We start from the raw sequence: 57,671 nt of genomic DNA, 5'->3' as shown, positions 1-57,671 counted from the left end.
GACACCACCGGGTACGGCGAGCAGAGCGGCGCCGCCACCCTCGACCAGGCGGCGAGCTACTGGATCAGCGTCGCCGGCGCGTTGCAGGGGCAGGAAAACTACGTCGCGATCAACCTGGGCAACGAGCCGTTCGGCAACGACCAGCAGGTCAGCGCGACCTGGACGACCGCGACGAGCAACGCGATCAAGCGGCTGCGCGCCGCCGGGCTGCAGCACCTGCTGCTGGCCGACGCGCCGATGTGGGGTCAGGACTGGCAGAACATCATGCGAGACAACGCGGCCACGGTGTTCGACGCCGACCCGCAGCGCAACACCGTGTTCTCCATCCACATGTACGGCGTCTACGACACCGCGGCCGAGATCACCGCGTACTTCGACAGTTTCCGCACCGCCGGGCTGCCGCTGGTCGTCGGCGAGTTCGGGAGCATGCACACCGACGGCAACCCCGACGAGGACACGATCATGGCCCAGGCGCAGGCCCGCGGCCTCGGCTACCTCGGCTGGTCGTGGAGCGGCAACAGCAGCGACGTCGCCTACCTCGACATGACGAACAACTTCGATCCGGCCAGCCTGACGACGTGGGGCGACCGGTTCCTCAACGGCGCCAACGGGATCCGGCAGACGTCGAAGGAAGCCACCGTCTACGGCGGCGGCCCGGCCGACACCCAGGCGCCGTCCGTCCCCGGCACGCCGGTCGTGTCCGGGGTGACCGCCAGCGGGGCCACGCTGAGCTGGACGGCGTCGACCGACAACGTCGGCGTCACCGGCTACGACGTCCTCCGGGCGCCGGGGGCGAGCGGCGGGACGTTCGCCGTGGTCGGTTCGGCCGCGACGACGTCGTTCACCGACAGCGGGCTCGCCGCTTCGAGCACGTACCGGTACCAGGTACGGGCCCGGGACGCCGCCGGGAACACCTCGGCCGCCTCCGGAGCCGTGACGGCGACGACGAGCGCGGGCAGCGGCGGCGCGTGCAAGGTGGCCTACGCCGCTTCGAACTGGGGCGGGGGCAACGGGTTCACCGCCAACGTCACCATCACCAACACCGGCACGAGCGCGGTCACCGGCTGGACGCTGGCCTTCAGCTTCGCCGGCGGCCAGCAGGTGACCCTGCCCGGCTGGGGTGCCACCTTCACCCAGTCCGGTGCCGCCGTCACCGCCAGGAACCTGAGCTATAACGACACGCTGGCGCCGAACGCCTCGACCGGCATCGGCTTCAACGGCACGTCCGTCGGCACCAACCCGGCGCCGACGGCGTTCACGCTCAACGGGAGCACCTGTTCGGCCGGCTGAACACAGCCACTCAGGACAAAGGAGTCCTCATGCCCTTCCGGCAGCGAGCGGTCGTTCTCGCCGGCCTGGCCGCGGTCACCCTGGTTCCCGCACCGGCGGTGGCCGCGGCCGTCACGGTCAACGTGCGCAACCCGGAGGGACAGCCCACCGGCCAGGGCGGCGCCCCGCTGGTGACGTACCTGGCCGGCGGTTCGACCGTCTGCGACCAGCCCACCGCCCCCTGCACCGGCTGGGGTCAGGTCCTGCCCACCGCGGTGCGCAGCGGTGCCGTGATCGCCGGCTACGCAGGCTCCGGTGAGAGCTCGGGCAGCTGTCGGCCCTCGTCGTGCAGGGCATCCGTGAGCTGAACCTCGTCCCCTTTCTGCGCTGACCCAGGAACGGAGTACCCATGCGCAACTCGAGCAGGCGGCTCGTCGTGGCCGCCGCGGCCGTGGTCGCGGCGGGCCTGATGCCCGCCCCCGCCACCGGTGCGGCCACCGCGCCGCAGATCGACCGGCTGAACCGCGGGGTGGTCAGCGTCCACACCGCCCAGGGCAACACCGTCGGCTGGCGGCTGCTGGCCGACGACCCGGCCGGGGTGGCGTTCACCGTCTACCGCGACGGGACCCGGGTGACCGCCGAGCCGGTCACCGGGCCGACCGCCTTCGTGGACGCGGGCGCGCCCGCGGGAGCCCGGTACACCGTGCGCGCGGTGGTCGGCGGGGTCGAACGGATGTCGGCCTTCGCCGCCGAGGAGTCGCTCACCCTGACCAGCGGCGCCGCGGCGAGCACCCGGGACATCCCGATCCAGCCGCCCGCCGGCGGCACCACCCCGGCCGGGGAGAGCTACACCTACACCGCGAACGACGCCAGTGCCGGTGACCTCGACGGCGACGGCCAGTACGAGATCGTCCTGAAGTGGGACCCGACCAACTCCAAGGACAATTCGCAGTCGGGCTACACCGGCAACGTCTACGTCGACGCCTACCGGCTCGACGGCACCCGGCTCTGGCGGGTCGACCTCGGCCGCAACATCCGTGCCGGCGCGCACTACACGCAGTTCCAGGTCTTCGACTACGACGGCGACGGCAAGGCCGAGGTCGCGATGAAGACCGCGGACGGCACCCGTTCGGGCACCGGCCAGGTGCTCGGGAACGGGAGCGCCGACTACCGCAACTCCAGCGGGTACGTCCTTTCCGGCCCGGAGTTCCTGACGATGTTCAACGGGCAGACCGGCGCCGCGGTGTCCACGGTGAACTACGACCCGCCGCGCGGCACGGTGTCCTCGTGGGGCGACAGCTACGGCAACCGCGTCGACCGGTTCCTCGCCGGGACGGCCTACCTGGACGGGTCGCACCCGAGCCTGATCATGAGCCGCGGCTACTACACGCGCACGGTCATCGCGGCCTGGGACTTCCGCGGCGGCGCGCTGACCGAGCGGTGGAAGTTCGACTCGAACTCGGCCGGCTCGCAGTACACCGGCCAGGGCGACCACCAGCTGGCCATCGCGGACGCCGACGGCGACGGCCGCGACGAGATCGTCTTCGGCGCCATGGCGATCGACGACAACGGCAGTCCACTGTGGAACACCCGGATGGGCCACGGTGACGCCATGCACGTCGGCGACCTGATCCCGAGCCGGGCCGGGCTGGAAGAGTTCAAAGTGGACGAAGACAAGGCCAAGCCCGCCGCCTGGATGGCCGACGCGAAGACCGGGCAGATCATCTGGCAGAACACCTCCTGCAACTGCGACAACGGACGTGGTGTCTCCGACGACATCTACGCCGGCAGCCCCGGCGCCGAATCGTGGTCGTCCGCGGTGTCCGGGCTGCTGAACACCAGCGGCCAGAACATCGGGCGCAAGCCGTCGTCGACGAACTTCGTCATCTACTGGGACGGCGACGCCCAGCGCGAGCTGCTGGACGGCACCCACATCGACAAGTACGGCACCGGCGGCGACACCCGGCTGCTCACCGGCTCCGATGTGCACGCGAACAACGGCACCAAGAGCACGCCGTCGCTGCAGGCCGACCTGTTCGGTGACTGGCGCGAGGAGGGCATCTGGCCGACCTCGGACAACCGGGCGCTGCGGATCTACTCGACCACGGACGCGACGAGCATCTCGCACGTGTCCCTGATGCAGGACCGCCAGTACCGCGAGGCCGTCGCGTGGCAGAACACGGCTTACAACCAGCCACCGCACGCCAGTTTCGCGTTGGCGCGGTGATGGCGTTGCCAGGCTGGTCTTCGACTTCTCCCGGGTGAGCGACGACTGCCGGATCAAGGGCTTCGACGTCACCGGGAACCACCTCCACCTCAAGGGCCTGGAAGTCAAGGGCGTGCCCCAGAACAACAACCTGAACCACGAGTCGTGGGGCGACTGGATCTCCGGCAGCGACAACACCTTCGAACGGCTCGACCTGCACAACAACATGGGACCTGGCATCTTCGTCCAGGACGGCGGCGGGAACTTCGTCGTCGATTCCGATGCCCACGACAACTACGACCCGCGCACGTTCAACGGCGCCGGGGAAAGCGCGGACGGCTTCGGTGCATCACCTCCGCCGGTGCGGCGGTCGGCCTCGGGAACCTGCGCAACAACCTCGCCTACCAGGGCACGCTGACGCCGAACATGTCCGGCACGAACGCCTCGTGCAACTCGTGGAACCTCGGCGTCACCCTGTCGGACGCGCAGTTCCGGAGCGTCTCGACGACCGGCTGGGACGCCCGGCGCCAGGCCGACGGCAGCCTGCCGGTGCTGCCCCACCTGCGCCTGGCCGCGGGCAGCAGCCTGATCGACAAGGGGGTCGACGTCGGTCTGCCGTACACCGGGAAGGCGCCTGATCCGGGCGCCTTCGAGTCCTGACGAGGGAACCGCTTTCAGCCGTGCACCGGCCGGGTCCGGGTACGCCTGAGCCACGGACGCCGGTCCGGCGGCGTAGGCTCGGTGCGTGCTGAAGCCGACCGAGCAGGAGCGCGGGCCCTCGCCGCGGGCCCGCGACCACGTGTGCCGGGGGTACCGCCGCCGGGCCGAGTTCGTCGCCCACGCGCAGGAGTTCCTGGCCGAGGGCCTGGCCGCCGGCGAGCGGGTCCTCTACGTCGCCCCGGGTGACGAGGCGGCCCTGACCGGCCAGCTGCGCGAGGACGACCGGTGCGGCGAGGGCCTGGACAGCGGCGCCGTGCAGGTCACCTCGGTCGATAAGACCTACCGCACGGGCACCGTCGTCGACCCGGCCGGCCAGGTGGAGCGCTACGCGGCGGCCACCTCCGAGGCGCTGGCCGCCGGGTTCACGGGGCTGCGGGTCGCGGCCGACGTGACGTCGCTGGCGCGCACCCCGGCCCAGGTCGACGCCTTCGCCCGCTACGAGCACCTGGTGGACCACTACATGGCCGCCCACCCGATGTCGGCGATGTGCGCCTACGACGTCGGCGAGCTCGGCGGCGAGGTCGTCGCGCAGCTCGCCTGCATGCACCCCCACGCCAGCGAGGGCGCGACCCCCTTCCACCTGCACGGACACGGGCGCGACGGGAGCACCGCCGCGCTGGACGGGGACCTCGACCTGGAGTCCCGCGGGCTCTGGCCGCTGGCCCTGGAACGCGCCGGCCTGCGGGCCTCGGCGGGCACGATCGAGATCGACGCCACCGGGCTCGGCTTCGTCGACCACCGCAGCCTGTTCGCGCTGGCCGACTACGCCGAGCGGCACGCCGCCACGGTCGTCCTGCGCACGCAGCTGTCCACCCCGGCCCGGCTCGTCGAGCTGCTCGACCTGCCCGGCGTCCGCGTGGAGCGCGCCGCGTGAGCGCCGGCCGGGTGGCCGCCCGCGGGTACGACCACGCCGCCGTCCACTACACCTCCGACGCCGAGCTGCTCGCCGTCGCGGTGCCCTTCCTCGAGCGGGGGCTCGCGGCCGGCGAGCCGACCGTCGTGTCCCTGGAGCCGGAGCGTGCCGAGCTGGTGCGCAGCGCCCTGCCGGCGGCCGCGCGGGTGGACTACCTGGCCGCGGGCGACCTGTACGCGCGGCCCGCGGCGGCCATCCGGTCCTACCGGGACATGATGGCCGGGTTCGTCGCCGGCGGCGCCGCCGGCATCCGCATCTTCGGCGAGCTCCCGCAGGCGGCGATCGACACGTCCTGGGACTGGTGGGCCCGCTACGAGGCGGCCGTCAACCACGCCTACGACGAGTTCCCGCTGCGCAGCATCTGCGCCTACGACATCCGCACGACACCCCGGCACGTCCTCGACGACGTCGCCCGCACCCACCCCTTCGTCGCCACCCCCGACGGCGGCCACCACACGAACACCGGGTACATCGACCCGCTGTCGTTCCTGACCGTCCAGCGGCCGTTGACGCCGCTCCCGATCGAGCTCACCGAGCCGTGGGTGGAGCTGGCCGACCCCCGGCCATCGGTCGCGCGCCGGGCCGTCGTGGCCGCCGGCCCGGCCACCCTGCCCGAAGGCGAACTCGACGACCTGGTGTTGGCGGTCAGCGAGATCGTCGACAACGCCCTGCGCCACGGCCGCCCCCCGGTCCGGGTGCGCATCTGGGCCGACGCCGAGCACGTGGTCGTCGCGGTGCACGACTCCGGCGAGGGGCCCGACGACCCGTTCGCCGGTCTGCTCCCCGCCGACCGCCGGGTCGGCGGCCGCGGGCTGTGGATCGCGCATCAGGTTTGTGCCCAGGTCACCCTGCACCACGACGAGACCGGCTTCACGGTCCGCCTCGCGGCAGGGCGGCTGCCGGCTCCGGTACCGCGGGGCTGACCGGGGCAGCCGCGGAGGGAGCCGGCCGGGTCGGCTGGCTCGGCTTGGCCTGGCCGGGGTGGCGGGGCTGACCGGGGCAGCCGCGGAGGGAGCCGGCCGGGTCGGCTGGCTCGGCTTGGCCTGGCCGGGGTGGCGGGGCTGACCGGGGCAGCCGTGAAGGAACCGCGCGAACGGCGCTGCTTGGATCGGCTGGCCCGCCGCCGGCTCAGGCGCAGCGGGGCTGACCCGGACAACCCCGGAGGAACCGCACGACCGGTGCGGTCTGGATCGGCTGGCCCGCCTTGGGCTGGCCGTGCGGCCAGCTGATGGACACCGCGACCGCCGAGGAGTTGTTGCGGTAGTCCGTCTCCAGCAGCGTGCGGTCGGCGTTCACCGTGTTCACCAGGTCGTAGGTGCCGGCCGGGACGCGGGTGATGTCCAGCCACTGGAAGTCGACGGTGTACTTGTAGTCGTCGCCCGACCCGACCGAGATCCCTTCGAGCACGTCGAGGGCGCCGGGCTCGTGGTGGCGGCACATGTTGTCGCGCAGGGTCGCGGCCAGGTCGGCGTCGGGGCCGGTGCCGCCGGGCACGCGGGCGAGCCGGCCGGCGTCGGCCACCTGGAACCGGTCGCCGAGGCAGAAGCCGTTCTTGCGGTCGGTGACCACGGTCTTGCCCTGCGGGGACACCAGCGCGAAGTGCTCGAAGTTCATCAGGTGCCAGTGCTGGTGGGCGGGCGCCGGTTCGTAGTACGTGAACGCGTGGCTGGCGCGTTGCGCCGCCGGGTAGCCGCCCGGGATCGAGCCGTCGGTGCTGCTGCGCAGCGCCTGGCGGACGGTCATGGTGTCCTGCTTCGTGCTGTCGCGGCGGCCGAAGAGCAGCAGCGGCCCGTCGCCGACGTTCTCCTCCGCGCTGGTGAACCGCAGCCGGACGGCCTTCGCCACGGACGCGTCGACGCAGGGGCCGTTGGGCGTGGCCGGATCGATCACCGGGCACACGTCCCAGGCCGTGCACGTCGTCAGCAGCCCGCCGCTGCCGCCGGGGCACCCCGGCAGCGCCTGGCGCAGGTCGGGGAGCAGGTAGTCCGGGCCCTCGCCGGCCTGCGGAGCCGAGGCGGAAACGACGGCCGAAAGCGCGACGACCGCCGATACCACGAGTTTCTTGAGCAAGAGGGGACCGTCCTGTCCGGTATTCCGACGGGGATCATTCTAGGGCCACCGCAATTCCCCGATGGCGACACCGCAATGTCACTCGATCGACTGAGTCGCCCCCGGTTCGGCGGTTCCGGTCAGTAACGTGCGGGCGAACTCCCCGCCCCGGAAGGACCTGCGCATGCCGACGACCACCGCGGATTTCCGTGACAGAGCCCCGGAAACGCTGCCCGCCGGCGGTGGCGGGATCACCCTGGTCTGCGGCACGCGGCCGGAGCTGATCAAGCTCGCCCCGCTGATGCGGCTGCTCGGGGACGACTGCGCCGTCGTCTACACCGGACAGCACTACGACCGCTCGCTCTACGCGCGCATCCGCGCGGACCTGCCGCCCTCGGACCGGTTCCGCGAACTCGGGGTGGGGGCCGGCCGCCGCGGGGGCCAGCTCGGCCGGACGGTCAGCGCGGTCGACGAGGTGCTGGCGGCCCGCCCCGGCCGGGTGGTCGTCGTGCAGGGCGACACGACGTCCGCGCTCGCCGGCGCGCTGGCGGCCAACGCGCACGACCTGCCGCTGGTGCACGTGGAAGCCGGGCTGCGCAGCCACGACCGGGCGATGCCCGAAGAGCACAACCGCGTGCTGATCGACCACCTCGCCGACCTCTGCTGCGCGCCGACCGAGCTCAACCGCGCGAACCTGCTGGCGGAAAACGTGCCCGCCGGCCGGATCGCCGTCACCGGCAACACCGTCGTCGAAGCGCTGCAGGCGGCGTTGCCCTCCGCCGAGGACCGGCGTTCCGTCCTGGCCGCCCGTGGCCTGGCGCGCGACCGGTTCGTGCTGGCCACCATCCACCGCCCGGAGAACGTCGACGACCCCGCACGGCTGGCCGTGATCCTGCGCGAGCTGGGCCGCCTGCCGCTGCCGGTGGTGTTCCCGCTGCACCCCCGCACGGCCAGGAGCGTCGAGGAGGCCGGGCTGCGGCCCCTGCTCGACCGGCTCGTCGAGCTGGAACCCCAGGCGTACCCGGCGTTCCTCGCGCTGGCCGCGGAAGCCGCGGTGATCGTCTCCGATTCCGGTGGCATCCAAGAGGAAGCGAGTGTCCTCAAGCGACCGGTCGTCGTCGTGCGGCGCAGCACCGAGCGGCCGGAGATCGCCGGCACGTTCGGGACGCGGGTGCTGCCCGGGCCGGGGATCGGCGCCGAGGTCGCCCGGTGGCTCGACGACGTCGCCGGCCACCGGGAGCGCCTCCGGCACCTGCCGTCACCGTACGGCGACGGGTCCGCCTCCGCGCGGGTCGTGGCCGCCCTCGGCCCGCTGCTCGCTCAGCGGGCGGCCTCGGCGACCGCCGGCTGATCCTCCCACGCGGCCGGGATCCGGCTGGTGACGTCGTTCGCGAGCGCCACGCTCGAGTTCCAGCTCGTCACGTCCGGGTAGACGTGGGCCGTGGTGGCCAGCAGCAGGTTCGTGCCGTCCACGGTCACCGGCGGCCGCGCGGCGAGGTAGCCGAGCGGGTACACCGGTTCCACGAACGGCGCCTTGAACACCCGCACGTCCTCGATGCCGTCCGGCCCGAGCTCGGGGTACAGGCCGCGCAGCTGGGCCGACCAGCGCGCCGCGATCGCCGCGTCGTCGTCCAGGTACAGCTGCGAATCGCGGTCGGTGTAGTGCATGACGTACACGACGTGCCGGCCGCCGTAGGCCTCGCTGCCGGCCAGCGCGGACATCGCGACGACGCCGTCGAACTCCGTGCCCGAGTGCAGCACCGGGGTCCAGTAGTGCTCGGTGACCGGCTCCCGCAGGAAGAACACGCCGGTGACCACGCCCTGGTACGGCAGGTCGGTCGTGGGCAGCCGGGCGGCGAGCGCGTCGTCGGCGATGCGCCGCAGCAGGGGCAGCGGCACGGTGGAGACGACGTGGTCGGCGTCCAGCACCTCGCCGCCGGTCAGGGTGAGGACCGAGCGTCCGCCCGTGCTGTGCAGCCGCCGCACGGGGGTTTCCGTGCGCACGGTGCCGCCGGCCCCTTCGATCGACGCCCGCAGCGCGTCGATGATCGTCTTGTAGCCGCCGTCCGGGTAGCCGCGGGTGGCGACGTTGCGCTCCCGGCCCAGCCGCTGCCACAGGTACAGCGCCGGCACGTCCCCGAAGGCCGGGCCGAACTTCGAGCCGAACATCGGCGCGAACAGCCGTTCCCAGACGACGTCGCCGTACAGCCCGCGCAGCCAGTCCTCGGTGCGCAGGGTGTCGAGGTCGCGGCCCTGCCCCAACCGGCGCAGCAGCAGCGAAACCACGCCGAAGCGCACGCGGTCGGGCAGCCCCAGCGCGGAGAACCGGAGCAGGTCGAGGGCGGAGTTGAACGGGTGCCGGCGGCCCTCGACGACCATGCCCATGGTCGTGTCGCGCCACCGCACGGAGTCCCGCAGGCCGAGTTCGCCCAGCAGGGCCAGCAGGCTCACGTCGGAGGGCATGATGCAGTGGTAGAACCGCTCGACCCACCGGTCGTCGCAGGCGAAGAACGTGCCGAGGCCGCCGAGCTGGTCGCTGCTTTCCAGCAGGGTCACGCGGGTGCCGCGGCGGACGAGGCGATGGGCGGCGGCGAGGCCGCAGATGCCGCCGCCGATCACGGCGACGTGCGGGGGTGTGGCAGGGTCGGTCACCGGGGTCACAGCTTCCGGTAGGGCGCCGGGCTGAGCCGGTCGCGGGCGAGCAGTTTCACGTACTGCACCACGGTCCGCCGCAGCTTCAGCTTGCTGGGTCCCTGTTTCCGGTCGTACCGCAGGGCCAGCGGGACCTCGGTGATCACCGGGCGGCAGTGGCGGAGCTTGAGCAGCAGCTCCACCATGCAGGCGAACCCCTGCTCCTCGATGAGCCGCTCGCCCCAGTGGGCCGACGCGCGCGCCAGCAGCGACGCCCGGTAGGCGCGGTAGCCGCTGGTGAAGTCGCGGACGCCGTCGACGTCGAGGGCGCGGTGGAACAGCTGGGCCGCGCCGCGGGACAGCAGCCGCCGCCCGAACGGGGCGGTCCGGTCGTCGCCGCCCGGGACGAACCGGGAGCAGATGGCGACGTCCGCGCCGGCGGTGATCTCCGCCTGCAGCGCCCGGATCAGCGCCGGGTCGTGCGTGTCGTCGGCGTCCATCACGACGACGATGTCGTCGGGGCTCGCGTCGTCCAGCGCCGCCCGGAGCCCGGACTGCACCGCACGGCCGAGCCCCAGGTTCACCAGGTGCCGCACGACGCGGACGTCGAGCCCGCCGTAGCCGGCCTCGGCCACGGCGACGGTGGCGTCGGCCGAGCCGTCGTCGACGACCCAGACGGTGACCTGCTCGGTGCGGGCCACGTCGGCGAGCCGGCGCAGCAGCGGCGGCAGGGATGCTTCTTCGTTGAACGCGGGCAGCACGACGTGCGCCCGTCCGCCGGTCCGGCCCGCCGTGAGGTCCGGTTCGGACAGTGTGGCCAGGGTGGTGTCTTCGCGCGCCACGGTTCCCCTCGTGTGGTTGTCCTCGTCTGGTGTGGTCATCCGGCCGGATTCGGGTTTCGTGCGGCCGTCGAAAGCTATTCGGCTATGTTGTGTGGTTTCTTTAGTGGCCCCGGAAGTCCCTCGGAAGGATGCCTGCCATTCAGAACTACTTGGTGTTTCCGGAAATCACCGGATCGGGTCGGCTGGGCGCCCCGATCGAGTGTGTTTCCGGATGTCCGCGGGAAAATTCACTCGATCGTGCCGGTGTCGCCTCGAATGGCTGAGTCGTGAAGAAAGCGAGAATGGAATCCTCATGTCAAGCAGAGGTCGAGACCGGTGACTGAACTCAGGGACACGGTCGTCTCGGAAGCGGTGCCGCTGCAGCGGCACACCCGGCCGGGCGTCCGGCCGCGGGCCGCCGCCCGCACCCGCCCGCTGCTGGCCCGGATCAACGCCGTGGCCGTGCTGCTCGCCGCCGTCGACGGCGCGGCGTGGCTGACCGCGGTGCTGCGGACCGGCCCCGGGCCGGCGTGCGCGGCGGTGACCGCGGTGGCGCTCGCCGGCGCCCGGGTGGCCGGCCGGGTCCACCGCCGCCGCCTCTGGCTCTCCTGGCTGCAGGACCTCCCGCGCTCGGTCACCGCCACCGCGCTGGCGTTCGCGCTCGTCACCGGGGCCGGCCTGCTGGCCGGCCTGGACGGCGACGACACGGCGCGGATGCAGGAGGTCGTGCTGTGCTTCGCCGTGCTCAGCGAAGCCGTCCGCCCGGCGGTCTTCGCGTTCGGCCGGTGGGGCCGCCGCCGGCTGCGGCGCTGCGACCGGGCCGTCGTGGTCGGGTCCGGCCGGATCGGCGCCGAGCTGGTCCGGACCATGCTGGAGCATCCGGAGTTCGGCCTGCTCCCGGTCGGCGTCGCGGCGTCCGGCCCGGACCCGCTGCCCGCGGGCCTGCCGGTCGAGCGGATCGACGGCGACCTGACCGGCGCCATCGCCCGGCTGGGCGCGGGCACGGTGGTCCTCGCCCCCGCCGGCGACCAGGACGGCGCGATCGTCGACGCCGCCATCACCGCCCACCGGCTCGGGTGCGTGACGCTGGTGCTGCCGCACCTGTTCGAGCTCTGCCCGGACGGCCCGGGCGTCGACCGCCTGCGCAGCTACCCGCTCGTGTGGCTGGGCGGCGCGCCGACCCGGCGGCCGAGCTGGTGGGTCAAGCGCGCGGTGGAGACCGCGCTCGCGGTGGCCGCGCTCGTCGTGCTCGCCCCGGTCATCGCGGTCTGCGCGCTCGCGGTCGCGGTCGAAAGCGGCTTCCCGGTGTTCTTCCGGCAGGTGCGGGTCGGGATGGACGGCGGCACGTTCGTGCTCTACAAGCTGCGCAGCGTGCGGCAGGCCGCCGTCGACGATTCGCAGACGCGCTGGTCGGTCGCCGGCGACCACCGGGTCGGCCCGGTCGGCCGGTTCCTCCGCCGGTCCTCTTTGGACGAGCTGCCGCAGCTGTGGAACGTCGTGCGCGGCGACATGTCCCTGGTCGGCCCGCGCCCGGAACGGCCGGTGTTCGTGCACGAGTTCTCCGCCGTGCACGACCTGTACTGGGCGCGGCACCGGGTGCCGACCGGGCTGACCGGCCTGGCCCAGGTGCACGGGCTGCGCGGCGACACCTCGATCGCGGACCGGGCGCGCTACGACAACTACTACATCGCGAACTGGTCGCTGTGGCTGGACGTCAAGATCATCATCCTCACGGTGGGAGAACTGCTGTGCCGCAGGCAACGCTGACGCGCCGGCACCCGCTGGCGCGCTGGACGGCCGCGGCCGTCCTGGTGGCCGGCTGCCTGTCCGGGTGCGTCCCGAGCGCGGCGCAGGGGATCTCGGCGCCACCGCCGAAGCCCCTCGCCCCGTGCGCGTGGTGGTACGGGATCGGCAAACCCCCGACGGCCCAGGACATCGAGACGGCGGCCCGCCGCTACCAGGTCGTCGTGCTCAACGCCGACCAGGGCGCGGCGATGCGCCGGCTGCACCAGCTCAACCCGCGGATCCAGGTGCTGGTGTACAAGGACCTGTCCAGCACCCGCAACTACGCCGGCGCGGTCGACGGCGGCCAGGACGCCGTCTACCTGCCGAGCGGGATCGGCTACGTCGCCGCGCAGGAGCACCACCCGGACTGGTTCGCCCTCGACGTCAACGGGCGGCGCATCGAGTGGCAGGGTTACCCCAAGCACTGGCAGATGACGGTGTGGAACCCGGACTACCAGCAGGCGTGGACCGACGCCGTCGTCGCGGAGGTGAAGCGCGAGGGCTGGGACGGGGTGCTGGCGGACAACGACTTCAACTCGCTGAGCCACTACTCGTCCGCGGTGCTGCAGGGCACCCCGAACGTCGCGGAGACCGACCGCAAGCTCCGCGACGGCCTGGACGCGTTCCTGGCCAAGGCCGGCGACGCCCTGACGAAGGCGAACAAGCTGCTGGTGCCCAACGTGTCCGAGACGCACCTGGTGCCGGGCCGCTGGACCGCGCACTCCCGGTTCGGGGGCGCGATGGAGGAGAACTTCGGGTTCCGCGAGGACGGCGGGACCGGCGGGCTGCTCACCTTCCGCGGCAACGAGTTCCAGGAGCTGCGCGCGCAGGCGGCCCTCGGCGAGTCGATGCTGCTGCTGGTCACGCGGACGCACAACGCGCGGGAGGAGCGGGCCGGCTACGCGAGCGCGGCCCTGCTCGCCGGCCCCCACACGTGCTGGACCCGCGCGACGACGGACGACTACCGCAACCCGGAGTGGTCGGCGCTGCAGGACAGCGAGCTGGGCGAGGCGGTGGACGCGGCGAGCCGCCTGCCGAACGGCGTCTGGTCCCGCACGTTCACCCACGGCTGGATCGCGGTGAACACGACGGCGGCCACCCAGACGGTCACGCCCCCGCCGGGCCTGGTCGTCCCCGGCGCCCTCGCGCCGAACCGAACGGCCGCACCTTCGCCCACCCAGCCCCCCACCGCTCCTTCTTCTTCCACCCCCACCTCACCTTCTTCGCCCACCTCACCCACGTCCACAACCACCCCGGCCCCGCCCCCGCTGACCCTCGAAGCCGCGGACGCGGTCGTCCTGGTCGACCCACCCCGGGTCATGTCCCGAGCCTGGCGCATCTCCCGAGACGAGTTCCGCGTCGGCACCCTCTGGGCCCGCTGACCAACCCCGTGATGCCCCCCCAATCACGCGAGTCCCGCCTCCAATCACGCGAGTCCCGCCCCGGATCACGCGAGTTCCGCCTCGAAGCACGCCGAGCCGGGTGATCGGAAGGGCATCCCGGGGCATTACGCGTGTCTGGCGGGGCGGCATGCTCCGGTCAGCTGGTCGTACAGGGCCAGGTGCCGGCGGGCGCAGGCCTCCGGGCGGTAGCGGTCGCGGGCGCGTTCGGCGAGGAGACGGCCCAGGCGGCCGGGGTCCGGTTCGGCGAACAGGGCCCGCAGGCGGTCGGCGAGCGCGGGGACGTCGCCGGGCGGGGCCAGGAGCGCGGGGGCGTCCGGGACGTCGAGCATGGCCGGGACGCCGCCGGTGGCCGTGGCCAGGACCGGCTTGCCCGCGGCCATCGCCTCGGCCACCACCAGCGGCTGCTGCTCCATCGTGGACGGCAGGACCAGGGCGTCGGCCGCGGCGAGCAGGCCGGGGACGTCCGGCCGGAAGCCGAGGAACGTCACGCGCCCGGCCAGCGGCGCCTGCTGCGCGGCCCGTTCCGCGTCGGCGCGCTGCGGGCCGTCGCCGATCACCGTCAGCCGGGCGTCCGGCGGCAGCACGCCCGGGAGGGCCAGCGCGGCCAGCAGGTCGAGAACACCCTTGCGCTCCACCAGAAGCCCGGCGAAGACGAGGTGCCGCACCGGCGCGCGCGGTGGTTGCGGCTCGGCCGGTGCGACGCAGTTGTCGACGTGCACCAGCCGGCCGGCGGGCACCCGCAGGCGCCGGCGCAGGAACGTCCCCATCGCTTCGGCGGGCACGATCGTGTGGTCCAGCACGCGGGCGACCGCCGCGTCCGCCGCGAGCACGGTCCGCGTGTACCCCGACGGCCCGGCCGCGCCGCGCTCACCGCGGAACCACGGCTCGGCGACGTCGTCGGGCACGCCGTGGTAGGTCTGGACCAGTGCGGGCCGGGGCCCGCGGGCGAAGCGCAGGCCGGCGATCACCAGGCCCGCGCGGCGGTCCTGCGCGTGCACGACGTCGGGCCGCCACGCCCGCAGCGCCGCCCGCGCCCGGCCCGCCGCCGCGAGATTCTCCTTTTCGGACACCGCGAGTTCCTCGTGCAATCCATCTATTGTGGACGCTCCACGGGCGGGCACGGGCCCGAAGACCCGGACGTCGAGGCCGTCGGCGGCGAGCGTCGCGGCCAGCCGGACGGTGACGTCGACCGGGCCGCCCCGGTCCTGGGTGAGCAGGTAGGCGATGCGGGTCACGAGAGGCGCTCCGACGGGGTGAGTTTGTCGACGAGGGCGGCGACCTGGTCGGTCATCCGGCCCCGGTCGAAGGACAGTTCCACGCGGCGGCGGCCGCGTTCGCCTTCGCGCCGGGCGAGCGCGGGGTCGGCGAGCCGCGCGGCGACGGCGTCGGCGAGGCGGCCGAGATCGCCGGGCGGCAGCACGGCACCGGCGTCGGCGACGCTCTGGCGCATCCCGCCGACGTCGAACGCGACGACCGGCCGCGCGCACGCCATCGCTTCCAGCGGCACCAGGGCCATGCCTTCGGCGCGGGAGGGGAGGACGACGACGTCCGCGGCGGTGTACCAGGTGGCGGGGTCGTCGGTGTGGCCCGGCCACCGCACGGACGGGTGACCCGCCATCGGGTGCCGGTCGCGCCAGACGGGACCCATCGGGCCGTCGCCGGGCAGGGCGAGACGGGCGTCCGGCAGCCGCCGCAGCACGGCGGGCCACGCGGAGAGCAGCTGGTCCTGGCCCTTGAGCTCGGCCAGCCGCCCGAGGCAGACGGCGAGCGGCGCCCGTTCGGGCAGCCCGAGCCGCCGTCGCGCGGCGGCCCGGTCGCCGGGGACGAAGTGGCCGGTGTCGACGCCGTTGCAGACCACCTCGGCGTCGGCGGTCACCCCCGCGGCCCGGCCGGCGGCCAGTTCGTCGTCGCTGACGCAGACGACGAGATCGGTCCACCGCGAGGCGAAGCGCTCCCACGCGGCGCAGGCGCGGCGCAGGTGACCGTCGGCGGTCTCGAAGGACCACAGGTGCGGTTGGAAGACGGTCGGCCGCCCGCCGCGCACGGCCAGCCGCCCGGCGAGGCCGGCTTTGGAGCTGTGCAGGTGCACGACATCCGGGTCGAGCGCGTGCAGCAGCCGGCGGAGCCGGAGGGCTTCGGTGAGGGACGCGGGTCCGGGCCCGCGCCGGGCGGCCCAGCCGCGCACGTCGATCCCGAGCTCACGGGCGCGCTGGGCGAGCCACCCGGAAGGCGGGCAGACGACGGCGACGGACCACCCACGATCCCGCTGCGCGACGGCGAGTTCCAGCACGACAACGGCGACCCCGGCGGTGACGGGCTGGGAGACGTGCACGATCTTCACGGGCGGTTCCCTCGACGAGTTCGGGCAGGCGATTCCGTGCGGAGTTTTGGGGCGGGGGTTGCGGGCGGCGCAGGGTTCCTTGGGGGCGCTGGCGGCGATCGGTCCGGCGTTTTCCGGCTGGGGCTGGCGGCGGCGCGGCCTTCCTCGGCGGGCATTGGTGGCGATCGGTCCGGCGTTTTCCGGCTGGGGCTGGCGGCGGCGCGGCCTTCCTCGGCCGCCACCAGCAGCGAGTGGTCCGGCGCGTTCCGGCCCGCGGCGCAGCTTCCCTCACCGCAGACCTCCCCGGCGCAACTCCGCGAGCGCGTCCCGCTGCAGCACCACCGTCGCCCCGGCGTACCCGGCGACGAGCACCGCGGCTTCCGCCAGCGTCCCCGGCAGGGACTCCCCGAACCACCGGCCCAGCACCACCGCCGGCGCCGCGCCCGCCACGCCCGCCGCCAGGACCCGGGCCACCGTGCCGGCCAGCTCCGCCGCCGGTGGCGCCACGCCCAAGCCCGCCGACACCCGCCACGCGAGCGGGACCACCAGCCACGCCGCGGCGCACTGGACCCAGGCGACCGCTTCGATGCCCGCCTGGGTCAGCACCGCCAGGCCGGCCGCCAGCAGCAGCAGGTGCGTCGTCTCGAGGGCCAGGTAGCGGCGGACGTGGCCGGTCGCCTTCACCGCCTGGTACCAGATCTGCAGCAGGCAGATCGCGGCGCCGTAGCCCGACAGCACCGCCAGCGGCCCCGCCGCGCCCGCCCAGCGCTCGCCCAGCAGCACGACGCGGTCGGCCAGTACCGCGAGCGCCAGGTACAGACCACCCGTCACCACGAGCACCGCGCGCGTGAACCGGGTGACCGCCCCGCCCAGCGGCCGGCCTTCGCGCCGCAGCCGCGTGAACACCGGGAACGCGACCGCGCCGAGCACGACCGCCACCATGATGTACGGCACCCACGCCAGCCGGTACGCGAGCGAGTAGACGCCGACCGCGTCCGGGCCGAGCGCGTGCCCCACCGCGAAGTAGTCGAGGTTGACCAGCAACGCACCCACCACCGCGGCCGGCCCCACCACGGCCACCCAGCGCAGGACCTCCCGCGCCGCGCCCGCGTCCCACTGCGGCCGCACCCCGCCGCCGGCCAGCGCGCCGAGCAGCGGCTGCGTCACCGCCGTCGCCAGCAGGCCGAGCACCAGCGACACGGACCCGGCGCCGCACGCGGCGAGCGCGACCGTCAGCACGGCGCCGAGCACCGCGCTCCCGCCGTCGGGCAGCAGCCGCCGCCGGAAGTCCAGCTCCCGGTGCATCAGGCCCATCTGCACCCCGCCGGCGGCGGAGAACGGCAGGCCGAGCGCGGCCAGCCGGACCAGGCCGGCGGCGTCCGGGGTGCCGAGCAACGCCGTGAGCGGGCCCGCCACCGCCACCAGCGCGACGGCCAGGACGGCCCCGGCGCCGACGCTCAGTGTGAGGACCGTGCCCGCCGTCCGGCGCGGATCGCGTTCGGTGCGGCCGATGACGTCGTAGACCCCGATCGACTGGACGACCTGGCCGAGGTTCACCAGCGCCACCGCGAGCGCGACGGCGCCGAGCTGGGCCTCGGTCAGCAGGGCCGCCAGCACCAGCGTGACCAGCATCTGGCTGCTCTTGCTGACCAGGTTGACCACGCCGAGCCACAGCGAGCCGCGGACCGCGCGAGTCCCGAGCGCGTGCGTCACGTGACCAGCACCCGGCTCGGCCGGGCCGCGGCGCAGACCGCGAGCCCCCAAGCGAAGACCACCGCGACACCGTCCACAGTGACCGCCGTGCGCGAGCCGAACGCCGTGCCGAGCAAGGAGTCCACTGTGTACAGATGGCCGAACGGAACGGCGAGCGCGACGACGGCCGCGCCCCACCAGGGCCCGGCCCGGTGCCGCCACCACACCGCGGCGACCGCGGCCATCGAGGGAACGGCGATCAGCACGTCGCCGGGCTGGTGCACGGCGCAGACCACGACGGCCAGGCACGTCAGCAGGTCGGCGAGCGGCGCCGTGAGCCGCCGGGCGAGCAGCGCGCTCGTGCCGAGCACCCCGGCCAGCACCGCCAGCTCGACGCCGGCGGGCGCCCAGCCGGTGACGCGGAAGAGCACGGCGGCGACGTCGATGCGTTGCGCGGTCACGGAATCGACGGCGCCGTAGTCGGTGCCACGCGCGTGGGTGAGGTTCGCGACGACGACGTCGAGGAACGGCCCGATCCCGCCTCCCCGCACGACGAGGAGCGCGACGACCGGCAGGCTGGCGGCCGCGGCGATCGCGGTCCCGGTCAGCGCGACCCGCCGTGAGCCGCGCGCGAACAGCAGGACGGCCAGCGGAAGGCCGTACTGCGGCTTCAGCCAGGCCAGGGCGAGCGCCATCGCGGCCCACCCGGGCCGGTCGCGCCGCGCGAGCAGGGCCCCGGCCGCGCCGACGGCGACCAGCGGGTTGATCTGCCCGACGTAGAGCTGCGCCTTCCCGACCTGGCTGGTGACGAGCAGCGCGGCGACGACGGCGGTGGTGACCCCGAACGGCGCGGGGACGAACCGCCGGACGGCGTGCGCGGCCATGGCGGCGAGCGCGATTAGGAGGAGGAGGGAGACGACGGAGAACGCGACGGCGCCGGCCCGGTAGCCGGGCAACGCGAACGGGGCGTGCAGGAGCAGGTGGTAGGGCTGGTAGAGGTTGAAGTCCTGGCGCACCGGCCAGTGGGCGAACATCGCGGCGGGGTCGTAGGGGTTGCCGCCGTGGAGGAATTCGCGGATGGGGAAGTAGAGGGCGTCGCGGAAGTCCTGCAGCCGTTCTTCGCCGAGGTTGGCGGCGGAGGGGAGGGGGACCTGCCAGGAGGGGGCGAGGGCGTGCCAGGCGCTCGCGGCGGTGGCGAGGGTGGCGAGGAGGAGGACGAGCCGCTGTTTCGGGGACAGGCTCGCGCCGCGGGGGAGGAGGGACGGGCGCCGGTTCGTGGCCGTGGCGGTGTGCTTGGCCGGGGTCATGCCGGTACCACCGACGCGGTTCGCTCGGACGCGCCGGCGCGGCCGAGCGCGGTGACGGGGGCGGCGGGCTGCTGTGGGGCCGAGCCCGGGCTGCTGGGTCGGGTCGGGGTCGGTGGTGGGCTGGGGCTTGGGGCTGGTGCTGGCTGCCGTGGGGAGGGTGGGCGGCTCGGTCGGGTGGGTGGTGCGGTCGCGTGTGGTGGCGGGCCGCGGCGGGGCCGAGCCCGCGCCGGCGATGCCCGCCGCCGGGATGTCCTGTCTCGATCTCATGCCAGCACCACCGCCACCAGCACCGCGTCGGCCGGCAGCACGCCCACCGCCGCCGTCAGCTCGGCCTGGTGCCTTCCCGACACCGTCACCGCGACCACCGAAGCCCCGGCTCCGCGCTCCTCCGGCAGCGCCGCCGCCAGCTTGGCCGCCGTCTCCGTCAGTTCCGGGCGCACCGGCAGGACCCGTACCGGCCGGCCGGCCGCCCGGCACAACACCGCCAAGCGGTCCGCCGCCGACGGGTCGTCCTCCTGGAGGACCGCCACCGGGCGGCGGACTCCCGCCGCGCCCAGTGCGCGGCGGACCGGGCCCGGGCCCGCGCCTCCCGGGGTCAAGCGGCGCGCGGCCGCCGTCGCCAGGCCCGCCGCGACCGCGCCCACCAGGGCCAGGCCCAGCACCAGGGCCGCGTCCGGGGCCACCGTGATGACCTCCGGCCGCGGGTCCAGCGTCCGCAGCTTGGCCGCCGGGGCGAGCAGGTCCGCGTCGATCATCGCCTTGGCCAGGGCCGTCGCCGCGGCCGCGGCCTGCTCCGCCGAGCCCGCGCGCACCGACAGGCGCGCGAGGCCCGAGGCCGGGACCAGCTCGACGGACACGTGCCCGGCCAGCTCGTCCGCCGGATAGCCCGACACCGGCGCCGCCGCCTGCAGCACCGACGGGCTGCGGGCCAGCTCGACCAGCGCCGGCAACGTCAGCGAGACGACTTCGCCGTACGGGGCACCGTCCGCCGCGGCCGGGGTCGCCAGCAGGCTCACCCGGCCCTGGTACTCGGCCCCGCGGGTCAGGCCGACCAGCAACACGAGCGCCCCGGCCACCAGCGCCACGGCGACGCTGAGCACGGCAGTGCGCGGAACGCGGAACTTCATCGGGCACCTCGGAGCAACTCGTCGTAGGACTTCATCAGCGGGTGCGGGTCGTAGTCCCGCTCGACAGCCCGGATTCCCTCGGCCGCAAGGGAATCCCGGGTCGCCGGGTCGAACAGGACGGTGTTCAGCGCCGCGGCCGCCGCCGCCGGGTCGCCCGGCGGCACCACCAGCCCACCGCCGCCGGCCAAGACGCCGGCGATGCCGCCCACGTCCGTGGCGACCACCGGCCGTCCCGCCGCCAGCGACTCCAGGACCGCCAGCGGCAGGCCCTCCCAGTCGCTGGTCAGCACCGTGACGTCGGCCGCCGCGAGCAGGTCCGGGATGTCTTCGCGGGTGCCGAGGAACTCGATCCGGCGGCCCAGCGCTTCGCTGCGGCGCTCGAGTTCCGCGCGCAGGCTGCCGTCGCCGGCCAGCCACAGCACCGCGTCGCCCTCGACCGCGGCCCACGCGTCCAGCAGCACGTCGTGGCGCTTCTGCGGTTCCAGCCGGGCCAGGCAGAGCGCGACCGGGGTCCGCTCCGGGACGCCGAGGGACGCGCGGACCTCCGCGCGGCCGAACACCGGCGGCCGGGGGAACACCGCGTTGCGGATCACCACCGGCCGGTCCAGGCCCGCCGCGGCGAGCCGGTCCGCGGTGGCCGGGGAGACGGCGACGACGCGGTCTGACGTGCGACGCAGGATCCGCGCCGCGGCCGGGTATTCGGCCTCGGCGACGCCGTGGAAGACGGTCACCAGCGGCCGCCGCCGGCCGGGGGCGAGCGCGAGCCGGGCGACCAGGCTCGCCCCGACGTTGTGGGCCAGCACGACGTCCGGCCGGAACCGCGCGATCGCGCGGCGGGTGGCCCAGGCCGCCTTCAGCACGCCCGCCTTGCTGCGGCGCGCGAGCGGGACTGCGAACACCGGGGTGCCGCCGGCGGCCAGCGCGTCGGCGCGGAACCCGCCGGCGCTGGCGACCGCCGACGTCCAGCCGTACTCCTCGCCGCGGCCCACCATGCCGGCGACGAGCGTTTCCGCCCCGCCCGCCCCCATTTCACTGATCACGTGCAGCACCCGCATCGGCGCTCCCCTCTCCTTCTCGGCGAACTCGGGTCCCGGCCGCGACGGCGAGCGCGGCCAGCGACCACAACGGCAGGTAGTACTGCTCGGACAGGAACGTCGAGGTGACCAGCACGGCGAGCAGCGACGCCTGGGTCGCCACCGCCTCCGTCCGCTGTGGGCCGGGCCCGGCGAGCCGGACCGTCCGCTCGCTCGCCACCGCGGCGGTGGCGATCACCCCGGCGAACAGCGCGAACCCCGGCAGCCCCAGTTCCGCGGCGACCTCGAGGTACATGTTGTGCGCCACGGGGGTCTGCTCGTCGACCTCGGCGTCGTGCGACTCGGCGGCGTAGTGCTCGCGGAACCCGCCGGGGCCGACACCGAGCAGCGGGTGCGCGGTCAGCATCCGGGCCGCCGCCTGCCAGCGCAGCTCGCGGGTGTCCACATTGGACGCGGCGATGAAGCTCTTCTCCTGCAGCGCCCGGTCCAGCTGCGGCCCGGCGAACAGCAGCGCGGCCAGCCCCAGCCCGGCCACCGCCGCGGCGACGGCGGCGACCACCCGCCACGGCAGCACGCGCCGCAGCAGCAGCCAGCCGGCCGCGGCGCCCAGGCCCAGCGCGCCGCCGCGGGAGAACGTCGCCGTCGCGCCGGCCACCAGGACGATGCCCGCGACCGCCAGCACCGCGCCCCGGCCCCGGCGGTGCAGCGCCGCCAGCAGCGGGACGGCCGCGACGAGGAAGTAGGCCAGGTCGTTCGGGTCCGGCTGCGGGCCGCTCGCCCGGGCTTCGCCGCCGACGATCAGGCTGAACAGCGCCCCGGCGCCGGCGACGGTGGCGCCCGCGGCCGCCGCCAGCAGCAGCCACCGGATCGGCACCTCGCGGCTCGCGACGTCCGCCAGCGCCGCGGTGACCACCAGGAACGGCAGCCAGCGCACGGTGTACTCCGCGGTGAACGGGCCCGCCGCGTGCAGCGCGGCCGTCGCCGCCAGCACCAGGGCCAGCAGCGCGAGGACCGCGTGCAACGGCGTCGGGCGCGGCAGCTGCCGGCCGCGCAGCCGCACCGCGAGCCAGGTCAGCGTCAGCACCGCAGGCGCGACCTTCCCGAGCTGGCTCTGCACGGCCGTCAGGTAGCCCTCGACCGGCGCGAGGGCGACGGTCGCGCAGGCGAGCACCTGCAGCAGCACCGCTTCGCGGGCTCGGGGCCGGACGACCGCGAAGGTGGTCATCTCCCGGCGTCCAGCCGGGTCACCGGGCGGGTCCGGCGCACGGCCGCCCGCCGGACGTACTCCCCGGTGCCGACGACGTCGAAGTGCTCGCGCAGCGCGGAAAGCACCCAGCCGAGCCAGGCCACCTTCCGCGCGCCCGGGGCCGCCATGCCGGGGAAGAACTCCATTCCCGGCGCGTCGGCCGCGCCGAGGACGTCGGTGGGGTGCAGCAGCAGCGACGGGGACACCCCGCGGGCGAGGCAGAGCCGCAGCGCCGTGCGGAAGTACGCGCGAGCCAGCCGCGGCGAGATCTCGTGCAGCTGCAGGAGGTACGAGCCGTGGATCGGCGTGCGCAGCAACGGCATCGTCGTCACCGGCAGCTCGACCAGGGCGCTGCCGCCGCACGTCCGCCAGCGGTAGGCGTGCACCGGCGCCAGCACCCGCGAGACGCCGCCGAACAGCTCGCCGGCCCCTTCTTCCGCCGTTTTCGCCGTGCGGTTGTGGTAGGCGCGGGCCAGCGGGCCGATCCACGTCGGCAGTGTGCTGGCGTCGTAGGCGTACCCGCGTTCGGCGAGCAGCTCGATCAGGTCGCGCGTGACGCTGTAGCCGGGGCCGCGGAAGCCGGCCGGCCGCGGGGCGCCCGCGGTGGTGATCGCGTCCTCGGTCCGGCCGAGCTCGTCCTCGAGGCGGTCGCGGGAGTAGCGGTGCAGCCAGGGTTCGTGGCCGAAGGAGTGGTTGGCCACCTCGTGCCCGGCCGCGGCGATCTCGGCCACCGCCTTGGCGCCGTCTTCGCGGACGACGTCGGCGCCCACGACGAAGACGGTGGTCGTGAGGCCCTGGCCGCCGAGGATCTCCAGCAGCCGCGGCACCGCGGACGGCAGGAAACTGGGGTGGTCGCGCCAGCCCGGATCGCCGTGCGTCTTGAGGTACGCCCACAGGTTGTCCAGGTCGACCGAGACGCTCGCGAGCGGCCGCGCGCTCACGCGGCTTCCCCCGCGAGGGCTGCCGTGGCTGTACGCGACTGCACGCCGAGCAGCAGGACGCCGCTCACGACCACGGCCAGCCCGAAGGCCACCCACGGCTCGCGGCCGCCGACGACGTGGTCGCCGAGGACGGCGATGCCGGTGACCGACGCGAGCACGATGGTCGTCGCGTCGGCGGTGGCCACGACGGCCGCCGCCGGGCCGCGCTGCAGCGCGACCGCCATCGACGCCTGGCCGAGCACGGCCGCCGCCAGCATCAGCCAGGTCAGCGGATTGCCCGGCAGGGCAACGAGATCGAGGTGGGCGAGGGTGCGGCTGGCGACCGCCACGACGGCGAACGCGACCCCGGACAGCACGGCGGCCGGCAGGAACGTCGCCGCGCGGCCCGCGGGGACCATGGCCAGGCCCGTCCCGAGCACCACCACCGCCAGCGCGGCCACCCCGGCGAACGGGAGGTCCGTGGCGACCGAAGGGGCCGACGACCCGGCCAGCACGACGAGCCCGGAAGCCAGCAGCACCAGCGTCATCGCCTCCGCGGTGCGGATCCGCCACCCGAGCACGGCGACGCCGAACACCGTGGCCAGCCCGATCGCCGACGAAGACGCGGCCTGGACCAGGTACAGCGGCAAGGAAGCGCGCGCGAAGAAGGCGAGCGCGAAACCACCGGCCTGGCCGGCGAAACCCAGCAGGTACAGGCGGTCGGCGGCCAGCCGGGCCAGCAGGCCCAGCCCGGCGCCCGGCCGGTTCCCGGCCCGCCGGGCCGCGACGCTCTGCGCGACGATCCCGACCGCGTACAGCACCGCGGACGCCACGAGTACGGCGTAATCCACCACGAACGACTCCTCACGTCCCGCACCGTGTGCCAGGTGCCCACGGCAAAGCGTAGGAACGCCGAGGTGGCTTCACTTTCGAAGGATGGGGTTCGGGAATTCGTGACGCTCCGACCGGAATTCGGCGAGCAGAACCCACACCAAAGAGTGATGCGCTGCGGCGTCCTGAGGGGTAGAACACACGGTGTAGTGACGGTTCACGCGGCCCGCGGAGGACCATCGCTGGCGCGCGCCCGTTCCGGCCGGCCCACTCGTTCGAGTTATACGACCCGCGGTCAGCGGTTCGCGCGCCCCACACGATCGGTGAACCGGCTGGAACGTCGGCCGGGCCCTCAGTACGTTTTCGCTGCCACGCGGAACACGCCTTGAATGCCGCCGCGGCAATTGTCTATCGAGGAGATTTCATGCTGAAGAAAATCGGCTTCGTCGCCGTCGCCATGGCGGCCGGAGCGTTGGTCACCGGTGGGATCGCGTCCGCGGGTACGCCGGGCGACGAGCACGGCCACCGCCAGGGCCCCTACGGCTTCGACTCCACCGGCCAGGTCGGCCTGCTCAACCTGAACGACACCGACCTGCTGCACAACGTCCAGGCCACCCTCGGCGTCTGCGGCAACGACATCAACGTGCTCGGCGTCCAGGTTCCGCTGCACGACACCCTGAACGGCCTCGGCGTGCCGGTCCTGTCGCCGGGCGCGAGCGAGGCCAGCGGCGAGTCGCCGTACAACTGCGCCTCGAGCGGTCTCGCCGACGGTGGCACCAGCCAGGGCAACTGAGTTCCCCCGGCGGCGGCAACGTCGCCGGATCCCGGCAGCCGAACGGGTCCCGGTGCACGGCGGGACCGCCCAGGTCGGCTGCTCGAAGACCGGTAGGAAGGCCGCCGCGTGGATGCTGTTTCCGCGCGGCGGCTTTTCGCTGCGGAAAAAGAAAGCCTGGACGAGTGGAGCACGACCGTGGCCCGGCCGGTGACGTGGACCCGGCGGCCGAGAACGAGCAGCTGCGCGAGGCGCTGTCGTCGCGGGCGGTGATCGAGCAGGCCAAGGGCATGGTGATGCTGGTCCGCGGCTGCTCCGCCCGGGAGGCGTTCGCCGTGCTGGTCGCCGTTTCGCAGCAGAGCAACGTGAAGCTCCGCGACGTCGCCACGGTCGTCGTGGCCACCGGCAGCGCCACCGAGCCCGGGTTGTCCGATGCGGACGCCGGACGCGCCGTGCGCGCGGCGTTGTGCGCCCACCTGGGCTAGGACCTGGGAACCGGCGAGGTTGGGGCGTCGCCCGGCTGCGGGTTCGGCTGAGAGTTCTGACCTCGCCGGTTCACCGGCCGGATATCCGCTCCTGGGGTCAGAGGAACGAATTCCGTGCTCGAAGAATACGGCCTCGGCGTCGATTCCGTCGCTTTTCGAAGGGTGGTTGTGGCGTGAACGGGTGTGCGAACGGCCCGCGGGCCGCCACCCCGATTTGCCGCCGCCAAACATCGGTGACCCGATCGAGCCAATGATGGCCCGGTCAGCGACGTGCGGCGGTGACCCGATGGTGGCCACCGGTGGAATTCACCCGGATGTCTCAGTACGTTTCCCTCACGCGGGACGGAGAACACACCTTGCTGCCGTCCTGTCCGATGCACCGTCGATCAGTCGATTATAGGAGAACTCATGCTGAAGAAGGTTGGTTTCGTCACGGCGGCCATGGCGGCCGGCGCTTTCCTCGCCGGTGGCGTCGCAGCCGCCGGTACGCCGGACGGGCACGACCACCACCACGGTGGCCACACCGGCCAGCTCGGCCTGCTCAACCTGAACAACACCGATCTGCTGCACAACGTCAACGCCACGCTCGGCCTGTGCGGCAACGACATCAACGTCCTCGGCGTCCAGGTGCCGATCCACGACTCGCTCAACGGCATCGGCGTGCCGATCCTGTCGCCGGGCGAGAACTCGGCCGAAGGTGAGTCCCCGTACAACTGCGCGTCGAGCGGCCTCGCCGACGGCGGCACGGACCAGGGCCACTGAGCCTCCGCGCCGCGGCCGCCCGTTGTGTGTGCGGAAGCCGGCCGAGGCGTGGAATCCGGCGCCGCGCGTGACGTCGTGAGGCGTGCCCGGAACAGGGAGCGAGCTGCACACTCCGGTTCCGTGTCCCAGGCACGCGGCGACGCAGTGTGACGCCGGCACGGGTGGGACCGGTCACCGGACCTCAGAGGTGGACCGGTCCCACCCGGCGCCAGACCGAAATCGCCGCACCGTCCCCGGACGGTGCGGCGATTTTTCTGTCACCGGCGGCCGAGCAGCCTCCCGGCGAGCCGCCGCCGTCGCCGCGGCCGCGGGATGGTGCCCACGGCCAGCACGATGTCGAGCAGCGCGGCCTGCTGCTCGGCGCGGGCCCGGGCGTACCCGGGCGACGCCGTCACCGCGCGGCGGAGGTCATCAGGGTCGGCGGTGCCGGTGTCGAACCCGGCGACCCGGGTCACGTCGATGGGGCCTCGGCACTGTGTTTCCACGCGAAGGTTCTCCTGCTGTCGGGCGTGCGGTCCGTGTCCTCGTCATCGCTCCGTTACCGCGCTGGCGTTACCGGTGTCGTGTCCCTCGGACAGGTGAGACCGGCCGTTCCGCGGGGGCAGGGTGATGAGGGGGCCCAGCGGCGGCGACGGGTAGGGCGGCTGCCCGGTGAGCACGCGCAGCAGGTCCTCGGCCGCCTCGGGGGTCAGCGCGTCGACGCGGTAGTGGTCGGCGGTCCGGCCCTGGAGGAAGAGCGGGATGTCCTCCCAGGTGCCGCCGGGCAGCAGCACCGGGAGCAGCTTGCGCGTCCAGGTCGCCCGGTCCCGCTGGAGCAGTTCCCGCAGCAGGGCCATCTCGGCCTGGCCGCCCATGTTGTCCCACGGCGGCCCCTGCCCGTCGCCGACGGTCCGGCACCGCGGCGACGCGACGACGACCACGTAGTCGGACCGCGGGATCAGGTCCAGGGCCCACCGGTACCAGTCCTGCCGCCCGCCGAAGGACCAGCGGTCGAGCCGGGCGTCGATCCCGCAGGTGCGGAGGAACGCGGCGAACCGCATGACCAACTCCCGGTGGTCCTCGGATTCGTGCAGGTACGCCACGAACACCGTGGGCCTCGCCTCGTGATCGTCGTTCATGCCGTCGCCTTCCTGGGCTGGTGCTCGATGACAGCGGCGACCCTGCTCGAAGCAGGGGGAACGCGAGGGGGAACGTGAAGGGGAAAAAGCCGGGAAACCGCGAGGTGTACCCGATCGTGGTATTCGGTTCACTCCATCGGTGGGTTGGCAGCGGAATTGGCGGAAAAGCCGGAGATCCGGGCCGTCAGAGGGGGACATGGACCAGACCTCCATCCGGATCTTCGGCGAGCTCGAAGTCGTCGACGCGGCGGGTGCGCAGCTCCGGCTGCGGCCGATGCCGCTGGCGGTGCTCGCCGCCCTGGTGTGCCTGCACCCGAAACCGGCCTCGGCGGCGGACCTGGCGGACTGGCTGTGGAACGAACCGCCGGCCAGCAACTCGCTGGCCAAGCACCTCCGGGCGGTCCGCGACGCGCTCGGGACGCACTTTCCCGGCGGGGCCGTGCGCGTCGCCTCCGGCAAGCAGCACCGCCTGGAGGCCGACCGGAGCCGCGTCGACTACTTCCGCTTCGGGGACCACGTCGAAGCGGCTCGCGCGGCGGTCCGGCGCGGTGATCACCCCCAGGCGCACCGTGAGCTGAGCGCGGCCCTCGCGCAAGTGCGCGGGCGGCCGCTGGAAAACCTGTCGGCCGCGGCGGCCAACGGCCGGTTGTGGCGCTTCCGGTACACCCTGGAACGCCAGTGGCGGGAGGCGTGCCTCCTGCACGTCGAATGCCTGCTGGAACTCGGCCGCCACTCGGCGGCCTACGCGGAGACGGAGCGGCACCTGGCGGAGTGGCCCCAGGAGGAGAACCTGCTCGGCCTGCACGCCACCGCGATGTCCGTCCACCGCGGCCCGGCCGCGGTGGAGGCCTTCCGCGGCCGGCTGCGCGCCGGCGACCTGCTGAGCGACCGGCTGGACGCGCACCTCGACGCCGTGCTCGCGGTGGCCCCGGGCGCCCGCGTGCCCGGCTGGCCGTCCGACCGGGCCGACCTGCCGCCCGGCGCCTGTCCCTACCCCGGCCTGGCCGCGTTCGACCGCAGCCTGGCCCGGTACTTCTTCGGCCGGACCGAGCTGGTGGGAAAGCTGCTGGACAAGCTGAAGCAGCGGCTGGCCGTTCCGGAGATCGTCGTCGTCACCGCGATCTCCGGGGCCGGGAAGTCGTCGCTGCTGCAGGCCGGGCTGCTGCCCGCGCTCGATCGCGGCGCCCTGTCCGAGCGGGGGAACAAGGCGCGGTACGTGCTCTTCCGGCCGACGTCCGACCCCGGCGGCGTGCTCCGGGCCGAACTCGCCGGGCTCGGCGCCGGGCCGGGCCGGCTCGTGCTCGTGGTCGACCAGTTCGAGGAGACCTTCACCCAGTGCGCGGACGAGCAGGAGCGGCACGCGTTCATCCGGGCCCTGGCCGAGCTGGCGGCCGGGGCCGGAGACCGGCCGCCGGCCGTGGTGGTCCTGGGCGTCCGGATCGACTTCTTCGACCGCTGCGCCGAGTACCAGGAGCTGTCCGCGGCGCTGAGCAACCCCTTTTTGGTCAACGCCATGACCCCCGGCGAACTGCGGGAGGCGATCGAACGCCCCGCGAAAGAGGCGGGGCTCGCGTGGGAACCCGGGCTGGTCGACGTCCTCCTCAAGGAGTTCGGCATCGACGGGGCCATGACGTCGAAGGCCGCCTACGCCGCCGGTCAGCTGCCGCTGCTGTCGCACACCCTGCAGGCGATCTGCGACCTGCGGACCGGCGACACCCTGACCCGGAAGGAGTACGAGAGCGTCCGGGGCGTGCGCGGCGCGATCCTGACCACGGTCGAAGGCGCCTTGCTGAACCTCGGCGCGGAGGAGGAAGCCGTGATGAAGCGGCTGCTGCTCCGGCTGGTCCGGATCGGCGAGGGCGCCGAACACACCCGCCAACGCGTCGACCTGAGCGAGCTCCGCGACGAGGCCACCCGGGCCGCCCTCGACCGGCTGGCGGCGAACCGCCTGGTCACGGTGACCGGGAAGACCGCCGAGATCACCCACGAAGCCCTGTTGCGCGAATGGCCCGCCCTGCAGGAGTGGATCCGGGAGAGCGAGGTCCGCCTGTTCGCGCGGCAGCAGCTGCTCGAAGCGGCGACGGCCTGGCGCCGCGACGGCCGGCACCCCGGCGACCTCTACCGGAACCCGAAGCTGGCGAGCGTCCGCGAGTGGGCGGGTCCCGGCGCGGCGGAGGCGGACCTGCCGGCGTACGCGGCCGAGTTCCTCGAGCAGTCGATCGTGCGCGAGGACGAGGTGCACGCCGCGGAACGCCGCCGGACCCGGCGACGCCAGCAGCTGGTCGCGGCCTTGGTGACGGTCGCGGTGCTGGTGGTGTGCTTCGCGGGCTACAGCCTGGTCGCCTGGTCGCGTTCGGTCCGGCAGCACACGAACTCGATCGCCGACCAGGCCGCGGGCACCGCGCTCAACGAGCTGCGCTCCAGCGACACCCTCCTCGGCGCGCAGCTGGCGCTGGCGGCCTACCGCCTTTCGCCGACCACCGCGGCCCGCAGCAGCCTGCTCAGCGCGTTCCAGGTGCCCTACGGGACAACGCTGCCCGGGCACACCGGATCGGTGAACGCGGTGGCGTACGCCCGGAACGGCAAGCTGCTGGCGACGGCCGGTGACGACCACGAAATCCTGCTGTGGGACACCTCGGCACCGCGGTACCCGGTCCGGAAGGCCCGGCTGCCCGGCCACACCGACGCGGTGAACGCGATCGCGTTCAGCCCCGACGGCCGGGTGCTGGCCAGCTCGGGCGCCGAGCGGGGCATCTTCCTCTGGGACGTCGGCGATCCCGACCGGCCGGTCCTGCTCACCCGGTTGCCCGGGCACGCCGGCGCCGTGGTCTCCCTGCAGTTCGGCCGGGACGGCCGCACCCTCGCCTCGGGCAGCCGGGACCGGACGGTCCGGCTGTGGGACGTCACGCCCGCGCACCCGCACGAGCTGTCGCGGACCGACCTGGCCACCGGCGTCCGGTCGGTGGCCTTCAGCCCGGACGCCCGCACCCTGGCCGCGGCCGGTGACGACGGCGGCATCCGCCTGCTGGACGTCTCCGCGCCCGGCCGGCCCGGAGCACCGGTCGTCGTCCCCGGCCACACCGCGGCGGTCGAGTCGGTCGCGTTCAGCCCGGACGGGCGCACGCTCGCCAGCGTCGGGGACGACTCGGACGTCAAGCTCTGGGACGCCGGTACGCCGGGGAAGTTGCGCGTGCTCACGGCGTTCGGCTACCTCGGGCAGTGGATGACCGCCGTGGCGTTCAGCCCGGACGGCCGCACCCTCGCATTCGGCGGCTTCGACCGCGCGGTCACCGTCATGGACGTCTCCGATCCCGCGCACACCGGGCCCACCCGCACCGTGGCCGGCGTGGACGGGCCCGTCCGGTCGCTGGCCTTCCGCCCGGACGGCGGCGCGGTCGCCGCCACGAGCGCGGGCGGCAGCAGCAAGCTGGCCGAACTCGACGGCCCGGGCCTGCACCACGGCGGCCCCGTCGGCATCGAGGACGTCGCGGCCAGCGCCGACGGCGCCGTCCTGGCGACCGCCGGGTCCGACACGGTCGTCCAGATCCGGGACCTCGGCCGGCCGGGGCCGCCCGTCGAACTCCGCGAGCACCGGGCGAAGGTCCTCGCCGTGACGTTCAGCAGGCAGGGGCGGCTGCTGGCCACCGCGAGCGACGACGGGACCGCGCAGCTCTGGGACCTGCGCGAGCCGGGCGCTCCCCGGCGTCTCGGCACCATCGAGGCGCCCGGCACGCTCCTCAAGGCGGTGGCGTTCAGCCCCGACGACCGGACGCTCGCCGTCGCCGGCAGCGACGAAATGGTCCGCCTGTGGGACATCGGTGACCCGCGGGCACCGCAGCGGATCGCCGAGCTCGCGGGGCACAGCGGCGAGGTGGAGTCGCTGAGCTACAGCCCCGACGGCCGGACCCTGGCCAGCGGTGGGCTCGACGCGACGGTCCGGCTCTGGGACGTGAGCAGCCCCCACGCGGCGAAACTCCGGGTCACCCTGACCGGCCACCGCGACTACGTGTGGGCGGTGGCGTTCAGCCCGGACGGCAAGGTGCTGGCGACCGGCGGCACCGACAAGGACGTCCTGCTGTGGGACGTCGGCCGGCCCGGTGAAGTGCCGAAGCGGCTCTCGGAGCTCCCGCACCCCGGCCCGGTCAGCTCGATCGCGTTCGGCCCGGCCGGCGGGCACCGGCTGGTGACCGCCGACGATGACCACGTCGTCCGGTTGTGGGACATCACCGAGCCGGGTCAGCCGGAGCTGCTGAGCAACCTCTACGGGCACGGGGACCGCGTCACGTCCGTCGCGTTCGTGCCGGACGGCCACACCGTCGTCTCGGGAGGCCGGGACGGAACCGCCCTGGTGTGGGAAACCGACCCCGAGCGGCTGGCCCGCCGGGTCTGCGCGGAAACGGCCGGGGTGGACGCCCGGTTCGTCTGGAACCGGTACTACGGAGGCGATCCCTTCCGGCCGGGCTGCTGAGGCCGCTGCGAGCAGGCTCACCGCGCTGGACGACGGGCGCGTCGCGGCCGGTCCCCCGGTGCCGGGAAACGATTGCCAAACGCGTGTCCGGATGATTACAGTTCCCTCCCTGGGAGCGCTCCCACTCACCTCTGGCTCGACGACGAGGAGATGGCGAATGCGGGCAAGAAAATTCCGGAACGGCCTGGTGCTGCTGGCCGCAGCGGCGCTCGGGGTGACGGCGGGTTCCGTGCCCGCGTCCGCCGCCGACTACGAGCGGCTGCTCAACGGCACCTTCGCCGGCGGCACCATCGACCCGTGGTGGGCCGGGGCCGGGACCACCGGCCGCGTCACCGGCGGTGAGTTCTGCACCGACGTCGCCGGCGGCACGGCCAACGGCTACGACGCGCTGGTCGGCCAGAACGGCGTCCCCTTCGAGACCGGGCAGCAGTACACCCTGACGTTCGACGCGCACGCGACGACGACCCAGCAGATCTCCGCCGTCGCGGGGGAGGCCGTCTCGCCCTACCGGCAGATTTCGCGCACCGACCTGACCGTCACGCCGTCGACCCAGCACTTCACCGTCACCTTCACGTCCACTTTGGACTTCCCGAACGCGGGCAACGGGCAGCTGGCCTTCTGGTTCGGCGGCCAGGCCGCCGCCAACACCATCTGCCTGGACAACATCTCGCTGATCGGCGGGGTCGTCCCGCCCGGGGGCCTGCCCCCGGCCAGCGGCATCCGGGTGAACCAGGAAAGTTACCTGCCGGGCATGCCCAAGCGCGCCACCGTGATCAGCGACTCGGCCACGCCGCTGACGTGGACGCTGAAGAACGCCGCCGGCACCGCGGTGGCCACCGGCCAGACCCGCCCGCGCGGCGCGGACGTACCCTCCGGCGAGAACGTGCACGAGATCGACTTCTCCACCTACGACACGGCGGGCACCGGCTACACGCTCACCGTCGGCTCGGACACCAGTTTCCCCTTCGACATTTCCGCGGACGGGCTGAAGAAGCTGCGCTACGACTCGCTGGCGTTCTTCTACCACCAGCGCAGCGGCATCCCGATCGACGCCAAGTACGTCGGGGCGACCTACGCGCGCCCCGCCGGTCACCTCAACGTGGCGCCGAACCAGGGTGACAACAACGTGCCCTGCCGCTCGGACCTGAACTGCGGGTACACGCTCGACGTGCGCGGTGGCTGGTATGACGCCGGTGACCAGGGCAAGTACGTCGTCAACGGCGGCATCGCCGCGTGGGAACTGCTCGACGAGTACGAGCGCGCGCTGCGGGTCGGCGACGCAAGCGCGCTGGGCGACGGCAAGCTGGCGATCCCGGAGCAGGCCAACGGCGTGCCGGACATCCTCGACGAGGCGCGCTGGGAGGTCGACTTCCTGCTCGAGATGCAGGTGCCGGACGGCAAGCCGGACGCGGGCATGGTGCACCACAAGATCCACGACGCGCAGTGGACCGCCCTGCCCACCCGGCCCGACCAGGACAGCCAGCCCCGCCGGCTCTCCCCGCCGAGCACCGCGGCGACGCTGAACATGGCCGCGGTCGCGGCGCAGGCGTCGCGGCTGTGGCGGACCATCGACCCGGCGTACTCGGCGAAGCTGCTCGCGGCGGCCGAGAAGGCGTACGCCGCGGCGAAGGCCAACCCGAACAAGCTCGCCGATCCCAACGACGGCACCGGCGGTGGCACCTACAGCGACAACACCGTCAGCGACGAGTTCTACTGGGCGGCCGCGGAGCTGTACGCGACGACCGCGAAGAGCGCGTACCGCACCGACGTCACCGGCTCCCCGCTCTACCGCGGAGCGAGCTTCAACACCCACGGCTTCGATTGGGGCTCGACCGGCGCCCTCGGGGACATCACGCTCGCGCTGGTGCCCACCGACCTGCCGGCCGCCGACGTCGCGGCGATCAAGACCGCCATCACCACGACCGCCGACAGCCACCTGGCGCAGATGGCGGGCATGGGCTACCCGGCGCCGTACCGCACCGCGGACGGCACGTACGAGTGGGGATCCAACGGCCTGGTGGCCAACAACGGGGTGGTGCTCGCCCTCGCGTACGACTTCACCAAGCAGGCGAAGTACCGCGACGGCGCGTTCGAGGCCATGGACTACCTGCTGGGCCGCAACCCGGCGAACTACTCCTACGTCTCCGGCCACGGTGACCAGGCGGTGCAGAACGTGCACCACCGGTTCTGGGCGCACGAGCTCGACGCGTCCCTGCCGACCGCCCCGCCCGGTGCGTTGTCCGGCGGCCCGAACAGCGGCCTGCAGGACCCGACCGCGGCCCGGCTGCTGACCGGCTGCGCGCCCCAGCGCTGCTACGTCGACGACATCCAGGCGTACTCGGTGAACGAGGTCGCGATCAACTGGAACTCGGCGCTGGCCTGGCTGGCGAACTGGACCGCGGAGAAGTCGCCGTCGCCGGTCGACACGACCGGCCCGGCGGCGGCGGGCAAGCCGGCCGTGTCCGCGGTCTCCAGCACCGGGGCGACGGTGACCTGGGCGGCGTCCGCCGACCCGGAGAGCGGCGTCAAGAACTACGACGTGGTCAGCGTGACCGGCTCGGCCCGCACGGTCCTGGCCACCGTCACCGGGACGACCGCGACGCTGACCGGGCTCTCGCCGTCGACCGCGTACAACCTGGTCGTGGTGGCCCGCAACGGCGCCGGGCTCACCGGCCCGGATTCGGCGGCCACGCAGTTCACGACGCTGCCGGGCACCCCGGCCGGCGGCTGCGCGGTGACGTACACGGCGAACACGTGGGGCGGCGGCTTCACGGCCGCGGTGACCGTGACCAACACGGGGACCACGGCCTGGCCGACCTGGACGCTGAAGTTCCCGTTCCCGGGCACCCAGAAGGTGACCCAGGGCTGGTCGGCGACGTGGTCGCAGTCGGGCGCGGACGTCACGGCGACGGCGATGCCGTGGAACGCGTCGGTGGCGCCGGGCAAGTCCGTGTCGATCGGGTTCAACGGCAGCTACACGGGCAGCAACCCGGCGCCGACGGCCTTCGCGGTGAACGGCAAGGCTTGCGGGTGACGGCCGGACGGGTGGTTCCCCCGGCTCGATCGGCGGACCGCCCGGCCATCCGCTAGCGTCATGCAGTGCGGGCAGGCGCGCCTCCTCCCCCTCGGCGCACCTGCCCGCACTCTCTTGCCCGCGTGTCCGATTCGGACGGGCCCCAACGGACCCTGAGTTTCGCTGATTCCGAAGATATCGCGGTGGCCTTCCCTGCCAGGTGCCGTCAATCCTCGCCGGCAAAGGCGGAAGTGCTTCGGTGAGAACGGGAATCGACAATCGGAAGAATCGACGCGGGAGCTCGGTCAGGAATCGCTGCCGGGCAGTTCGACGAGCACGACGGTGATGTTGTCCGCACCGGACGCGTTCATCGCGGCGGCCCACAACGACTTGACCACCCGGGCCGGTCCGCCGGGGCCGCCGAGCAGTTCCTCGAGGGTTTCGTGACCGACCAGGTCGCTCAGCCCGTCCGAGCACAGGAGCAGCCGGTCGGCGCCGGCGAGCCGCCCCACGCGCGTCCGCAGCGGGGTGCCGTCGGTGCGTCCGCCGAGGCACCGGGACAACCCGCCGAGCGGCCCGCGGTCGTCGGTGGACACCTGGGCCAGGTAGCCGCCGCTTTCCAGGTAAACCCGCGAATCGCCGACGCCGAAGTGCGTGCCGCCCGCCGCGGTCAGCAGGACGCCGGCGACCGTGGTCCCCATCGGGGCGGCGGCCGGCTCGGCCCGGCCGGCCGCGACCAGGTCCGTGTCGATCTGCACCAGAGCCGCCTCGACGCCGGTTTCGTCCTGGGGCGCGGCGAACGCGAGCATGCGGACGGCGTGCGCGGAAGCGACCTCCCCGGCGGCGTGCCCGCCCATCCCGTCGGCGACGGCGATGACGACCGGCGACGACAGCGGGACTTCGTACGTGACGGGATCGGAAAAGCTGACGCCGCAGGCGGTGAAGGAGCCGACGACCACGGCGTCCTCGTTGGCTTCGCGCGCGGCACCGCGGTGCGTCAGCACGGTGACCCGGACGCGCGCCGCACCGGCCGCCGCTGTCACGACGGCCCGTCCGGCCCGAACTGCACCACGGCGACGACGTCGGAGGCGATGCGGAGCCGGTCGCCGTGCACCAGGGCGGCGGTCTCGCCGTCCGGCACCCGGGTGTTGTTGACGAACGTGCCGTTCGTCGAGTGTTCGTCCCGCACCCAGCCGCGCCCGTCGGTGCCGACGCCGACGCTCGCGTGGCGCCGGGAGACGTTGTCGTGCCGGGAGAACAGCGCCGCCACCGGCGAATGCCCCGGGTCCCGGCCCAGCAGGACCGAGCCGGGCTGCGGGACGTCGACGGCCTGCCCGGTGAACACCAGGCGCAGGGCCCCGCCGCCCGGCCGGCCCCGCGCTTCGGGCGGTGGGGACAGCGGTTCGAGGCACTCGACGCAGACGAGGTTCGCCGGATCGGGGACGTCGGCACCGCACGCCGGGCACCGGGCCGGCGCGGGACCGGCGGGCTGCTCCGGCGCGGCCTCACCGGCCGCCGCGGGCCGGGGTTCCTCCGCCTCGGCGAGCAACATGCCGCAGGTCTTGCACAGGGCCTCGTCGTCGGTGTTGTCGGTGTGGCACACCGGGCAGATCACGCCAGCCATGTGACGGCTTCCGAGGTGATGCCGCGCGCGGCCAGCCCGGCGCGCAGCCGGTCCAGGTCGCCGCGGCGCGGGATGCCGATCAGCCGGACGGCGTCCGCGTCCGAGGACAGCTGCATCGCGGGCGACGGCGCCGCCGCGGACCGGCCGTAGCGCTCGGCGCCCAGCGGGGTGAGGGGGACGATCTCCTGGTTGTCCGAACCACGCAGTTCCGTGCCGTGGTTGCGGTTCTCGACGTACGGTCCGGCCACCACCGCGTCACACCGGCTCAGCGCTTCGGCGCAGTCGGCGCGACCGGACAGGCGCGCGTGGGAGTAGCCGGAGAAGACGAGCAGGTCGGCCGGCCGGTCGCGGCCCCGGCGCCACTCGTCCAGCTCGCCGAGCAGGGCGGCGAGGGCGACCGGCTGCTGGAACGGTTCGCCGCCCGACACGGTGATCCCGTCGAGGGGACCGCCGAGCGAGTCGAGCCAGCGCACGACGGCCGCGGGTTCGACGTCCTCGCCCGCGCCGGGGTCCCAGGTGTCCCGGGAGGCGCAGCCGGCGCAGCCGATCGTGCAGCCCTGCAGCCAGATCCCGGCGCGGACGCCGTGCCCGAGGACGGTGAGGGGGTGGTGCATCCGGTTGATGCGGACCGCGGTCATACCAGCTCCAGTTCGACGTCCGGGCCGTGCCGGGAGACGCCGGCGATGGTGACCCGCGTGCCGGCCGCGTAGTTGCGGTCGAACAGCTCCCGGGCCAGCGGGTTGATCAGGAACGACTCCAGGGCGGTGCCGATGCCGCGGCCGCCGTTCGCCAGGTCCGCCGTGCACCACTCGCGGAGCCGGTCCCGGGCCGGCCCGGTGATGTCGACGGTCACGGCCTGCTCTTCGAGCACCCGCCGCAGGATGTTGTCGAGCTGCTGGCCGAAGATCTCGGCGGCGGCGCCGGGCGAGACGAACCCGAACACGACGATGTTGTCCCCGAACCGGTTCAGCAGCTCAGGGCGCGAGAGCGCGATCGTGAAGTGCTCGGCGATGGCCGCGCGGACCTTCGCCTCCAGCACCTCGTACGGCTCGTCCGGTGAGATGTTGGGTCCGCGCCTGCCGGTTTCGGGATCGACCGTGCTCACCCCGAGGTTCGAGGTGAAGATCAGCACGCACTCGGAGAAGTACGTGGTCGCGCCGCGGCCGTCGCTGAGCCGGCCGTCCTCCAGTATCTGCAGGAACTTGTCGAGGATCCGCGGGTGCGCCTTCTCGATCTCGTCGAAGAGGATCACCCGGAACGGCTGGCGGCGCACGGCGTTGGTCAGCTCGCCGCCCACCTCGTACCCGACGTAGCCGGGCGGCGCGCCGATCAGCCGGTCACCGGAGTGCTCCGCGGAGAACTCGCTCATGTCGAACCGGAGGTAGGCGCTCTCGTCGCCGAACACGAGTGAGGCCACGGCTTTCGCCAGCTCCGTCTTGCCGACGCCGGTCGGCCCGGCGAAGAACAGCACGCCGCGCGGCCGGTTCGAGGACACCCTCGCCTGGGCCCCGGACAGGCCGAGCGCGGCGCGCTTGAGGATGTCCAGGGTCTTGCGGACCGGGTGCTCCTGGCCGATGACCTTCTCCGAGACGCTCTTCTCGCCGTCCGCAATCCGCTTGTGCAGGAAGCTGCGCCGCCACGGGTTGTCCAGGACGCCGAGCTTGTACACCCGCACGGCGTCCGGGAGGTCGGACAGCCGGAGCCCGCGGTCGCGGGCCAGCCGCGTCACGCCGGACATGTCCCGCAGCGTCAGTCCTTCCGAACGTTCGGCGAACGCGTGGTACCGCTCGGCCGCGTCCGGGTCGCCGGTGCCGCCCAGCGACGGGCCGAGCAGCCGGGCGGTGTCTTCGCGGTCACCGAGGTCCGGGCGCGGGAGACCGATCACCCGGAACCGCTCGTTCTCCGCGGTCAGCCAGACCGGCAGGTCGAGTTCGCGGTCGACGAGCCACAGGATCGGGTTGTACAGCGGGCTCGGCCGGTGCTCCGGCCCGGGCCCGGGCGCGGCGGTGCGCGAAAGCTTGAGGCAGAACAGGAAGAAGTCGCGCTCGGCGGCGTCCAGCCGGGACACGTCGACGGCGAGCCGCGAGCCGTAGTCGATCAGGCACGCCGCCCGTCCCTTGCGGGGATCGGTGACCGCGGCGAGGTACCGCGGCAACCGCTCCAGGGACGGCGGCTGGCCCTTCGCGACGTCTTCCCCGAGCACCCGGCGGGCCGCCTCCGCGGCCCGCCGTCCGCGGTCGTCGTCGGTCGACGGGTACACGGACAGGCCGTCGACCTGGTCGTACACCAGGAGGAACTCGTAACCGCTGCGCTCGAACACCTGCCACAGCAGCTGCCGCAGCGGCACCAGCTGGGGTGTGCGCCCGGGTGAGCGCCGCAGGAAGACGTCCCGGATGTTGTCGTGCAGGACGTACTGGGCGTGGACGGCGAGCGTCGAGTCGATCTCGCGGACGAACGCGGGCAGTTCCGGGCCGGTCACCGGTCACGCTCCCGCCGCCGCTGCTCGCGGGTGGACACCGGGTGGGCGGGCTCGGCGCGCTTGGCCACCGGGACCACCCGTTCGCCGGGCGGCACCAGGTGCCGTTCCACGACGTGCAGGCCCGAGCCGTCGAGCGCGGTGCGGAGCTTGCCGAGGTCGTCGCACCACTGTTCCTCCCGTTCGACGTCTTCACGGCGGGCGTCGGCACCCGGCCGGTCTTCGAGGCGGATGACCGCGGCCCGCACCTCGTCTTCGTTGATCACGAGCTGCACGGCGTGCTGCTGCCAGTCCCGGCGGACCAGCCGCAGCCGGTCCGGGTGGCCGGTCACGGTCGAGAAGCCCTCGTCGACGGTGTAGCCCTGGCCGGCCAGGGTGTCCGCCACGGACGCCCGCACGTAGCCGTGTTCGAGCTCGCGGCGGACGGCCTCGGCGGCCTGTGCGGCCCGGGCCCGCAACCCGGCGTCGAGCGGCCGCTGGGCCGCCACCACCGACGCCAGTTCGGTGCGCACCGCGGCCAGGGCCGGCTCGCCGGCGCCGGCCGGGATCGCCTGCAGCAGCCGGGCCGCCGAAATCGCGTCGGCCCGGCGGGTGCGGGCCCGCGCGTCGGCCCGCTGGACCCGCAGCCGCAGCTCCTCCAGCAACGTGCCCGGATCGACGTCCGGCCGGGGCACGGCGACCTGTGCGGCGGCCGCGAGCACCTTCGCGCGTTCTTCGGCGGTGGCGTCGGGCGTGAGCCGGCCGAGGATGCGGGTCACCGCCGCGAGCGCGGCGGGCGGCGTGGCACGCTTCCGCGCTGCCTGGCGTGCCATCGCCTCGTGGTACTTGTCGAACGCCTCCTGGGCGGTGACCGGCCGTTCGAGGTCGACGGTGTGCCGCAGCACCGACAGCACGGCGACTTCGGTGCGCTGCCGCAGTTCCCGCTCGCACCGCTCGAGCCGCGCCCGGGTCGCCGTGCACCAGCTCGCCAGTTCGGCGGGCGATTCCGCGCACGGCGTGAGCGGCTGCGGGAGCCCGGCCGCCAGATCGGCGGGGGCGTGGGTGCGCAGCACCTCGATCCGCGCGTTGAGGTCGATGACTCCGCGGGCGGCGGACTCCCAGGCCAGCAGCTCGGCGTGCCCGGCCTCCCACTCGGCCCGGTTCCGCTCGGCCCGGTCACCGATCCGGGTGAGCCCGGCGCCGAGCAGGTCCACGGACCGCGCGGCGACGAGCGCCCCGGCCTGGACACCCCGGGCGGCCAGCCAGACCGATCCGCCGACCACCGCCACCACCGCGACGCCGATCATGCCTTCGCCACTCATCGCGCACCTCCGTCCGTCTTCATCGGGTCATCGCCTCGTGGTGTTCGGCTTCGTGGGCCGCCGACCAGCGGCGGTAGCGGATGACCGCCCAGGTGACGTGCGCGATCGTGGCGGCGATCGCCGCGATCGGGGCCAGCCAGGGGACGAGGGCGAGGGCCACCAGGGTCAGGATGATCACGACGGTCCAGAAGCCCGGGGACCGGCGCAGCCTGCTGCCGGTCTGGCCCATCCCCACCTGGGACGCCTGCCACAGCGAATACCGCGGGTGGTAGTCGGCGGCCATCAGGTAGGCGAGGACCCACTCGGCCGCGAGGTGGGTCATCATCGCCACCGACACCAGCCCGAGCGCCGGGGTCTTCGCGGACAGCCCCACGACGAGCAGCCAGAGCACACCCAGCACCGCGGCCCCGCCGACGGCCCGGCCCACCGCCCCGGCGCGGCCGGCTTCCCGCTGCCGCTCGTGCCGGTCCCACCACTGCCGGCGGCCTTCTTCGATGCTCCGCACCCGATCCCGCTCGAGCACGATCCGCTGCGCCTCGGCCTGCGCGACGCCGGCGGCGAACAAGCCGGCGTAGGCGCGGACGGGCTCGCCGCCGACCCAGCGGAGCAGATCGGTGAACCAGCCGACCCGCTCCGGGAGCCGGCTCGCCCGGTCGGTGAGTTCGCGCAGCCAGTCGTCCCCGCACGGCGCCCCGGCCGCACGTTCGAGCATCGCGGCGCGCGCGACGGAACGGTGCTGCGTCGTGCGGAAGGCGTCCGCCAGCCGGGGATTGCGCTTCAGCGTCGCGACAGCCGTGCGGAGCCCGGCGACGGCGGTCGCCCACCGGGCGGCGACCTGGCCCAGCTCGGCGGCGCCCTCGAAGCCGGCGAGCACGTCCAGCAGGCGGCCGTCCCAGAGCTCGTCGACGATCTCCCGGGCGCGCTCGGTGCCGGCGTCCCCGTCCGGCCCGTCCTGCGCCCGCCTCGCCAGCTGACGCAGCTTCGCCGGGTCGATGTGGGCCCGGCGGTAGACCGGCGGCTGCCGGGGGTTGAGCCCGGCCAGCAGCCGGAGCAGCTTGACGTCCGGCTTTTCGGTGCTCTGCTCGAGGCGGCCGAGCAGGTCGAGGCGCGCTTCGACCACGCCGACCGGGTACTGGTCCGGGTTGTCGAACTGGTGCAGCCACTGGGTGAGCGCCGTCCACGACGGGCTGGGCGAAATCCCGTACCGGCTCGCCGCAAGCTTCCAGTTCCGGGCCAGCGCGACCGCGAGGCTCTCGGGATCGCGGAACCGGCGGCCCCCGAACTCGAATTCGGTCGCGTCGACGGGGACCCGCCGGTCGGGCACCTGGGGTGACCCGCCCGACAGCCAGTCCCGGACCTGCGTGCCGCTCCACCGCTTGGTGTCATCGGAGACGAGCAGACCGGCGCAGAGGCGGTTGAGCCGGGCGTCGGCGATCGCGTCGACCGGTACCGGCTTCGTCGCGACGAACTTGTGGATCACGAGGTCGTCGAGTCCGTGGAACGGCTGCTGCCCGGTCACCAGCTCGAGGACCACGATGCCGAGCGACCACCAGTCCAGCGCGGGCGAGACGTGCCCGGTCCACGCTTCCGGAGCGGCGTAGGCCGCGGTCCGCGCCACGCCGGTGAAGTGCGTGGTGCTGTCGAGCCGGCGGCTGAGGCCGAAGTCGGCCAGCACCAGCTCGACCACCGGGTTGCGGCCGCGGACGAGGATGTTCTCCGGCTTCAGGTCGCGGTGGGTGATCCGCTCCGCGTGCAGGGCCGCCAGGCCGTCGGCGAGCTGCCGCACGATCTCCGTGACGCTCTTGGTGTCGAAGGTGTGCTTCCCGGCGCCGGCGTCGCGCAGGCTCCCGCCCGGCAGGTACTCCATCAGCTCGAAGACCCGGCCGTCGGTCAGGGTCCCGGTTTCCACGATGCGCACGACGTGCTTCGACCGGATCGCGGCGAGCTGGGCCCACACGTCGGCGTCCGGCCGGATGTGCCGGTGGTAGACCTTGAGCACGAGTTCGGTGCCGGGGTGCGCGGAGTCGGTGACCTTGGCCAGCTGCGCCTCACCGCCGGCCGACGGCAGGGCCTCGAACCCGCCCAGCCGGGCGGCCAGCGCGGCCGGGAGCGCCTCGGCCGGCAACGCGGACCACGGCGGCGCCGGCGGGTCCGGTTCCCGCCGGGTGGCGTGGGGCGGCTCGCCGGGCGGGTCCTCGCGGCGGGTGGCGCCCGGCCCGGGCTCGGGCGGGTCCTCGCGGTGGGTGGCGCCCGGCCCGGGCTCGGGCGCGTCTTCGCGGCGGGTGGCGCCCGGCCCGGGCTCGGGCGCGTCTTCGCGGCGGGTGACATCGGGTTCGTGCCGGGTCGCGCCGGGCTCGCCGTGGTTCGCGTTCGGCTCGGCCATCCGATCCTTCCTCCGGCTCTCGCATTCGATCCGGCAGCTACCTGACGGACCGCGGACGGGCCCGTGCCGGGGCCACCGGGAATTGGCACCTTTCTGTCCGATAACGACTGTCCTCTGTCGATTGCAGTGCGTCAGAAAAACCCGTGTGACACGAATTGGCTATATCGCGAGCGGGCCGGTAACGGTATCCGGATCCGGAGCGAATGAACGGACGCGTTGCCCGCCGTGCGATCGCCCGGCCGGCCGTTCGACAGCACCAACCCGTTCCGGAGGACACACTGATGGCGAGCACCGAAAGGGTCACGACCGTGGTGGCACAGGCCCTGTTCCAGGTCGCCGCCGACGGCGCGGCTTCGGTGGTGGCGTCTTCGCTCGACGGCGCGTCGGCGGAGGAGGCGTGGCTCGGTTTCGTGCGTCCGCACCTGCGCTTCGCGGAGACGAACGGTGCTTTGACCTACGTGGTCTTCCCCGGCGGGTCCGCCGCGGTGCTGCGCCGGACCTGGGACCTGCAGCGCCCCGGTGTCGTCGAGACGCACGCCCTGATGGGTGCGGACGACGCGGTGACCGCGAAGCTCGCTTTGTCCACTGAGGACTGGAAGGGGCGTCCGGTGCAGCCGCCGGCCGACGGCCGGCTGCCGGCGCTGGGCGCCGGCGACCTGTGGGACCCGGACGCGGCGGAACGGTTCCGGGCCCGGGCGCTGGCGCAGGCCGACCTGCTCGCCCACTCCCTCGCCTGGCTGCTGCAGTCGCCGGCCACGCCGATCGGTTTCGTCGGGTGCCCGGCCGCCGACCGGACCGCGATCCTGTGGGCCTTGCGCGAAATCGCCGCGAACGAACTGCCGAAACGCACGTGGACTTTCGCCACGCACGCCGGTGCGGCGGGCAGCGGGCTCGATATCGTCTTTTTCGACTCGCCGCCCCAGCGGGTCGCCACCGCGGAAATGATCGTCATCGATCTGGATCGCGGACAGGGCGCGAGCCCGCAAAACGAATACCGGGCCAATGCGCTGGTGTACCGCTACGAGTACGGCGTCGACCCACCGGGAGTCGGCGGCGCGTCCGCCGTGCCGGCCCCGCCCGCCACGGTGCCCGACGTGGCGGCCATGGTGCCGGCTTCGCCGGCCCGGTCCACCTTGACCTTCGCACGCTGGACGCAGCTCGTCCGCGGGTTGTCGGACGCTCGTGACGCCCGGGCGGTCGACGGCGCGCTGGTGGAGCTCGAGTTCGCGGTCGCCAACGTCGACGACCGCGACGACGTGCGGAAGGCGCTCGAGAACGAAGGCTGGGCGGCCACGGCCATCCGGCGGCGCGTCCCGGCGGAACTGCGGGAGGCGATCTTCGACCGGGTCGTCCAGGTGGCGTTCGGAGCCACCGGGCCGAGCCGGGTGACCGCGTCCGCTCGCGAAGACAAGCGCCGCCTCGCGGAGACCTCGCACGTCACCGACATCGTCCGGGCCGTCGCCCGCGCGGATGCCGGCGGCGAGCTGGCCGACGTGCTCGCCAAGCGGTGGCTGACCGAGCAGGCGACGGCCGGGTCACCGGAGCGGGCCGGGCCCGGCCGGTTCACCCGCATCACCGGTCACGCCGGCCCGGTGCGGGTGCGCCGGTTCGTCCTGGCGACGGTCCTGCTGCTGGCCGTGGTCCTCGGCGTCTTCGCGCGTGGTGTGCTGTGGTGACCGGCACGGACGTGGCCGCCGGCCAGCTCGGCCGCCGGGGCGCCAAGCTGGGCTCCGGCGGGCAGGCGCACATCCACGAACTGCCGGAGTTCAGCCTGCCGGACGTGCCGGGCCCGCTGGTGTACAAGCAGTACAAGCCTGGCAAGGCGCCGAAGCACGGGATGGGCGCCATCATCAACCTGCGCTCCCGGCTCGCTTCGGAACCCGCCAAGCTCGCCCGCCTCGACATCGCGACCACCTGGCCGGTGCGGCAGGTGGTCGACGACGACGGCGCGGTCCTCGGCCTGATCCTCCGCCGGATCCCGGAGTCCTTCATCGAGCACGTCCGGTTGCCGAGCGGCGACGTCGGGATCAAGCCGCGAGAGGCCCAGTTCCTCTTCATCCCGCCGGACCGGGCGCTGCGCCTCGGCACCCCGGCCCCGAGCCCGGCCGAACGGCTGACCGTCTGCCGGGACTTCGCCGCCACGCTCGCCTTCCTCCACGGCGAGCTGGGGGTGGCGTTCGGGGACGTCAACGCGCGCAACGCGGTGTTCCGCCTCGGGGCGGACCCGACGGTGATGTTCGTCGACTGCGACGCCGTCCGGAAGGTCAGCGAGGTCGCGCGGCAGCTCAACGCGCCGGACTGGGAGCCGCCCGAAGGCCCCGACGTGCTGAACCGGGCGACCGATCTCTACAAGCTCGGCCTGTTCGTCCTGCGGTGCCTGACCCCGGGGCCTTTCAGCTCCGTCAACCGGGACCCCGGCGAGGCCGATGCCGTGCTGGACGCCGCCGGCCGGACGCTGCTCGCCGCGGCGCTGCAGGACGATCCCGCCGGGCGCCCGTCCGCCGGGGACTGGGAACGCTACCTGCGCCACGCGCTCGGGGAGCCGCTCGGACCGCCGACCCTCGACCGGGTCGCCCCCGACCGCACGATCGTCGCGGCCGGCGAGCCGCTCACGATCAGCTGGACGGCGGGGGAGGCGGCCACGGTCGAGGCGACCGGCGCGGGGATCGCGGCCACCTCGGTGCCCGGTACGGCGGGGACGGGCACGATCGCCCTCCGGCCGGCCCGGACCGGCCGGATCGCGGTGACCGCCCGCAACCGGCTGGGCTCGGTCACGGTGCTGACCGAGCCGGTCGCCGTCTTCGACGTCCCGTCGTTCGACGACCTGCCGGTGTTGATGCCGCGGCTGGACCTGCCCCGGCTCGCCCCGGCGCAGCTGCCCGCCGTGGGCCGGGTCCTGCCGGAGTTCCCCCGCGGCGCGCCGGTGCCGCTGCCGCCGATGGCGCACGCGGTCGCCGCGTGGACCGAACCGGATTTCCCGGTGACTCCGGTGCCGGTGGTCCTGCCCGTCCCGCCGCCGGTCCTCGGGCCCGTCCCGCCGGACCTGACGACGTTCTTCGCCGCGCCCGCCGCCGTCGAAGACCCTGCTGCCGATCAGGAAGTGCACCCATGACCAGTCCAGAGCGGCGCCTTCGTCACCCGCTGGCCCGCCTCGCGGGGGCACAGCCGGACGTGCTCGCCCGGGCGAAGACCGACCGGGTCAAGTACACCGCGATGGGCGGTGTGCTGCTCACGACCGCCGCGGTCGCCGGCGTCTCCGCCGCGTTCGCGCTCGTCAGCACCCTCAAGCTGCCCACCCCGGTCGCCGCGGTGATCGGGGCGCTCTGGGCGGTGGTCATCCTGAACCTCGACCGGATGCTGATCGTCAACATCCGGCGCCAGAGCGGCTGGGTGCGCAACCTCGGCGCCGCCGTGCCGCGGATCCTGCTCGCCGTGGTGATCGGTTCCGTCGTCTCGGTGCCCCTCGTGCTGAAGATCTTCGACCCGGAGATCACCAACGAGATGCAGGTGATGCACTCGGACAACCTGATCGCCGCGCAGAAGACGCTGACCGAGCAGTTCGCCGACATCGACGTGATGCAGAAGAAGGCCGACGAGCTCCAGGCCGTGGCATCCGGGCGCAGCCAGCCCAGCGTGAGCGGGGACCCCGACGTCGTGGCCGCGCAGAAGCGGGTCACCGACGCGCAGGCGGCCTACGACAAGGCCGCGGCCGAAGCCCAGTGCGAGCTGGTGGGCAGCTGCGGCACCCACCGGCCCGGGGTCGGCGAGGCGTACCTGCAGGCGAAGGCGAAGGCGGACCGAGCGAAAGCCGACCTGGACGCGGCCAACACGCAGCTGAACGACGCGACGGCCGAGGCGCAGAGCCGGATCGCCGGCGGGGCGGCGTCGAACGCGGACGCGGCCAAAGCCGAACTCACCACCCTCGTTCCCCGGCTCGAGGAGCGCAAGAAGGAACGCACCGAGGCCCAAGCCCGGCTGGACCGCGGCGAACTCGGCAGCGAGGGCCTGCTCGCCCGGCTGGAAGCACTGGACCGGCTGACCGCGGGCAACTCGCAGATGGAACTGGCCAGCCTGGCGCTCACCCTGCTGTTCCTGCTGATCGAGGTGCTGCCGGTGGTGGTCAAGCTCCTGACGCTCGTCGGCGAGCCGACGCTGTACGACCGGCTGCTCGCCAAGGAGGAAGACGTCCTCGAGAGACGTGCTACCGACCGCACCGACCTGATGCTGGAAGTCGAGGAAGACCTCCGAAACCAGCAGATCGCGCAGGCGAAGGCGGCCAACCGGCTGCTGGTCGAGCAGCAGGCCGCGATCGCGAAGGCGGCGATCGAGACCTGGGGCCTGATCGCGAAGAGCCGCAGTGACGCCGAGCTGGAGCGGTGGTACCAGGAGCACTCCGGGGCCGCGGAGCCGGCTGCGCCGCCGGTCCTGCCGATGAGCATGACCGTGCCCGTCCGGCCGGTGGCGGTGTCGCCGGCCACCGAACCCGTCGCGACCCCGCCGGCCGCGCCCGCCGAACCCGTCACGATGCCGTTGGCCGTGGCTGCCGGACCCGCGCGGCACCGGGTGGGCGCGGGACAGACCTACCGGCAGTTCAAGGCGAGCGCGGGCGTGCCCGTGAACGCCGTGCCGCACAACGGGACGGCCGTCCCGCACTCCTGAACCGGAAAGGAAGACCGCTGTGGAAGCCAAAGGGGCGAAGCTGCTCCCGTTCTACATCGTCATCGACGCGTCCTACTCGATGTCGGGCCGGAAGATCCGCTCCGCCAACGAAATCATCAAAAAGGTCCGTGACGCGCTGGCCCAGGACCCGATCCTGGCCGACAAGGTCCGGATCGGGCTGGTGGACTTCGCCGACGACGCCCGGGTGCAGCTGGAGCTGTGCGACGTCCTGGAGCCGAGCCTGTCGATGCCGGTCCTCGAGCCGCGCGGCGGCACGTCCTACGTGGCCGCGTTCCGGCTGCTGCGTTCGACGATCGCCGCGAACATCAAGCTGCTCAAGGGCGACGGCTTCAAGGTGCACCGGCCGGCCGTGTTCTTCCTGTCGGACGGCGCGCCCACCGACCCGGTGCCCGAGTGGAAGGCCGCATTCGCCGACCTCGTCGGGGACGAGGCCTACCCGAACGTCATCACCTTCGGCGTCGACGACGCCGACGCGCACGTCCTGCAGTCGCTGATCCACCCGTCGACCGGCAGCAAGCAGATGCGCATGTACCTGATGGACAACGGCGAGGACGCGGCCAAGGCGATCACCGCCATGGCCGAGATCATGATTTCCAGCGTGCTCCAGTCCGGGCACAGCCTGTCCCAGGGCGAAACGGGGATCGTGCTGCCCGACGAGGCGGAGCTGCCCTCGGGCATCACCTCGCACGCCGCGGCCGACGACGACTTCGTGTGATGACCGGACCGGACGGGGTGACCGCGGTGGAACCGGACGCGGTCCCGGAAGACGACGAAGCGCCGGGGACGGCGGACCCGGTCTGGCGCGGGGAGTTCCGGTTCACGCCGTTCGAGGTCGGCGACCCGGGCCGGGCGGCCGCCGCACCGTCCTATCCGGACCGGGAGCACTGGGACCGCCCCGACACGGTCGTCGACGGCGTGGTGCTGGCCGGCGACGACGGCCGGCCGCCGCTGGTGCTCCGCGCGGCCAGCAGCCGCGGCCGCGGCCACCGGTTCCACGGCAAGGTGCGCCAGGACGCCTACGCCTTCCGGTGCGGCGGCCGGTTCGTGGTCACGGCGGTGGCCGACGGGCTCTCGAGCCGTCCGCTGTCGCACGTCGCCGCGGAAGTCGTCGCCCGGCACGGCTGCCACCTGGTCGCCAAGCAGCTCGAGACGGCGGCGCCCGAGGACCTGGACTGGCCGCAGATTCTCCGGGTGCTCGCCGCGAAGGTGCTCAGCGCGGGGCGGCGCGAGTTGCAGGGCGCCCCGCACCCGCGGGTCGTCGAGGCGGACGCGGAGGTGGCCCGGGAACTCGCGACCACCGTGCTGTTCGCCGTCGCCGACCTGCGGCCCGCCGATGGCGGCCACCCGGTGTCGGTGTTCGCCTACGGCGACTCGTCGGCCTGGGTGCTGCGTTCGGGCGCGCGCTGGGAGCCGCTGAACCGGGTGAAGGACGAGGGTGCCGTCGTGGCGGGCTCGGCCACCGACGCGCTCCCGTACCTGCCCACGCAGCCGCCCGGGGTCGTCCGGACTCAGCTCGCTCCCGGCGATGTGCTGGTGCTGCTGAGCGACGGGCTGGGCGATCCGCTCGACGACGGGACCGGCCCGGTGGCCGAGTTCCTCGCCGAGCACTGGCGGTGCCCGCCCGAACCGCTCGCCTTCGCCGCGCACGTCGACTTCGCCCGGCGGTCGCACGACGACGACCGCACCGCCGTGGCGCTCTGGCCGGACCCGGCCGGAGGCGGGTCGTGACCGGCTCGCCGCCTGCCGCGCGGGACCTGGCGCGGCAGGGGGAACTGGCCGGTTACGCCGCCCTGGCGTCCGAGGGGGAACGCAAGCTGCTGCGCGCCGACCTGTACGGGATCGTGCAGCCGGTCGTCTTCGGGCAGCTGACGAAGAAGCTGGAGCTGAACCGGGGCCACTTCCGGTGTGCGACGGCGGTTTCCTCGCTCGCGGACGAGTGCCTCGACCGGTTCCACGACGACATGGACGCCGTCCTCGACGACCTGTTCCGGAACGTCCGCGTGCCGGTGCACAACCTCGAGGGGTGGGTCCGGACACGGCTCACCGCGGTCACCGTCGACGCCTACCGCCGCCGTCGGGGCGCGCGCGGGGCCCTGCAACGGCCCCGCGTGCCCGCCTGGCTGGCCATGAAGCTCGGGGGCCGGCAGAGCCTGCTGGAACTCGCCGTCGACATGCTGGAGTTCGCGGGCCACGAAGTGGCCGCGGGCGCCGGGATCTGGCCCGTCGGCACGTGGGCGGCGCGCCGGGCGATGCGGACGGGCGGGGACTTCGAAGCCGCGCGGCGGGCGGTCGAGCGTGACGTGGACGCCGTGGTGGCGGCCATGCGCAGCCGGCCGCGGTGGTTCGACGACTACGTCGAAAGACCGCTGGGGCGCAAGCGGATCCCGCTGCCGCCGGCGGCACCGCCGGAGCTCGGCGAGCCGGCCGACCCCGCGCGTCATCAGGCGGCCGAGGCGGTGCTCACCGAGCTGGCCGGGGTGGCGGTGACCGCGATCGGGACCCGGCTGGCGCGCGGCGAGGACGCCCGGACCGTGGTGGTGGACGTCGTGCGCGCGGTGTTCGAAGAGCCGGCGGACGCGCGGATCGCCGCGCTGGCGGACCGGGCGTCGACCGACCGGCTCGTCGCGGCCGTCCTCGCGATCGTCGCCGGCCGGGGGAGCGCGCACGGCAGGCGAACCGCGTCCTGACGGCCGCGCGGCACGGAGGAGCAGGAGGAGCGCAGTGACCGGGACGCTCGAAGAGGACGCGGTGGTGCTGCGGTGCCAGGCGGCGGTGATCCGGGCGATCACCGACGGTGGCACGGAAAGCGACGTCGCCGACGTGGTCGCCGGCCTGTCCCGGCTGCGCGCGGACCACCCGCACCGGGCCCGGATCGCGGCGGCGATGCTCATGGCGCTGTTCCGGGGAAATACGGAAGCGGTCTCCGAACACGCGGCCCACGCCGGTGAACTGCTGCGGTTCGCCGAGGCCGATCCGCCCACCCACCCGGAGTGGGCGCGCGTGCGGACCTTCGCCCGGATGGGGGCCATGATGCACGCCGGCCTGCAGGGGCAGCTGACCGATCTGGCGCCCCTCGACGCGGAGCTGGGCACCCTCGGCGAACTCGCCGGGGACAACCCGGCGATCGCGCCGGCCCTCGGGTTCCTGCGGACGATGTCCGGGTTGCTGCGGGCCCTGCACGAGGGCGACGAGAGCGTGCTGCACCGGGCGCCCGCCGAGCTGGCCGGGCACATCGACGGGTTCCGGGACCGGCCGGAGTTCGCCCCGCTGCTGGCCGCGCTCGAACCCATGGTCCGCGCCTTCGCCGCGAACCAGCAGGGCGACCACGCCGGGATGCTCAGGTGGTACGACACCGCCGCACGCGCGGCCCGGGACCTGCCGGGCCACGACACCCTCCGGCAGGTGATGGCCGACACCGCGATCCGGATGGAACCGATGCGGGCCCTGGTGGGCGCAGCGCCGGGCGAAGGAGACGACCTGCTCGCGGCGGACCGGCTCGCCGAACTGGAGGCCATGGCCGAACGTCCCGGTGCCGCCGCCTTCGACCGTGCGGTGAGCCACCTCACGCTGGGTGGCGCCTACCTGCGGGGCAACCGGGAGACCGACGCCGGCCGCGTCGGCCTGGCGATCGGCCACCTGCGGAAGGCGCAGGCCCTGCTGCCGCCCGGGCACCCGCAGCACGCGTTCTGCCTGTACTCCGTAGCTGCCGGCCTGTTCCGGCAATCGGAACTGGCCGGCAACACCGACGGTCTCGACGAAGCCGACGAACTGCTGCAACGCGCACGGGCCGAACTCGACGGCCCGCAGCACCCGCACTGGGCCGCGGTCAACGACCTGCTCGGGCAGATCCGGGAGCGGACCGGGCAGCTGCAGGACGTGGAGGAGACCGGCCTGCTCGCCCAGCGCAGCTACGCCTGGCGCGTCCTGCTGGAATCCGACGCGGCCGGGGCGAAGATCACGATCCGCGACGCCGCCCGTGACGCCTTCGAGCTGGCGCGCCGGTGCCTGAAGGCGGACAACCTCGCGGCTGCGTTGCGCGCCCTCGACACCGGCCGGGGCCTGATGCTGTTCGCCGCGACCGAGCTCGCGAAGGTGCCGGCCCGTCTCGAAGCAGCTGGGCACGCGGAGCTGGCCCGGCGCTGGGAGACCGAAGGCGCCGATTCCGGTGGTCTCCGTCGCGAAGTGCTGTCGGTGCTCGCCGGGGGAACCGGGAGCCTGCTGGACCCGCCCGACGTCGGCGAAATCCGTGCCGCGCTCTCGAGCCTGGCCGCGGACGCGCTCGTCTACCTCGTCCCCGCCGAGCCGCCGTTGCCGGGACTGGCGCTCATCGCGCCGGCCGGCGGCCCGCTGGCGTGGATGGTCCTGCCCGAGCTTTCGGTGCGGGACGACGAGGGTGTGGAACGCTACCTGACGGCCCTCGCCGGCCGGTCGGCTCGGGACCTCTCGGCTCGGGACCTTTCGGCGGCGCCGGACGACGATGCGCTCGTCGAAAGCTTCGACCCGCTGTGCGACTGGGCGTGGGGCGCGGCGATGGGCCCGCTGCTGGAGGGGTACTTCGGGCCGCGCGCCGGCGGCCCGGTGCCCCGGATCGTGCTGATCCCGATGGGCGACCTGGCCCGCATCCCGTGGCAGGCCGCGCGGCGCGGGGACGGGGTGTACGCGGTCGAGCTGGCCGAGCTCTCGCAGGCGGTTTCCGCCCAGCTGCTGTGCGAAAACGCCGCGCGCGAACCGGTTGCGCTGTCCGCCGGGGGGCTGGTGGTCGGTGACCCGGACACCGGCGACCCCGAGCTCGACCTCGACGCCGCCGGGCTCGAGGCGTACACCGTCCGGCAGGCGTTCTACCGGGGTGCGCGCTACGTCGGCCGCCGGCCCAACGGGACGGTCAGCCCGTCCGGCCGCGGTACCGCGGACGAGGTCCGCCGGTGGCTCGCCGATCCCGGGCCCGGCGCGGGGGCGATGCTCCACCTCGCCTGCCACGGCTCGTTCGCCGCCGGGCTCGAGGACGCCGAGGCGTTCCTCCTGCTGGCGGCGGACGATCCGGCCGAAGCCGGCGGCGAGCTGTCCGCCGAGGAGATCCTGGAACTGCTCGTGGCCGCGCCGGAGCGCCGGGTCGGGTTGGTCGTCCTCGCCGCCTGCAACACCGGGCGGTCGGTGCACGGCTACGACGAGGCGTACAGCCTCGGCACCGCGTTCCTGACCGGCGGGGTCCGGTCGGTCCTGTCCACCCAGTGGAGCATCCCGGACGCGCAGACCCCGTCGCTGATGTACCTGTTCCACCACTACTGCCGCCGGGAGGGCCTGCCGCCCCGGCGGGCGTTGCGGCAGGCCCAGATGTGGATGCTCGACCCCGGGCGGGTGCCCCCGGCGGGCATGCCCGCGGAACTCCTGGCGGCAGTGCCGCACGGCGAACCGGCGCCGGTGGCCGCCTGGGCCGGCTTCCTCCACTTCGGACACTGACCGGGAAGGGACGAACCGTTGACCGAAGACACCGTGACGCGGCTGAAGGCCGAGCTGGCGAACCTGCGGGGCCCGGCCAGAGTGGCTCCCCTGACCCGACTCGCGCAGGCCCTCGCCCAGCAGTACTGGCGGACCGGGCCCGGCCTCCCGGCGGCCCGGCCCGACCTCGACGAGGCGATCGCCGCCCTGGAAGAGTGCCTCGAGCACCTGCGGGCCGGCGACAGCGTGCGCGGCCAGGTCGCCGCCCGGCTCGGCTGGCTGCTGGGTGCGCGGTACGGCACCCACACGCAGGACGAGCGGGACCGGGTGGCCGGCCTCGCGGCGCTGGCCGAGGCCCTGAGACCGCCGCACCTGAGCCAGGTCCACCGCGAGATGTGCCAGGTCCAGCAGGGACAGCTGTGGCTGGGCCGGGCGACCAAGCTGCTCCAGGCACCGGACATGGCGATGCAGCTCGTGGGCGGGGGTGTCGCCCCGGAGGTCCGGGCGGACGTCGACCGGGCGGCTGCCTGCTTCCGGCAGCTGCTCGCCGGCGGCCCGTCCTCGGCCGACCTGGCCCGGGGCGTCGAATCGCTGCTGGCCCTGGCCGAGATCCTGCAGACCATGGTCAGCGGCACCGGCGGGGCCGGCATCGACGTGCAGGCGATGATGGGGCTGATGACCAAGGTGCAGCGGCTGCAGGACCGGTTCCCGCAGCCGCCGGGGCCGGGCCGCCGCGGGTCGGACACGTTCTTCTCGTTCTCGGACATGAAGTCGCTCATGGAGATCGCACCGATCGACCGTCCGGTCGCCGTCGTCGTGGACACCGAGCCGGCGCCGGTTCCGGTCCCGGTCCCGGCGAAGCCGGCCTCGCCCCCACCGGCCGACGGTGACCGGTTGCGGCGCGCCCTGCACGAGAAGCTGGGCGGCGGCGAGCCGATCTGGGCCCGTGCCGCCGAGCTGCTCCGGCCGGACGCCCCCGGGCTCGGTGTCGACGTCGTCGACGAGCTCGTCGCGCTGGCCACGATGGTCGCCGACGGGCAAGCCACCGCCGCCGACCGGTTCGTCCTGGCCGTGACCCTGGCGCTGCGGGACCGGCTCGACGGCGACGGCGACCGGGCCGACGCGGTCGCCGGGGCCGAAAGCCTGCTGGCGGCGCTGCGCGAACTGCCCGCCGGGCACCCGGCCGGCCCGGCGATGCTGCTGTCCCTCGGGGCCTTCCTGGACGAAGAGCGCCCGTTCGGTGGTCCGCTGGAGGTCGTCGCGGGCGAGTTCGCCGACCGGGCCGACGCGGCGATCGCGGCCGGGATCGCCGACGCGGCGGACCTCGCAGCCCTGCACGCCCTACGGTGCCTCTGCCGCGCCGCCGAGGCCGTCGCCGAGTTCCGGCGGGCCGCGGTGCCCCCGGACTACCCGTGGCGGAACGTGCTGAAGGCCGCTGCGCAGGCGGCCGGATGAGCCCGGCGGGAGCGCGCCGGGCGCTGCTGATCGGCGCGCAGACCGGCCGGCTGGCCGGCGTCGGGCAGGATGTCGCGGCGATGGCCGGGGCGTTGGCCGGCTGGGGTTTCGGCAGCACCACGTGCGAGGGCGCGGAAGCGACCCGGGCCGGAATCCTTGCCGCCTACGCGCGGTTCATCGCCGGAACCGGCGAGGGGGACGCGGCCGTCGTGTACTACACCGGCCACGGCGGCCGCAGCGAGGCGCCGTCGGGCGGGGCGGTGCCGTTCATCGCGCCGGTCGACTACGCCGAGCCCACCCCGGACGACTTCCGGGGGATCACCTCGCTCGAGTTGTCGCTCCTGCTCCGGCAGCTGACCGCGAAGACGGACAACGTCACGGTCGTGCTCGACAGCTGCCACGCCGGGCACCTGTCCCGCGCGCCGGGAAAGGTCGTCAAGGCACGGCTCGCGCCGGTGCCGTACCGGACCATCGCCGCGCACCTCGACCGGTTGCGGCGCACCGAAGCAGGGCTCGACGGGTGGACGCCGGCCGGCAACCCGCACGCCGTGCGCATCGTGGCCTGTGCGCCGGAGCAGTCCGCGTACGAATACCTCAACGCCGACGGGGTCCGGACCGGGCTGCTGACCGACGCGCTGGTCCGGACCCTGGCCGAGGCCAGGGGCAGCGAGGTGGCGGTCTCGTGGGCGACGGTCGTCGACCGGGTGCGCCGGCGCGTGCTCGCGCAGCTGCCCGGCCAGCGGCCGGAGGCCGAGGGACCGGCGCGGCGGCTGCTGTTCGACGTGGCCGAGACCGACCCGGTCGCGACGCTGCCGGCCGCCGTGGTGGCGGGCCGGGTACGCTTGGGCGGCGCCGCGCTCCTCGGCGTCGTCCCCGGCGACGAGTTCGTCATCCTGGCCGGATCGGACGGCGGCCGGCGGCTCGGACAGGTGCGCGTCGACCGGGTCGACGCGGCGGCCGCCTGGGGCGAGCTGCGGCCCCCGGTGACGGCGCTGCCGATCGGCGCGCGGGCGCACCCGGTGCGCACGGCCGCGCCGGTGCTGCCGGTCCGGCTGGTGCCGTCCGGTTCGCACCCCCCTTCGCTTGTCCAAGCCATCGAGCTCGCCCCGCTGCTGCGCCTGGCCGGCCCCGGCGAGGAGTGCCCCGTCCAGGTCGCCCACGACGCCGGGGGCCTGACCGTGCGCGACGAATCCGGGCCGCTGCACCGGCCTCGCCCGGCCGGGGCGGAGGGGGTCCGGCAGGTGGTACGGGACCTGACCCGGCTGTCCCGGGCCCACGCGCTGCGTTGTCTCACCGAGGGACCGGGGGAGGCGCTGCCGCTGCCGGTGTCGATCGAGTTCGGGCGCGTCGAGGGCGGCCGGGCGGTGCCGCTGCCGCTCGCCGGTGCCGCACTCCCCGTGGACCAGCCGGTCTACGTCCGCGTGCGCAACGAAAGCCCGGACCCGGTCTACGTCTCCCTGCTCGACATCGGCGTGGCCGCGGGAATCTCGGTCCTGAACCCGTCGTCCCCCAGCGGCGTCCGCCTCACCCGCGGCGGCCGGTACACCTTCGGCGGCAACGACCTGACCGGCACGCTGAAGGGCGTGCCGTTGAGCTGGCCCACCGCCCTCCCCCGCGGCGGCCCCCGCCCGGAGACGATCGTCGTGCTGGCAACGGCCGAACCGGTGGACAGCCGCATCCTCGAGCAGAACGGCATCCGGTCGGCCCTGAGCCGCGGTCTCCGCCCGGCGAGGGGCTCGAGTTCCCAGGGCGACGCGGTGGCCTTCGCGGTGCGCACCATCGATTTCGACCTCGTGCCCGCGCCGGCGCCGGACGGCGTCCGTTGCCCGGTCGAAGAAGTCACACCCGTCTGACCGAGGGAGGATCCGTGCGTTCATCGCCGGGGAAGGGAATGGCGGCCAGTGTTCCGCTGTTCCTCGACATCGAAGTCAAATCGGTCGATCTGGCGCCGGACGGCATCGAGATCGGCCTGATCCGGTTCTCCGGCTGGCAGCTGCACCGGATCGATCCGCTGCCGGCCGGCTTCGAAGGACACGCGGCCCACCTTGTCCGCGTGAACTACGAATTCGACGTGCCGGCGGGAGAAACACCGCCGGCTTGGGCGGAGGTGCAATTCGCGTTCGACGCCGCTGACGTGATGGTGGTCGACGCGATCCCGCGCACGGTCACAGCGGCCGAGCCGGCGCACACCTACCAGCTGACCGGGCAGCTCAACTTCGTCCCCGCCAACGACCGTTCCCGATGGGCGGCTGACGCGAGCGAAGCCAACGTCGCGCTGCCTGCCGTCCAGCCGGACGTGGCCTGCTTCGGTCTGGGAAGCGCGCGGGTGCGGTGGCGGCATTCCGGCGGGGTCCACGCCGGGACGCACACCGCATGGCTGGTCCTGCTGACCCAGCCGGACCGGACCGACCTGCCGGTGCTGGCCGGCGGTGCCTACCACCTCGCGCCGGACGGCGAACTCGGCGTCCGCGCGAGCGGCAGGCCGGACGCGTTCACCGTCCGGCTCCCCGAAGCACCGGAACGGGACGTCCCGGCCACGACGGTGGCGGACGGTGCGCCTCGGGTGTTCGTCTCCTACGCGCAGGAATCCTTGGCGCACAGGAAGTCCGTCATGAAGCTGTGCACGCTCCTCGAGAGTGAAGGTGTCGACGTGCGGTTCGATCAGGACGGTCTGGACGGCCGCCGCAACTGGGACCAGTGGACCGCAACCCAGATCCTGCGCACGGACTACGTGATCGTCGTCGCGTCGCCGGCGTACCGCGCGGTGGGCAACGGCGAACTCACCGACCCGGCCCGCCACCGCGGTATCCGGTCGGAGTACAACCGGCTGGCCGACCTCCTGCACCGCGACCCCGACCAGTGGACGAAGAAGGTGCTGCCGGTCGTCCTGCCGGGCCGCTCGCCCGACGAGATCCCGCTGGCGTTCCTCCCCGCGATCGCCGACCACTACATCCTGTCCGCGTTCACCCGGGACGCGGCCGCGGAGCTGCTGACCGTCCTGTTCCGCGGCCCGCGGTGACCGGCCCGGCCGGCTGCCGCGAAGGGCAGCCGGCCGGGCCGGTGGAAATCAGTTGCAGGATGCGCCGTTCAAAGTCGGGGACTGGAACGGTGGGGTGCCGCCCGTGTAGTTGGCGTTGTAGCCCAGGGTTGCTGTTGCTCCTGTGCCCAGATTGCCGTTCCACGAGGTGTTCTCGACCTTGACCGTGTCGCCCGTGTCGGTCCAGGTTCCGTTCCAGCCCTGGGTGATCGTCACGCCCGGGGCCGAGAACGTCAGGGTCCACTGGGTGACCGGGGTGCCGCCGTTCTGGATGACTATCTCGCCCGTGTAGCCCGTCGGCCAGGAGCTGACCACCCGGTGGGTCACCTTGCACGTTCCCGGGACCTGCGTGGACGTGGTCGTCGTCGTGGTGGGCGTGGTCGGCGT

46 protein-coding genes (1 of these 46 running past the window's edge) are annotated in these 57,671 nt (G+C 73.9%); 25 read left to right on the top strand and 21 right to left on the bottom strand.

The window, feature by feature from the left end; all coding sequences use genetic code 11:
* The 7 genes from C2L59_RS18595 to C2L59_RS18570 form a co-directional block, all read left to right on the top strand.
* On the top strand, nucleotides 1-1,290 hold the 3' portion of the coding sequence (locus tag C2L59_RS18595; RefSeq protein WP_103350762.1) for a cellulase family glycosylhydrolase. The gene continues 987 nt to the left of window position 1, outside the view; the window shows 1,290 of its 2,277 coding nt (coding positions 988-2,277); the start codon falls outside the window, past its left edge; the stop codon is at nucleotides 1,288-1,290.
* 29 nt (nucleotides 1,291-1,319) lie between these two features.
* Complete coding sequence (locus C2L59_RS18590) at nucleotides 1,320-1,637, top strand: hypothetical protein (protein ID WP_233223560.1); 318 nt, start codon at nucleotides 1,320-1,322, stop codon at nucleotides 1,635-1,637.
* A gap of 41 nt (nucleotides 1,638-1,678) precedes the next feature.
* Complete coding sequence (locus tag C2L59_RS18585) at nucleotides 1,679-3,496, top strand: rhamnogalacturonan lyase (protein WP_103350761.1); 1,818 nt, start codon at nucleotides 1,679-1,681, stop codon at nucleotides 3,494-3,496.
* A 34-nt stretch (nucleotides 3,497-3,530) separates the two neighbouring features.
* Nucleotides 3,531-3,893, top strand: a complete 363-nt coding sequence (locus C2L59_RS49050) for a hypothetical protein (RefSeq protein ID WP_233223559.1) — start codon at nucleotides 3,531-3,533, stop codon at nucleotides 3,891-3,893.
* Between the two features lie 8 nt (nucleotides 3,894-3,901).
* Nucleotides 3,902-4,135: a hypothetical protein gene (locus C2L59_RS49045; RefSeq protein ID WP_233223558.1), complete on the top strand. Its 234-nt coding sequence runs from the start codon at nucleotides 3,902-3,904 to the stop codon at nucleotides 4,133-4,135.
* 85 nt (nucleotides 4,136-4,220) lie between these two features.
* Complete coding sequence (locus C2L59_RS18575) at nucleotides 4,221-5,069, top strand: MEDS domain-containing protein (protein ID WP_233223557.1); 849 nt, start codon at nucleotides 4,221-4,223, stop codon at nucleotides 5,067-5,069.
* A complete protein-coding gene (locus C2L59_RS18570; RefSeq protein WP_103350760.1) occupies nucleotides 5,066-6,031 on the top strand; it encodes a sensor histidine kinase in 966 nt (321 codons plus the stop codon). The genes C2L59_RS18575 and C2L59_RS18570 overlap by 4 nt, the downstream gene beginning before the upstream one ends.
* A gap of 205 nt (nucleotides 6,032-6,236) precedes the next feature.
* Here C2L59_RS18570 and C2L59_RS18565 read toward each other — a convergent pair whose 3' ends face one another.
* A complete protein-coding gene (locus tag C2L59_RS18565; protein ID WP_103350759.1) occupies nucleotides 6,237-7,178 on the bottom strand; it encodes a lysyl oxidase family protein in 942 nt (313 codons plus the stop codon).
* 163 nt (nucleotides 7,179-7,341) lie between these two features.
* Here C2L59_RS18565 and wecB point away from each other — a divergent pair, with 163 nt between their 5' ends.
* Nucleotides 7,342-8,508: a non-hydrolyzing UDP-N-acetylglucosamine 2-epimerase gene (gene wecB, locus C2L59_RS18560; RefSeq protein WP_103350758.1), complete on the top strand. Its 1,167-nt coding sequence runs from the start codon at nucleotides 7,342-7,344 to the stop codon at nucleotides 8,506-8,508.
* Here the strand turns inward: wecB and C2L59_RS18555 are convergent.
* Together C2L59_RS18555 and C2L59_RS18550 are read right to left on the bottom strand one after the other, a co-directional pair.
* On the bottom strand, nucleotides 8,478-9,809 hold the full coding sequence (locus tag C2L59_RS18555; RefSeq protein ID WP_103350900.1) for an NAD(P)/FAD-dependent oxidoreductase: 1,332 nt from the start codon (nucleotides 9,807-9,809) through the stop codon (nucleotides 8,478-8,480). The genes wecB and C2L59_RS18555 overlap by 31 nt on opposite strands.
* Nucleotides 9,810-9,814: 5 nt before the next feature.
* A complete protein-coding gene (locus C2L59_RS18550) occupies nucleotides 9,815-10,669 on the bottom strand; it encodes a glycosyltransferase (RefSeq protein ID WP_233223556.1) in 855 nt (284 codons plus the stop codon).
* A 276-nt stretch (nucleotides 10,670-10,945) separates the two neighbouring features.
* On the opposite strand from C2L59_RS18550, the gene C2L59_RS18545 reads away from it, so the two are divergent.
* Nucleotides 10,946-12,376 carry an exopolysaccharide biosynthesis polyprenyl glycosylphosphotransferase gene (locus tag C2L59_RS18545; RefSeq protein ID WP_103350756.1) on the top strand — a complete coding sequence of 477 codons (1,431 nt, stop codon included), beginning with the start codon at nucleotides 10,946-10,948 and terminating at the stop codon, nucleotides 12,374-12,376.
* A complete protein-coding gene (locus C2L59_RS18540) occupies nucleotides 12,358-13,776 on the top strand; it encodes a putative glycoside hydrolase family 15 protein (protein ID WP_103350755.1) in 1,419 nt (472 codons plus the stop codon). The genes C2L59_RS18545 and C2L59_RS18540 overlap by 19 nt, the downstream gene beginning before the upstream one ends.
* Nucleotides 13,777-13,901: 125 nt before the next feature.
* Here C2L59_RS18540 and C2L59_RS18535 read toward each other — a convergent pair whose 3' ends face one another.
* The 9 genes from C2L59_RS18535 to C2L59_RS18495 form a co-directional block, all read right to left on the bottom strand.
* Entirely contained in the window at nucleotides 13,902-15,032 is a 1,131-nt protein-coding gene (locus tag C2L59_RS18535; protein ID WP_103350754.1) for a glycosyltransferase family 4 protein, read from the bottom strand.
* A complete protein-coding gene (locus tag C2L59_RS18530; RefSeq protein ID WP_103350753.1) occupies nucleotides 15,029-16,138 on the bottom strand; it encodes a glycosyltransferase in 1,110 nt (369 codons plus the stop codon). Before C2L59_RS18530 ends, C2L59_RS18535 begins: the two co-directional genes overlap by 4 nt.
* Before the next feature lie 267 nt (nucleotides 16,139-16,405).
* Entirely contained in the window at nucleotides 16,406-17,830 is a 1,425-nt protein-coding gene (locus tag C2L59_RS49040) for an oligosaccharide flippase family protein (protein WP_304485941.1), read from the bottom strand.
* Nucleotides 17,827-19,383 carry a glycosyltransferase family 87 protein gene (locus tag C2L59_RS18520; protein ID WP_233223554.1) on the bottom strand — a complete coding sequence of 519 codons (1,557 nt, stop codon included), beginning with the start codon at nucleotides 19,381-19,383 and terminating at the stop codon, nucleotides 17,827-17,829. Before C2L59_RS18520 ends, C2L59_RS49040 begins: the two co-directional genes overlap by 4 nt.
* Nucleotides 19,380-20,243: a hypothetical protein gene (locus tag C2L59_RS50095; protein WP_103350751.1), complete on the bottom strand. Its 864-nt coding sequence runs from the start codon at nucleotides 20,241-20,243 to the stop codon at nucleotides 19,380-19,382. The genes C2L59_RS18520 and C2L59_RS50095 overlap by 4 nt, the downstream gene beginning before the upstream one ends.
* Nucleotides 20,240-21,298 (bottom strand): glycosyltransferase, encoded by a 1,059-nt coding sequence (locus tag C2L59_RS18510; RefSeq protein WP_233223553.1) that lies wholly within the window; start codon nucleotides 21,296-21,298, stop codon nucleotides 20,240-20,242. Before C2L59_RS18510 ends, C2L59_RS50095 begins: the two co-directional genes overlap by 4 nt.
* Entirely contained in the window at nucleotides 21,273-22,502 is a 1,230-nt protein-coding gene (locus tag C2L59_RS18505) for an O-antigen ligase (protein WP_103350749.1), read from the bottom strand. The genes C2L59_RS18510 and C2L59_RS18505 overlap by 26 nt, the downstream gene beginning before the upstream one ends.
* Nucleotides 22,499-23,464, bottom strand: coding sequence for a polysaccharide deacetylase family protein (locus C2L59_RS18500; protein WP_103350748.1), 966 nt, complete (start codon nucleotides 23,462-23,464; stop codon nucleotides 22,499-22,501). Before C2L59_RS18500 ends, C2L59_RS18505 begins: the two co-directional genes overlap by 4 nt.
* The gene (locus tag C2L59_RS18495) at nucleotides 23,461-24,297 is read right to left on the bottom strand and encodes a hypothetical protein (protein WP_103350747.1); all 837 of its coding nucleotides are present in this window, start codon (nucleotides 24,295-24,297) and stop codon (nucleotides 23,461-23,463) included. Before C2L59_RS18495 ends, C2L59_RS18500 begins: the two co-directional genes overlap by 4 nt.
* A 401-nt stretch (nucleotides 24,298-24,698) precedes the next feature.
* On the opposite strand from C2L59_RS18495, the gene C2L59_RS18490 reads away from it, so the two are divergent.
* From C2L59_RS18490 to C2L59_RS18480, 3 genes are all read left to right on the top strand, one after another.
* Nucleotides 24,699-25,067 (top strand): hypothetical protein, encoded by a 369-nt coding sequence (locus C2L59_RS18490; protein ID WP_103350746.1) that lies wholly within the window; start codon nucleotides 24,699-24,701, stop codon nucleotides 25,065-25,067.
* Nucleotides 25,068-25,231: 164 nt separating this feature from the next.
* On the top strand, nucleotides 25,232-25,531 hold the full coding sequence (locus C2L59_RS18485) for an ANTAR domain-containing protein (RefSeq protein WP_103350745.1): 300 nt from the start codon (nucleotides 25,232-25,234) through the stop codon (nucleotides 25,529-25,531).
* A 408-nt stretch (nucleotides 25,532-25,939) separates the two neighbouring features.
* On the top strand, nucleotides 25,940-26,293 hold the full coding sequence (locus C2L59_RS18480; protein WP_103350744.1) for a hypothetical protein: 354 nt from the start codon (nucleotides 25,940-25,942) through the stop codon (nucleotides 26,291-26,293).
* A gap of 257 nt (nucleotides 26,294-26,550) precedes the next feature.
* Here C2L59_RS18480 and C2L59_RS18475 read toward each other — a convergent pair whose 3' ends face one another.
* Together C2L59_RS18475 and C2L59_RS18470 are read right to left on the bottom strand one after the other, a co-directional pair.
* Complete coding sequence (locus C2L59_RS18475; RefSeq protein WP_103350743.1) at nucleotides 26,551-26,778, bottom strand: hypothetical protein; 228 nt, start codon at nucleotides 26,776-26,778, stop codon at nucleotides 26,551-26,553.
* 42 nt (nucleotides 26,779-26,820) lie between these two features.
* A complete protein-coding gene (locus C2L59_RS18470; RefSeq protein WP_158263090.1) occupies nucleotides 26,821-27,411 on the bottom strand; it encodes a toll/interleukin-1 receptor domain-containing protein in 591 nt (196 codons plus the stop codon).
* A 196-nt stretch (nucleotides 27,412-27,607) separates the two neighbouring features.
* On the opposite strand from C2L59_RS18470, the gene C2L59_RS50090 reads away from it, so the two are divergent.
* The gene (locus C2L59_RS50090; protein ID WP_103350742.1) at nucleotides 27,608-31,879 is read left to right on the top strand and encodes a BTAD domain-containing putative transcriptional regulator; all 4,272 of its coding nucleotides are present in this window, start codon (nucleotides 27,608-27,610) and stop codon (nucleotides 31,877-31,879) included.
* A gap of 157 nt (nucleotides 31,880-32,036) precedes the next feature.
* The gene (locus C2L59_RS18460) at nucleotides 32,037-34,913 is read left to right on the top strand and encodes a glycoside hydrolase family 9 protein (protein WP_199199134.1); all 2,877 of its coding nucleotides are present in this window, start codon (nucleotides 32,037-32,039) and stop codon (nucleotides 34,911-34,913) included.
* A 284-nt stretch (nucleotides 34,914-35,197) separates the two neighbouring features.
* Here C2L59_RS18460 and C2L59_RS18455 read toward each other — a convergent pair whose 3' ends face one another.
* The 6 genes from C2L59_RS18455 to C2L59_RS18430 are packed head-to-tail and all read right to left on the bottom strand — an operon-like array spanning nucleotide 35,198 to nucleotide 42,676.
* Complete coding sequence (locus C2L59_RS18455; protein ID WP_103350740.1) at nucleotides 35,198-35,935, bottom strand: PP2C family serine/threonine-protein phosphatase; 738 nt, start codon at nucleotides 35,933-35,935, stop codon at nucleotides 35,198-35,200.
* A complete protein-coding gene (locus C2L59_RS18450) occupies nucleotides 35,932-36,516 on the bottom strand; it encodes an FHA domain-containing protein (RefSeq protein ID WP_103350739.1) in 585 nt (194 codons plus the stop codon). The genes C2L59_RS18455 and C2L59_RS18450 overlap by 4 nt, the downstream gene beginning before the upstream one ends.
* Nucleotides 36,504-37,154: a 4Fe-4S single cluster domain-containing protein gene (locus C2L59_RS18445; protein ID WP_103350738.1), complete on the bottom strand. Its 651-nt coding sequence runs from the start codon at nucleotides 37,152-37,154 to the stop codon at nucleotides 36,504-36,506. The genes C2L59_RS18450 and C2L59_RS18445 overlap by 13 nt, the downstream gene beginning before the upstream one ends.
* Complete coding sequence (locus C2L59_RS18440) at nucleotides 37,151-38,995, bottom strand: AAA family ATPase (RefSeq protein WP_103350737.1); 1,845 nt, start codon at nucleotides 38,993-38,995, stop codon at nucleotides 37,151-37,153. Before C2L59_RS18440 ends, C2L59_RS18445 begins: the two co-directional genes overlap by 4 nt.
* The gene (locus C2L59_RS18435; protein WP_103350736.1) at nucleotides 38,992-40,293 is read right to left on the bottom strand and encodes a hypothetical protein; all 1,302 of its coding nucleotides are present in this window, start codon (nucleotides 40,291-40,293) and stop codon (nucleotides 38,992-38,994) included. The genes C2L59_RS18440 and C2L59_RS18435 overlap by 4 nt, the downstream gene beginning before the upstream one ends.
* Before the next feature lie 19 nt (nucleotides 40,294-40,312).
* Nucleotides 40,313-42,676, bottom strand: coding sequence for a serine/threonine-protein kinase (locus C2L59_RS18430; RefSeq protein WP_103350735.1), 2,364 nt, complete (start codon nucleotides 42,674-42,676; stop codon nucleotides 40,313-40,315).
* A 281-nt stretch (nucleotides 42,677-42,957) separates the two neighbouring features.
* Here C2L59_RS18430 and C2L59_RS18425 point away from each other — a divergent pair, with 281 nt between their 5' ends.
* From C2L59_RS18425 to C2L59_RS18380, 10 genes are read left to right on the top strand one after another with little or no spacing between them, the layout of a single operon-like run.
* Nucleotides 42,958-44,352: a hypothetical protein gene (locus C2L59_RS18425; RefSeq protein ID WP_103350734.1), complete on the top strand. Its 1,395-nt coding sequence runs from the start codon at nucleotides 42,958-42,960 to the stop codon at nucleotides 44,350-44,352.
* Nucleotides 44,349-45,788, top strand: coding sequence for a hypothetical protein (locus C2L59_RS18420; protein ID WP_146060400.1), 1,440 nt, complete (start codon nucleotides 44,349-44,351; stop codon nucleotides 45,786-45,788). Before C2L59_RS18425 ends, C2L59_RS18420 begins: the two co-directional genes overlap by 4 nt.
* The gene (locus C2L59_RS18415; protein ID WP_103350732.1) at nucleotides 45,785-47,335 is read left to right on the top strand and encodes a DUF4407 domain-containing protein; all 1,551 of its coding nucleotides are present in this window, start codon (nucleotides 45,785-45,787) and stop codon (nucleotides 47,333-47,335) included. Before C2L59_RS18420 ends, C2L59_RS18415 begins: the two co-directional genes overlap by 4 nt.
* A 19-nt stretch (nucleotides 47,336-47,354) precedes the next feature.
* Nucleotides 47,355-48,071, top strand: a complete 717-nt coding sequence (locus C2L59_RS18410; RefSeq protein ID WP_103350731.1) for a VWA domain-containing protein — start codon at nucleotides 47,355-47,357, stop codon at nucleotides 48,069-48,071.
* Entirely contained in the window at nucleotides 48,071-49,084 is a 1,014-nt protein-coding gene (locus C2L59_RS18405; RefSeq protein WP_103350730.1) for a protein phosphatase 2C domain-containing protein, read from the top strand. The genes C2L59_RS18410 and C2L59_RS18405 overlap by 1 nt, the downstream gene beginning before the upstream one ends.
* On the top strand, nucleotides 49,081-50,043 hold the full coding sequence (locus tag C2L59_RS18400; protein WP_103350729.1) for a hypothetical protein: 963 nt from the start codon (nucleotides 49,081-49,083) through the stop codon (nucleotides 50,041-50,043). Before C2L59_RS18405 ends, C2L59_RS18400 begins: the two co-directional genes overlap by 4 nt.
* A gap of 34 nt (nucleotides 50,044-50,077) precedes the next feature.
* Nucleotides 50,078-52,813, top strand: a complete 2,736-nt coding sequence (locus C2L59_RS18395; RefSeq protein ID WP_103350728.1) for a CHAT domain-containing protein — start codon at nucleotides 50,078-50,080, stop codon at nucleotides 52,811-52,813.
* 18 nt (nucleotides 52,814-52,831) lie between these two features.
* A complete protein-coding gene (locus tag C2L59_RS18390; RefSeq protein WP_103350727.1) occupies nucleotides 52,832-54,247 on the top strand; it encodes a hypothetical protein in 1,416 nt (471 codons plus the stop codon).
* Complete coding sequence (locus tag C2L59_RS18385; protein ID WP_103350726.1) at nucleotides 54,244-56,100, top strand: caspase family protein; 1,857 nt, start codon at nucleotides 54,244-54,246, stop codon at nucleotides 56,098-56,100. The genes C2L59_RS18390 and C2L59_RS18385 overlap by 4 nt, the downstream gene beginning before the upstream one ends.
* 14 nt (nucleotides 56,101-56,114) lie before the next feature.
* A complete protein-coding gene (locus tag C2L59_RS18380) occupies nucleotides 56,115-57,266 on the top strand; it encodes a toll/interleukin-1 receptor domain-containing protein (RefSeq protein WP_146060399.1) in 1,152 nt (383 codons plus the stop codon).
* A gap of 48 nt (nucleotides 57,267-57,314) precedes the next feature.
* Here the strand turns inward: C2L59_RS18380 and C2L59_RS18375 are convergent.
* Nucleotides 57,315-57,671 (bottom strand): cellulose binding domain-containing protein (locus C2L59_RS18375; protein WP_199199133.1); only part of this gene is annotated, 357 nt, incomplete at its 5' end.

Source organism: Amycolatopsis sp. CA-128772, from assembly GCF_002904295.1.
Classification (GTDB): Bacteria; Actinomycetota; Actinomycetes; order Mycobacteriales; family Pseudonocardiaceae; genus Amycolatopsis.
Note: the sequence above shows the minus strand (reverse complement) of the source record. Positions and strands in the feature narration are given on the sequence as shown.

What these genes read in the sequence shown, in the direction of transcription:
- C2L59_RS18415 (WP_103350732.1), top strand. Translation starts at nt 45,785, where the DNA reads ATGACCAGTCCAGAGCGGCGCCTTCGTCACCCGCTGGCCCGCCTCGCG.
- C2L59_RS18425 (WP_103350734.1), top strand. Translation starts at nt 42,958, where the DNA reads ATGGCGAGCACCGAAAGGGTCACGACCGTGGTGGCACAGGCCCTGTTC.
- C2L59_RS50090 (WP_103350742.1), top strand. Translation starts at nt 27,608, where the DNA reads ATGGACCAGACCTCCATCCGGATCTTCGGCGAGCTCGAAGTCGTCGAC.
- C2L59_RS18430 (WP_103350735.1), bottom strand. Translation starts at nt 42,676, where the DNA reads ATGGCCGAGCCGAACGCGAACCACGGCGAGCCCGGCGCGACCCGGCAC.
- C2L59_RS18585 (WP_103350761.1), top strand. Translation starts at nt 1,679, where the DNA reads ATGCGCAACTCGAGCAGGCGGCTCGTCGTGGCCGCCGCGGCCGTGGTC.
- C2L59_RS18510 (WP_233223553.1), bottom strand. Translation starts at nt 21,298, where the DNA reads ATGCGGGTGCTGCACGTGATCAGTGAAATGGGGGCGGGCGGGGCGGAA.
- C2L59_RS18520 (WP_233223554.1), bottom strand. Translation starts at nt 19,383, where the DNA reads ATGAGATCGAGACAGGACATCCCGGCGGCGGGCATCGCCGGCGCGGGC.
- C2L59_RS49045 (WP_233223558.1), top strand. Translation starts at nt 3,902, where the DNA reads ATGTCCGGCACGAACGCCTCGTGCAACTCGTGGAACCTCGGCGTCACC.
- C2L59_RS18460 (WP_199199134.1), top strand. Translation starts at nt 32,037, where the DNA reads ATGCGGGCAAGAAAATTCCGGAACGGCCTGGTGCTGCTGGCCGCAGCG.
- C2L59_RS18490 (WP_103350746.1), top strand. Translation starts at nt 24,699, where the DNA reads ATGCTGAAGAAAATCGGCTTCGTCGCCGTCGCCATGGCGGCCGGAGCG.
- C2L59_RS18445 (WP_103350738.1), bottom strand. Translation starts at nt 37,154, where the DNA reads ATGACCGCGGTCCGCATCAACCGGATGCACCACCCCCTCACCGTCCTC.
- C2L59_RS18405 (WP_103350730.1), top strand. Translation starts at nt 48,071, where the DNA reads ATGACCGGACCGGACGGGGTGACCGCGGTGGAACCGGACGCGGTCCCG.
- wecB (WP_103350758.1), top strand. Translation starts at nt 7,342, where the DNA reads ATGCCGACGACCACCGCGGATTTCCGTGACAGAGCCCCGGAAACGCTG.
- C2L59_RS18505 (WP_103350749.1), bottom strand. Translation starts at nt 22,502, where the DNA reads ATGACCACCTTCGCGGTCGTCCGGCCCCGAGCCCGCGAAGCGGTGCTG.
- C2L59_RS18590 (WP_233223560.1), top strand. Translation starts at nt 1,320, where the DNA reads ATGCCCTTCCGGCAGCGAGCGGTCGTTCTCGCCGGCCTGGCCGCGGTC.
- C2L59_RS18480 (WP_103350744.1), top strand. Translation starts at nt 25,940, where the DNA reads ATGCTGAAGAAGGTTGGTTTCGTCACGGCGGCCATGGCGGCCGGCGCT.
- C2L59_RS18450 (WP_103350739.1), bottom strand. Translation starts at nt 36,516, where the DNA reads ATGGCTGGCGTGATCTGCCCGGTGTGCCACACCGACAACACCGACGAC.
- C2L59_RS18435 (WP_103350736.1), bottom strand. Translation starts at nt 40,293, where the DNA reads ATGAGTGGCGAAGGCATGATCGGCGTCGCGGTGGTGGCGGTGGTCGGC.
- C2L59_RS18385 (WP_103350726.1), top strand. Translation starts at nt 54,244, where the DNA reads ATGAGCCCGGCGGGAGCGCGCCGGGCGCTGCTGATCGGCGCGCAGACC.
- C2L59_RS18470 (WP_158263090.1), bottom strand. Translation starts at nt 27,411, where the DNA reads ATGAACGACGATCACGAGGCGAGGCCCACGGTGTTCGTGGCGTACCTG.
- C2L59_RS50095 (WP_103350751.1), bottom strand. Translation starts at nt 20,243, where the DNA reads ATGAAGTTCCGCGTTCCGCGCACTGCCGTGCTCAGCGTCGCCGTGGCG.
- C2L59_RS18550 (WP_233223556.1), bottom strand. Translation starts at nt 10,669, where the DNA reads ATGACCACACCAGACGAGGACAACCACACGAGGGGAACCGTGGCGCGC.